Source organism: Rossellomorea arthrocnemi (assembly GCF_904424705.1).
In the GTDB taxonomy this organism is placed as follows: domain Bacteria; phylum Bacillota; class Bacilli; order Bacillales; family Bacillaceae_B; genus Rossellomorea; species Rossellomorea arthrocnemi.
This window is the reverse complement of record NZ_CAJGBF010000017.1, coordinates 1-57,671: the sequence shown is the minus strand read 5'-3', so window position 1 is coordinate 57,671 and position 57,671 is coordinate 1. Positions and strand designations below refer to the sequence as shown.

At 37.3% G+C, this 57,671-nt stretch carries 55 protein-coding genes, 4 tRNA genes and 1 pseudogene (1 of these 60 running past the window's edge); 51 read left to right on the top strand and 9 right to left on the bottom strand.

Annotation, left to right across the window (positions count from 1 at the left end):
* The 10 genes from ychF to dnaB all read left to right on the top strand — a co-directional run.
* Positions 1-46, top strand: the final stretch of a protein-coding gene (gene ychF / locus BAA9072_RS18555) for a redox-regulated ATPase YchF (protein WP_201716175.1). 1,055 nt of this gene lie to the left of the window's left edge; 46 of the gene's 1,101 nt are visible here — the last part of the coding sequence; its start codon lies beyond the left edge, outside the window; the stop codon is at positions 44-46.
* 464 nt (positions 47-510) lie between these two features.
* Positions 511-798: a 30S ribosomal protein S6 gene (gene rpsF, locus BAA9072_RS18550; RefSeq protein WP_201716174.1), complete on the top strand. Its 288-nt coding sequence runs from the start codon at positions 511-513 to the stop codon at positions 796-798.
* 79 nt (positions 799-877) lie between these two features.
* Positions 878-1,393 carry a single-stranded DNA-binding protein gene (ssb, locus tag BAA9072_RS18545; RefSeq protein WP_034764778.1) on the top strand — a complete coding sequence of 172 codons (516 nt, stop codon included), beginning with the start codon at positions 878-880 and terminating at the stop codon, positions 1,391-1,393.
* Between the two features lie 41 nt (positions 1,394-1,434).
* Positions 1,435-1,671 (top strand): 30S ribosomal protein S18, encoded by a 237-nt coding sequence (rpsR, locus tag BAA9072_RS18540; RefSeq protein WP_034764780.1) that lies wholly within the window; start codon positions 1,435-1,437, stop codon positions 1,669-1,671.
* Between the two features lie 112 nt (positions 1,672-1,783).
* On the top strand, positions 1,784-1,909 hold the full coding sequence (locus BAA9072_RS24555) for a hypothetical protein (protein WP_269139969.1): 126 nt from the start codon (positions 1,784-1,786) through the stop codon (positions 1,907-1,909).
* Positions 1,910-1,952: 43 nt separating this feature from the next.
* A complete protein-coding gene (locus BAA9072_RS18535; protein ID WP_201716173.1) occupies positions 1,953-4,016 on the top strand; it encodes a methyl-accepting chemotaxis protein in 2,064 nt (687 codons plus the stop codon).
* 319 nt (positions 4,017-4,335) lie between these two features.
* The gene (locus tag BAA9072_RS18530; protein WP_201716172.1) at positions 4,336-5,259 is read left to right on the top strand and encodes a YybS family protein; all 924 of its coding nucleotides are present in this window, start codon (positions 4,336-4,338) and stop codon (positions 5,257-5,259) included.
* Between the two features lie 26 nt (positions 5,260-5,285).
* Positions 5,286-7,259, top strand: a complete 1,974-nt coding sequence (locus tag BAA9072_RS18525; RefSeq protein WP_201716171.1) for a DHH family phosphoesterase — start codon at positions 5,286-5,288, stop codon at positions 7,257-7,259.
* Complete coding sequence (gene rplI, locus BAA9072_RS18520; RefSeq protein ID WP_201716170.1) at positions 7,256-7,702, top strand: 50S ribosomal protein L9; 447 nt, start codon at positions 7,256-7,258, stop codon at positions 7,700-7,702. The genes BAA9072_RS18525 and rplI overlap by 4 nt, the downstream gene beginning before the upstream one ends.
* A gap of 198 nt (positions 7,703-7,900) precedes the next feature.
* Positions 7,901-9,253: a replicative DNA helicase gene (gene dnaB / locus BAA9072_RS18515; protein ID WP_201716169.1), complete on the top strand. Its 1,353-nt coding sequence runs from the start codon at positions 7,901-7,903 to the stop codon at positions 9,251-9,253.
* Positions 9,254-9,294: 41 nt separating this feature from the next.
* Here the strand turns inward: dnaB and BAA9072_RS18510 are convergent, their stop codons facing one another.
* Complete coding sequence (locus BAA9072_RS18510; RefSeq protein WP_201716168.1) at positions 9,295-11,019, bottom strand: ABC transporter ATP-binding protein; 1,725 nt, start codon at positions 11,017-11,019, stop codon at positions 9,295-9,297.
* Between the two features lie 440 nt (positions 11,020-11,459).
* Between BAA9072_RS18510 and BAA9072_RS18505 the strand changes: the two genes are divergently transcribed.
* Complete coding sequence (locus BAA9072_RS18505) at positions 11,460-12,752, top strand: adenylosuccinate synthase (RefSeq protein WP_201716167.1); 1,293 nt, start codon at positions 11,460-11,462, stop codon at positions 12,750-12,752.
* 44 nt (positions 12,753-12,796) lie between these two features.
* Here BAA9072_RS18505 and BAA9072_RS18500 read toward each other — a convergent pair whose 3' ends face one another.
* Complete coding sequence (locus tag BAA9072_RS18500) at positions 12,797-13,819, bottom strand: potassium channel family protein (protein ID WP_201716166.1); 1,023 nt, start codon at positions 13,817-13,819, stop codon at positions 12,797-12,799.
* Between the two features lie 122 nt (positions 13,820-13,941).
* Here BAA9072_RS18500 and BAA9072_RS18495 point away from each other — a divergent pair, with 122 nt between their 5' ends.
* The 17 genes from BAA9072_RS18495 to rlmH all read left to right on the top strand — a co-directional run bounded on the left by BAA9072_RS18495 (position 13,942) and on the right by rlmH (position 27,177).
* Positions 13,942-14,406: a hypothetical protein gene (locus BAA9072_RS18495; RefSeq protein WP_201716165.1), complete on the top strand. Its 465-nt coding sequence runs from the start codon at positions 13,942-13,944 to the stop codon at positions 14,404-14,406.
* Entirely contained in the window at positions 14,403-14,711 is a 309-nt protein-coding gene (locus BAA9072_RS18490; protein WP_201716164.1) for a hypothetical protein, read from the top strand. The genes BAA9072_RS18495 and BAA9072_RS18490 overlap by 4 nt, the downstream gene beginning before the upstream one ends.
* 1 nt (position 14,712) lies before the next feature.
* Positions 14,713-15,954, top strand: a complete 1,242-nt coding sequence (locus tag BAA9072_RS18485; protein WP_201716163.1) for a glutathionylspermidine synthase family protein — start codon at positions 14,713-14,715, stop codon at positions 15,952-15,954.
* 15 nt (positions 15,955-15,969) lie between these two features.
* Positions 15,970-16,383: a DUF350 domain-containing protein gene (locus BAA9072_RS18480; RefSeq protein WP_201716162.1), complete on the top strand. Its 414-nt coding sequence runs from the start codon at positions 15,970-15,972 to the stop codon at positions 16,381-16,383.
* Positions 16,384-16,855: 472 nt separating this feature from the next.
* Positions 16,856-16,931: transfer RNA gene (locus tag BAA9072_RS18475), tRNA-Lys, on the top strand.
* Between the two features lie 7 nt (positions 16,932-16,938).
* Positions 16,939-17,010: transfer RNA gene (locus tag BAA9072_RS18470), tRNA-Glu, on the top strand.
* A gap of 96 nt (positions 17,011-17,106) precedes the next feature.
* A tRNA-Asp gene (locus tag BAA9072_RS18465) sits at positions 17,107-17,183 on the top strand.
* Positions 17,184-17,279: 96 nt separating this feature from the next.
* A tRNA-Phe gene (locus BAA9072_RS18460) sits at positions 17,280-17,352 on the top strand.
* A 356-nt stretch (positions 17,353-17,708) separates the two neighbouring features.
* Positions 17,709-19,193, top strand: a complete 1,485-nt coding sequence (locus tag BAA9072_RS18455; protein ID WP_201716161.1) for a M23 family metallopeptidase — start codon at positions 17,709-17,711, stop codon at positions 19,191-19,193.
* 216 nt (positions 19,194-19,409) lie between these two features.
* The gene (gene yycF, locus BAA9072_RS18450) at positions 19,410-20,117 is read left to right on the top strand and encodes a response regulator YycF (RefSeq protein ID WP_201716160.1); all 708 of its coding nucleotides are present in this window, start codon (positions 19,410-19,412) and stop codon (positions 20,115-20,117) included.
* Between the two features lie 6 nt (positions 20,118-20,123).
* A complete protein-coding gene (walK, locus tag BAA9072_RS18445; protein ID WP_201716159.1) occupies positions 20,124-21,950 on the top strand; it encodes a cell wall metabolism sensor histidine kinase WalK in 1,827 nt (608 codons plus the stop codon).
* The gene (locus BAA9072_RS18440) at positions 21,947-23,266 is read left to right on the top strand and encodes a YycH family regulatory protein (protein WP_201716158.1); all 1,320 of its coding nucleotides are present in this window, start codon (positions 21,947-21,949) and stop codon (positions 23,264-23,266) included. Before walK ends, BAA9072_RS18440 begins: the two co-directional genes overlap by 4 nt.
* Positions 23,267-23,269: 3 nt before the next feature.
* Positions 23,270-24,073, top strand: a complete 804-nt coding sequence (locus BAA9072_RS18435) for a two-component system regulatory protein YycI (protein WP_201716157.1) — start codon at positions 23,270-23,272, stop codon at positions 24,071-24,073.
* Positions 24,074-24,084: 11 nt separating this feature from the next.
* Positions 24,085-24,879: an MBL fold metallo-hydrolase gene (locus BAA9072_RS18430; RefSeq protein ID WP_201716156.1), complete on the top strand. Its 795-nt coding sequence runs from the start codon at positions 24,085-24,087 to the stop codon at positions 24,877-24,879.
* A 199-nt stretch (positions 24,880-25,078) separates the two neighbouring features.
* Positions 25,079-26,323, top strand: a complete 1,245-nt coding sequence (locus tag BAA9072_RS18425; RefSeq protein WP_201716155.1) for a S1C family serine protease — start codon at positions 25,079-25,081, stop codon at positions 26,321-26,323.
* A 121-nt stretch (positions 26,324-26,444) separates the two neighbouring features.
* Positions 26,445-26,603 carry a CxxH/CxxC protein gene (locus tag BAA9072_RS18420; RefSeq protein ID WP_201716154.1) on the top strand — a complete coding sequence of 53 codons (159 nt, stop codon included), beginning with the start codon at positions 26,445-26,447 and terminating at the stop codon, positions 26,601-26,603.
* Between the two features lie 94 nt (positions 26,604-26,697).
* The gene (gene rlmH / locus BAA9072_RS18415) at positions 26,698-27,177 is read left to right on the top strand and encodes a 23S rRNA (pseudouridine(1915)-N(3))-methyltransferase RlmH (protein WP_201716153.1); all 480 of its coding nucleotides are present in this window, start codon (positions 26,698-26,700) and stop codon (positions 27,175-27,177) included.
* Here rlmH and BAA9072_RS18410 read toward each other — a convergent pair.
* On the bottom strand, positions 27,103-28,830 hold the full coding sequence (locus tag BAA9072_RS18410) for a recombinase family protein (RefSeq protein WP_201716152.1): 1,728 nt from the start codon (positions 28,828-28,830) through the stop codon (positions 27,103-27,105). The two genes, rlmH and BAA9072_RS18410, sit on opposite strands and share 75 nt — an antisense overlap.
* A 1,037-nt stretch (positions 28,831-29,867) precedes the next feature.
* Here BAA9072_RS18410 and BAA9072_RS18405 point away from each other — a divergent pair.
* The 10 genes from BAA9072_RS18405 (at position 29,868) to BAA9072_RS18360 (ending at position 39,712) form a co-directional block, all read left to right on the top strand.
* Complete coding sequence (locus tag BAA9072_RS18405) at positions 29,868-32,630, top strand: UvrD-helicase domain-containing protein (protein WP_201716151.1); 2,763 nt, start codon at positions 29,868-29,870, stop codon at positions 32,628-32,630.
* A gap of 279 nt (positions 32,631-32,909) precedes the next feature.
* Positions 32,910-33,347 (top strand): recombinase family protein, encoded by a 438-nt coding sequence (locus BAA9072_RS18400; RefSeq protein ID WP_201716150.1) that lies wholly within the window; start codon positions 32,910-32,912, stop codon positions 33,345-33,347.
* Positions 33,348-33,592: 245 nt separating this feature from the next.
* On the top strand, positions 33,593-33,757 hold the full coding sequence (locus BAA9072_RS18395) for a hypothetical protein (RefSeq protein WP_201716149.1): 165 nt from the start codon (positions 33,593-33,595) through the stop codon (positions 33,755-33,757).
* Positions 33,758-33,812: 55 nt separating this feature from the next.
* Positions 33,813-33,992 carry a hypothetical protein gene (locus BAA9072_RS18390; protein WP_201716148.1) on the top strand — a complete coding sequence of 60 codons (180 nt, stop codon included), beginning with the start codon at positions 33,813-33,815 and terminating at the stop codon, positions 33,990-33,992.
* Positions 33,993-33,995: 3 nt separating this feature from the next.
* A complete protein-coding gene (locus BAA9072_RS18385; protein WP_201716147.1) occupies positions 33,996-35,366 on the top strand; it encodes a recombinase family protein in 1,371 nt (456 codons plus the stop codon).
* A gap of 2 nt (positions 35,367-35,368) precedes the next feature.
* Positions 35,369-36,925, top strand: coding sequence for a recombinase family protein (locus BAA9072_RS18380; RefSeq protein WP_201716146.1), 1,557 nt, complete (start codon positions 35,369-35,371; stop codon positions 36,923-36,925).
* Positions 36,926-37,161: 236 nt separating this feature from the next.
* The gene (locus BAA9072_RS18375) at positions 37,162-37,350 is read left to right on the top strand and encodes a hypothetical protein (protein ID WP_201716145.1); all 189 of its coding nucleotides are present in this window, start codon (positions 37,162-37,164) and stop codon (positions 37,348-37,350) included.
* A 128-nt stretch (positions 37,351-37,478) separates the two neighbouring features.
* Positions 37,479-37,730: a recombinase family protein gene (locus tag BAA9072_RS18370; protein ID WP_201716144.1), complete on the top strand. Its 252-nt coding sequence runs from the start codon at positions 37,479-37,481 to the stop codon at positions 37,728-37,730.
* 306 nt (positions 37,731-38,036) lie between these two features.
* On the top strand, positions 38,037-38,210 hold the full coding sequence (locus tag BAA9072_RS18365; protein WP_201716143.1) for a hypothetical protein: 174 nt from the start codon (positions 38,037-38,039) through the stop codon (positions 38,208-38,210).
* Positions 38,210-39,712 (top strand): recombinase family protein, encoded by a 1,503-nt coding sequence (locus BAA9072_RS18360; RefSeq protein ID WP_201716142.1) that lies wholly within the window; start codon positions 38,210-38,212, stop codon positions 39,710-39,712. Before BAA9072_RS18365 ends, BAA9072_RS18360 begins: the two co-directional genes overlap by 1 nt.
* Positions 39,713-39,813: 101 nt before the next feature.
* On the opposite strand, the gene BAA9072_RS18355 is transcribed toward BAA9072_RS18360, so the two are convergent.
* Both BAA9072_RS18355 and BAA9072_RS18350 read right to left on the bottom strand, forming a co-directional pair.
* Positions 39,814-40,116: a nucleotide pyrophosphohydrolase gene (locus BAA9072_RS18355; RefSeq protein ID WP_201716141.1), complete on the bottom strand. Its 303-nt coding sequence runs from the start codon at positions 40,114-40,116 to the stop codon at positions 39,814-39,816.
* A complete protein-coding gene (locus BAA9072_RS18350) occupies positions 40,113-41,759 on the bottom strand; it encodes a DUF2075 domain-containing protein (protein ID WP_201716140.1) in 1,647 nt (548 codons plus the stop codon). Before BAA9072_RS18350 ends, BAA9072_RS18355 begins: the two co-directional genes overlap by 4 nt.
* Before the next feature lie 201 nt (positions 41,760-41,960).
* On the opposite strand from BAA9072_RS18350, the gene BAA9072_RS18345 reads away from it, so the two are divergent.
* The 4 genes from BAA9072_RS18345 (at position 41,961) to BAA9072_RS24740 (ending at position 47,018) form a co-directional block, all read left to right on the top strand.
* Positions 41,961-42,773, top strand: coding sequence for a Hachiman antiphage defense system protein HamA (locus tag BAA9072_RS18345; RefSeq protein ID WP_159130293.1), 813 nt, complete (start codon positions 41,961-41,963; stop codon positions 42,771-42,773).
* Positions 42,760-46,209, top strand: a complete 3,450-nt coding sequence (locus BAA9072_RS18340; RefSeq protein ID WP_201716139.1) for a DEAD/DEAH box helicase — start codon at positions 42,760-42,762, stop codon at positions 46,207-46,209. The genes BAA9072_RS18345 and BAA9072_RS18340 overlap by 14 nt, the downstream gene beginning before the upstream one ends.
* A 321-nt stretch (positions 46,210-46,530) precedes the next feature.
* Complete coding sequence (locus tag BAA9072_RS18335; RefSeq protein ID WP_201716138.1) at positions 46,531-46,734, top strand: hypothetical protein; 204 nt, start codon at positions 46,531-46,533, stop codon at positions 46,732-46,734.
* Between the two features lie 98 nt (positions 46,735-46,832).
* Positions 46,833-47,018: a DUF6527 family protein gene (locus BAA9072_RS24740; protein WP_408015250.1), complete on the top strand. Its 186-nt coding sequence runs from the start codon at positions 46,833-46,835 to the stop codon at positions 47,016-47,018.
* 476 nt (positions 47,019-47,494) lie between these two features.
* Here BAA9072_RS24740 and BAA9072_RS24360 read toward each other — a convergent pair.
* Positions 47,495-47,572, bottom strand: a pseudogene (locus tag BAA9072_RS24360) (nucleotide pyrophosphohydrolase); the annotation flags it as partial.
* 265 nt (positions 47,573-47,837) lie between these two features.
* Between BAA9072_RS24360 and BAA9072_RS18330 the strand changes: the two are divergent.
* Positions 47,838-48,191, top strand: coding sequence for a hypothetical protein (locus tag BAA9072_RS18330; RefSeq protein WP_201716137.1), 354 nt, complete (start codon positions 47,838-47,840; stop codon positions 48,189-48,191).
* Positions 48,192-48,336: 145 nt separating this feature from the next.
* On the opposite strand, the gene BAA9072_RS24735 is transcribed toward BAA9072_RS18330, so the two are convergent.
* Entirely contained in the window at positions 48,337-48,603 is a 267-nt protein-coding gene (locus BAA9072_RS24735) for a JAB domain-containing protein (RefSeq protein ID WP_201716136.1), read from the bottom strand.
* Between the two features lie 55 nt (positions 48,604-48,658).
* On the opposite strand from BAA9072_RS24735, the gene BAA9072_RS18320 reads away from it, so the two are divergent.
* Positions 48,659-49,483 carry an endonuclease/exonuclease/phosphatase family protein gene (locus tag BAA9072_RS18320; protein WP_201716135.1) on the top strand — a complete coding sequence of 275 codons (825 nt, stop codon included), beginning with the start codon at positions 48,659-48,661 and terminating at the stop codon, positions 49,481-49,483.
* A 696-nt stretch (positions 49,484-50,179) separates the two neighbouring features.
* On the opposite strand, the gene secDF is transcribed toward BAA9072_RS18320, so the two are convergent.
* Positions 50,180-52,435 (bottom strand): protein translocase subunit SecDF, encoded by a 2,256-nt coding sequence (secDF, locus tag BAA9072_RS18315; protein ID WP_201716134.1) that lies wholly within the window; start codon positions 52,433-52,435, stop codon positions 50,180-50,182.
* Between the two features lie 531 nt (positions 52,436-52,966).
* Here secDF and BAA9072_RS18310 point away from each other — a divergent pair.
* The 7 genes from BAA9072_RS18310 to BAA9072_RS18280 all read left to right on the top strand — a co-directional run bounded on the left by BAA9072_RS18310 (position 52,967) and on the right by BAA9072_RS18280 (position 57,493).
* Complete coding sequence (locus BAA9072_RS18310) at positions 52,967-53,434, top strand: hypothetical protein (RefSeq protein ID WP_201716133.1); 468 nt, start codon at positions 52,967-52,969, stop codon at positions 53,432-53,434.
* Positions 53,435-53,860, top strand: a complete 426-nt coding sequence (locus BAA9072_RS18305; RefSeq protein ID WP_201716132.1) for a TlpA family protein disulfide reductase — start codon at positions 53,435-53,437, stop codon at positions 53,858-53,860.
* Positions 53,861-53,878: 18 nt separating this feature from the next.
* A complete protein-coding gene (locus BAA9072_RS18300; RefSeq protein ID WP_201716131.1) occupies positions 53,879-54,259 on the top strand; it encodes a hypothetical protein in 381 nt (126 codons plus the stop codon).
* Between the two features lie 15 nt (positions 54,260-54,274).
* A complete protein-coding gene (locus tag BAA9072_RS24730) occupies positions 54,275-54,784 on the top strand; it encodes a MauE/DoxX family redox-associated membrane protein (RefSeq protein ID WP_201716130.1) in 510 nt (169 codons plus the stop codon).
* A gap of 13 nt (positions 54,785-54,797) precedes the next feature.
* The gene (locus tag BAA9072_RS18290; RefSeq protein ID WP_201716129.1) at positions 54,798-55,223 is read left to right on the top strand and encodes a hypothetical protein; all 426 of its coding nucleotides are present in this window, start codon (positions 54,798-54,800) and stop codon (positions 55,221-55,223) included.
* Positions 55,220-57,037 carry an ABC transporter ATP-binding protein gene (locus BAA9072_RS18285; protein WP_201716128.1) on the top strand — a complete coding sequence of 606 codons (1,818 nt, stop codon included), beginning with the start codon at positions 55,220-55,222 and terminating at the stop codon, positions 57,035-57,037. The genes BAA9072_RS18290 and BAA9072_RS18285 overlap by 4 nt, the downstream gene beginning before the upstream one ends.
* Before the next feature lie 111 nt (positions 57,038-57,148).
* On the top strand, positions 57,149-57,493 hold the full coding sequence (locus BAA9072_RS18280; RefSeq protein WP_201716127.1) for a cell division protein FtsK: 345 nt from the start codon (positions 57,149-57,151) through the stop codon (positions 57,491-57,493).
* Positions 57,494-57,574: 81 nt separating this feature from the next.
* Here the strand turns inward: BAA9072_RS18280 and BAA9072_RS18275 are convergent.
* A partial coding sequence (locus BAA9072_RS18275; RefSeq protein ID WP_201714309.1) for an IS3 family transposase occupies positions 57,575-57,671 on the bottom strand: 97 nt, incomplete at its 5' end.

Here is a 57,671-nt window from a genome sequence, read left to right as displayed (position 1 = left end):
CCTAGTAAAAGACGGAGACATCATTCACTTCCGTTTTAATGTGTAAGTTTATCTGATGTTGTGTAGAGAAAATAGTTTCACCTACTGAAAGAATACGTTAGTGCGGGCGATAAGTTTAAACGAGAATGAGGATACTGTCACAGTTATTTTTGGCTTGTATCAGTTCTATTCCGGGTAATAGCTCACGCTTACAGTTGATTGGAACGGAAGGTGCTCGACTCCTGCGGGAAAAGCTGGACAGGTGAGACCCCGCAGGCGCAGCCGAGGAGGCTCACCGCCAGCCCCGCGGAAAGCGAGCACCTGGAGTGGAAATCAACCAGCACTCACTTCTTTATAAGAAACAACGATGACCCTAAAAAAGACTAGAATCCCAATTCTAGTCTTTTTTATACGTCATATTGCAATAATAGAGAACCTATGCTATAATTTTATTTCGTGAGTAATGAACGCATTGCTCCTTGTTCTTTCACAAAGAAAGGACCGCATAGACCACGAGGAGGTGACATTCAGATGAGAAAGTACGAAGTTATGTACATTGTCCGCCCAAACATTGACGATGAGTCAAAGAAAGCAGTAGTTGAGCGTTTCGATAACGTTTTAACAACTAACGGCGCGGAAATCATCGAGTCAAAAGATTGGGGTAAACGTCGTTTAGCGTATGAAATCAACGATTTTCGTGATGGTTTCTATCAACTAGTTAAGATGAGCGCTACTTCTGATGCAGTTAACGAATTCGATCGTTTAGCTAAAATCAGCGATGATATTATCCGTCATATCGTTATTAAAGAAGAAGAATAATCCGTACGTTTTTTAAGATATACACTTCTATCATCTGTTTCATGTGAAACAGTAAACTAGAAGGAAGGGGTTGATTCTGATGATGAACCGAGTTGTATTAGTAGGGCGTTTAACCAAAGACCCTGAATTAAAATATACTCCAAGTGGAGTGGCTGTAGCTTCGTTTACACTGGCTGTTAATCGTAGTTTTACGAATCAATCAGGAGAACGGGAAGCAGATTTTATTAACTGTGTTGTATGGCGTCGCCCTGCAGAGAATGTAGCAAACTTTCTTAAAAAAGGCAGCTTAGCTGGCGTTGACGGTCGTATTCAAACACGTAATTTCGAAGGACAGGATGGACGTCGGGTGTTTATGACGGAAGTTGTAGCTGAAAGCGTTCAGTTCTTAGAACCGCGTAGTGCGAACCAAGGCGATCGTGGAGGAAGTCCGGGCTATTCGGGTGGAGGTCAACGAGACCAAGGAAATCCGTATAGTCAGAATCAGAATCAACAACGCAACAACAATAATAACAATAACTATACACGTGTAGATGAAGATCCATTTGCAAATGACGGTCAGCCGATCGACATTTCCGATGATGATCTGCCATTCTAAACGAACGATAATGAATCTAAACAAGACAGGAGGCGAAACAAATGGCAGGAGGACGTAGAGGTGGACGTAGACGTCGTAAGGTGTGCTACTTCACAGCAAACGGAATTACACATATCGATTTCAAAGATGTTGATCTTCTTAAGAAATTCGTATCTGAACGTGGAAAGATTCTTCCACGTCGTGTAACTGGAACAAACGCTAAGTACCAACGTAAGTTGACTCGTGCGATCAAACGCGCTCGTACAATGGCATTACTTCCATACGTTACTGGTGAATAATATCATCGATTCAAAAGCAGCAGAGACTTGTCTCTGCTGCTTTTTTTGGCTTTTTTCGTAAGTGTTGCTACTTTAAGTTTTATATGTATTTATTTATAAATAGGATGTCAGCATGCAGAAGCACAGAGTGGAGCGAAAAGGAACGGTCCACATTTCCACACTACAATTCATCCAAAAAAAAATCACCTTTGAATTCCCTTTAAGCTATAAAGAATTGCAGGAAACGGTCGATGAATAAGAGTATACATTGATGTTTTTTTGTAGGAAAAGGGGGAATTTCGGTGAAAAAAAACAGAAAGAAAAACAAAAAAGATCATAATAAGGTTTTTCTTTTATCATCGATCAGAATGAAGCTTATTGTCATCATTTCTATTTTATTTATGGTTTCCTTGGCTGTCATCATTTCCATTACCAGCTGGCAGACGAGAATGAAAACTGAGGATGAAGTCATTAGTCAGACTCAAGGGATTGTGGGAGAACTCAATAATTCTGTACAGTTGTTCCTTGGACAGTATGAAAAGAGCATCGATCAATATTCCATATCCAACTCATTGAAAAACTATGCAAAGGCACAAATGCAACCAGAAAAAACAGAGATAGATAATACAGAGCTATTTGCAAATATTCAGTCGGACTTTGATAATTATCTTAGTTTATATGAAGAAGCTACATCGATTTACTTTGCATCACCGAATAAGAAATTAAAGATCGTCCCTTCTGTTACCTTACCAAGCGACTTTGATCCCACAAGCAGGGATTGGTACAAGAATGCTGAAGAAGCAAGGGCAGGCGTTGTATGGAGTGAACCTTATGTAGATACGGCAACAGAGGAGTATATTATTACGGCCTCAAGGGCGATTGTATCTGAAAATAAAGTGGTTGGTGTCCTGGGTGTCGACATCAACCTGTCGAAACTGACGGACCGGGTGTCCAAAATGGAAATCGGTTATAATGGCTATCCGTTCTTAATTGGTCTGGATGGTACAGCTATCGTTCACCCAACTAAACGGGGGGAGGATCTGTCCACATTACCTTTTATCAACAAAATGCTACAATCCAAAAAAGAATCGGACACGATCCGTTATGAACTTGAAGGCGATAAAAAAGTATTGGTATACAGTACGATACCTGAGACGAATTGGAAAGTGGGATCCGCTTATAATATGGAGGATCTCATACAATCGTCGAAAGACATTGAACGCTTACTTCTGATTACCGCTCTCATTACACTCGTCATCATGCTGATATTGGTTGTGATTGTAGCCAATATGATGACAAAACCGATCAAAGAGCTGCAAAGAACAGTAACAAACGTTTCGTCCGGTGATTTATCGATCCAATCGACGATTAACACAAAGGATGAAACAGGACTTCTGGCATCGGATTTAAATAAGATGATCGTGAATATGAAAGATACGATAAAGGTCGTTCAGGCATCGATTTATAATGTGAGGGAATCTGCCGAAGGGTTAAGTGCAGTTTCCGAGGAAACGAATGCGTCAAGTGAAGAAATGGCAAGGGCCGTAACTGAAATCGCCAGCGGGGCATCCCAGTCAGCAGCTGACTCGGATCGTGCCCATCTTCAAACAGAGCAGCTGGGAACAAGGATTGATGGGGTTTATGAAAAATCCAAGGCCATGTCTGAACTGGCTGGTAAAGCGGATGTCATGAACCAATCCGGGTTCAATCAGGTAAAAGAGTTAGAGAGTGCCTACCATTCTTCCAGTGAGTACATCACTTCCATGGAAAACGTCATCTTAAGTCTGGAGGCGAAAGTGAAGACGATTGAATCAGTGATGGGCACGATAACGGAAATTTCGTCTCAAACGAATCTCCTTGCACTTAACGCAAGCATTGAGGCTGCGAGAGCCGGAGAGCACGGCAAAGGTTTCGCTGTTGTAGCGGAAGAAGTTCGCAAGCTGGCAGACCAATCTGTAAGAGCAACGGAAGAGGTAAAACGCACAATCGTCGAAATCCAACAGGGATCTCATCAAGCAGTGGACGAAATGGTAAAAACGAAAGCAACATTCGAGGTACAGAATGATGTGATTCAAAAAACAAATCATGTCTTCGATCAAACCTCGCAATTAATGAAATCCATGCAGCGAGAGATTGAGAATATGTATCAGGAAGTGGGTCAAATCAATCTCGAAAAGGATGAGGTGGTGAACGTAATTCAAATGATGGCCGCCACAGCCGAAGAAACAGCCGCTTCTTGCGAGGAAATGAGTGCTTCGACAGAAGAACAGGTAAAAGCCGTACAGTCCGTTACACAAGCAGCGGAACGACTCACGGACTTAAGCCAGGAGCTTCAAGTATCGATTGAACGGTTCAAAATTTCATAATACACGTTAGAGGGTGGTCCTTAAGACATGCCATTCTTTATCTAAGAGGTATACTCCTTTTTAGAGTGAGTACATACTAGAGTAGATGAAGAGTTACAGCATGTTGAGAGGGGTGCCCTCTTTTTTTGAATTGCTGAATCGATATGAACGATAATCCCGGTATTGATATTCAAAATTTGGCACAAGTTTGCCGAAAAGCACTATCACGGCGGGACTCTATTGGCTTGTCACGTATTACAAGTTCCCATAAGATGAAATCTATCTTCAAAATTGATATGATAGTGCTATTGCATGTAATCTACCGTAAGGAGCGTTTTGAGTGAGGAATCCCCGTGTTTTGACTGAAGGTGCGCTTATGCTCGCCATCTTTACTGTGTTAATGTTATTGAGTTTATATGTTCCGCTTATTGGGACGCTGACATTTTTCGTGTTGCCCCTCCCTCTTATTTTATTCAGTTCCAAGTACTCCTTTTGGAACTCAATTCTGGTATTGATCGGATCCCTTGGGCTGTCTTTCTTATTCGGGGGACTAATCGCACTGCCGGTTGCCTTTATGGTGGCTACGACCGGGATGGTCATTGGCTGGTGTGTGAAGGCTAAGGTGGATAAGATGAGGCTGTTTATGGCAGCGAGTCTAACACTTGTCCTGAATATAGTGATAGGTTACGTTGTTTCTATACTATTCTTAGGTGTTAATATTATTGAAGACAGCCTGAAGGAATCAAAGGCTGCTTATTATTCTTTATTTGAGACACTTGGTCAGGAACCGGATAAGAGGCTGATAGATAGCCTGGAGAGTTCCATTGACCTTGTTCAAACGTTAATGCCTACGTTGTTCGTAGGAATCTCTGTTGTATTGGCTTTGTTATTTATCGTGATCAATTTCCCAATCATGAAGCGTCTGGGAAGGGATGTACCGGTATTCAAGCCATTCAGAGAATGGAGGCTTCCTAAGAGCATTCTTTGGTATTATTTGATTACCCTCGTACTGTCGATGATCCTGCAGCCGGAGAAAGGAACATACATTTATACAGCATTGATCAATGTCCTGTATGTACTGCAGACATTGATGGCGGTTCAAGGACTGTCTTTCCTCTATTTCTTTGCTCATCTGAAAGGATGGTCCAAAGGGATTTTGGTATTAATTACAATCATTTCGATTCCTCTTCTTTATCTCGTGCGAATTTTAGGTATAATTGACTTAGGGTTTGATCTAAGACAACGCCTACAACGCAAGTCATAGAAATTTAAGATCCAGGAGCTGAAATCATGCCATCTTATTTTAATAAGCGAATGATCCGATACCCATTGTACGGTCTAGCTATATTAACAGCTCTATTGTTAGTATCGGTTTCCTTTTACCAATGGATCATTTCGTTAATAGGGTTGATTGTCTTTGGAGTCGTGTATTTTCTCGCATTTTATTTTGAGAGAAGGTCACACGAAGAAACAGAGGAATATATCTCCACGTTATCCTATCGTGTCAAGCGCGTAGGGGAAGAAGCATTAATGGAGATGCCCATTGGGATCATGCTGATCAATGATGAATATTACATAGAATGGACGAATCCTTTTCTTGCCTCTTGTTTCAATGAAGACACAGTCGTTGGAAGGTCCCTTTACGATGTGGCAGAATCACTTGTTCCATTAATCAAACAGGAAGTCGACTCAGAAATCGTGACGATTAATGAAAGAAAGTATCATGTCGTATTGAAGCTCAAAGAAAAACTACTCTACTTCTTTGATGTCACGGAGCAAAAAGAAATAGAAAAGCAATATCATGATGAACGCACGAATATTGGAATCATTTTTCTAGATAACTATGATGAATTGACGCAGGGAATGGATGATCAGACGAGAAGCAGCTTAAACAGCCTCGTAACATCGATCCTGAATAAGTGGGCCAAAGAGTACGGTGTGTTCTTGAAGAGGGTCTCTTCTGAACGATTCATCGCCGTCATAAATGAGAAGATCCTTCAAGTGTTGGAGAAGGAAAAGTTCGGAATCCTTGATGATGTAAGGGATACGACTTCGAAGCAAAATGTTCCCCTCACCTTGAGTATCGGTGTGGGCACAGGGGTCTCTTCCCTTCCTGAATTGGGGACGCTGGCTCAGTCAAGTCTCGATCTCGCATTGGGACGGGGCGGGGATCAGGTGGCGATTAAACAGACCAATGGAAAGGTCAAGTTTTATGGTGGGAAAACCAATCCGATGGAAAAACGTACCCGTGTAAGGGCAAGGGTCATTTCCCATGCTTTGAAGGAAATCATGATCGAAAGTGACAAGGTCATCATCATGGGACACAAGCATCCTGATATGGACGCCATCGGAGCAGCCATTGGAATCAGGAAAGTAGCTCAGATGAATCAGCGTGACGGCTATGTCGTCTTGAATTTTAATGAAATTGACAATGGTGTGAAACGATTGATGAAGGAGATCAAAGCGAATTCTGATCTTCATCCCCGCTTCATCACCCCGGAGGAAGCACTTGAGATGGCAACGGATGATACGGTGCTCGTCATAGTTGACACCCATAAGCCCTCCCTGGTCATTGAAGAAAAGCTATTAAACAAAGTGGACAAAGTCGTTGTCATCGATCATCATCGCCGGGGGGAAGATTTTATCAAAAACCCATTACTTGTCTATATGGAGCCATATGCTTCCTCCACGGCAGAACTTGTGACAGAGCTGCTCGAATACCAGCCGAAGCATGAGAAAATCACGATGCTTGAAGCTACATCTCTTCTGGCAGGGATCATTGTCGATACGAAGAGCTTTACCCTTCGGACGGGCTCCAGGACATTTGATGCCGCTTCGTATTTACGGGCACAAGGGGCTGATACGGTGCTGGTTCAAAAGTTCCTCAAAGAGGATGTCGAAACCTACATCAAGCGTTCCCGGTTAATTGAATCGGTGAAATTCTTCCGTGAAGGAGTCGCAATTGCGAAAGCGGAGGACGATGTCATTTATGATCCTGTTCTCATTGCGCAGGCAGCAGACACCTTATTGACGATGGATGAAGTCATCGCTTCCTTCGTCATTTCGAAGCGGGATCCTGACACAATCGGTATCAGTGCCCGCTCTCTGGGTGACGTAAACGTACAGATCATCATGGAGAACCTGAACGGTGGAGGCCATTTAACCAATGCCGCTACTCAAATCAAGCAGGTATCCGTCCAGGAAGCGGAAGAACAGCTGAAAGAAGCATTAAATGATTATTTTGAAGGGAGAAAAGAGATATGAAAGTCATTTTCTTAAAAGATGTTAAAGGAAAAGGAAAAAAAGGTGAAATAAAAAACGTAGCAGATGGCTATGCACATAACTTTTTATTGAAAAAGGGCTTGGCTGTTGAAGCAACGAACGCAAACATGGGTCAACTTGAAGGCCAAAAGAAGAAAGAAAAGCAAGTCGCTCAAGAAGAACTGGAAGAGGCAAAAAAGTTAAAAGCGACATTAGAAGAAATCACGGTCGAGATGAAAGCGAAGTCGGGTGAAGGCGGCCGATTATTCGGGTCCATCACGAGCAAGCAAATTGCAGACGGTTTAAAAAAGGCTCATGACATCAAAATCGATAAGCGTAAAATCGAAATGAACGACGCTATCCGTGCTCTTGGTTACACGAATGTTCCTGTGAAACTGCATACAGATGTGTCCGCAACGTTAAAGGTGCACGTTACGGAAGAATAGTCTTCCACTGAATATACGAAATTTGGTAACTTTATTTTGAGAAAAACATGTTAAAATGAATATAGCTTGATATAAAATGTGATCTGGATTTTATCCTGATCACATTTTTTCGGTAGAATTACATTTAATTATTATAGATAAAGAAAGTCAGGATCTGTGGGGAACTCCCATCAGATCGTAAGGGAGGCTTGAACATAGATGAATGAAATGTTCCAGGACCGGGTTCCCCCTCAGAATATAGAGGCTGAACAAGCGGTATTAGGGGCTATTTTTCTGGAGCCCAGTGCGTTAACAACCACATCGGAAATATTGATTCCAGAGGATTTCTATCGTCATTCTCATCAAAGAATATACAATGTCATGCTGAATTTGGGAGATGGAGGAAAAGCCGTCGACTTGATTACGGTGACAGAAGAACTGGCCGCAGCGAAAGAGCTTGAAGATATTGGCGGGGTCGCTTATTTGAGTGAACTAGCGGCGTCTGTTCCAACCGCGGCGAATATTGAATACTACGCGAAAATTGTAGAAGAAAAATCATTGCTGCGCAGATTGATCCGAACCGCAACCGATATCGCCTCTGACGGCTATGCCCGGGAAGATGAAGTGGACAGTCTGTTAAGCGAAGCGGAAAAAAATATCATGGAAGTGGCTCAGCGAAAAAATGCCGGAGCTTTCCACAATATTAAGGATGTATTGGTGAGGACCTATGACAACATTGAAACTCTGACGAATCGTAAAGGTGACGTAACGGGGATTTCAACGGGATTCGCCGACCTTGACCATATGACAGCCGGTTTCCAGCGAAACGACTTGATCATTGTCGGAGCCCGACCTTCCATGGGTAAGACAGCCTTTGCCCTGAATATCGCTCAAAACGTCGCGGTTAAAGCGAAAGAAAATGTTGCCATCTTCTCCCTTGAGATGGGGGCAGAACAGCTCGTCATGCGTATGCTGTGTGCAGAGGGAAATATTAATGCACAGAACCTTCGTACCGGGGATTTAACAGATGAAGACTGGAGAAAGTTGACCATGGCCATGGGAAGCCTCTCGAATGCCGGAATCTATATTGATGATACGCCGGGGATCAAAGTGGGAGAAATCCGTTCCAAATGTCGCCGACTTGCTCAGGAGCATGGGCTGGGGATGATTCTCATTGACTACTTGCAGCTGATCCAGGGAAGCGGACGATCAGGAGAAAACCGTCAGCAGGAGGTTTCTGAAATCTCCCGTTCATTGAAAGGTCTTGCCCGTGAACTTCAAGTGCCTGTCATCGCCTTATCCCAGCTTTCCCGTGGAGTGGAGCAGCGACAGGATAAGCGTCCGATGATGTCGGATATCCGTGAATCTGGAAGTATCGAGCAGGATGCGGATATCGTAGCCTTCCTATATCGTGAAGATTACTATGACAAAGAAGCGGAAAATAAAAACATCATCGAAATCATCATTGCCAAGCAGCGTAACGGCCCGGTTGGGAACGTGTCCCTGGCGTTCGTGAAGGAATACAATAAATTCGTGAATCTGGAGCGGCGGTTTGACGACGCTCCGGCTTAATAGAAAAAAATCCAAGCCCACCAGGCTTGGATTTTTTGTTGCTATAGGATTGTCGCATGCTGATGAGCATGAAGCCTTGTAAAGATTCCATTTTCGTTAGAGAGCAATTCTTCATGAGTTCCATCCTCTGCAATTCCGTTTTCAGTGACGACCAGAATGCGGTCTGCTTTGCGTATTGTCGCCAATCGGTGGGCAATGACCAGGGTGGTCCGGTCTTTTGCCAGTTCATTTAACGCCTCTTGAATGATGGCTTCTGTTTCTGTATCCAGAGCGGAAGTGGCTTCATCCAGAATCAAGATTCGTGGATTCTTAAGGAACATGCGGGCAATGGACAAGCGCTGCTTTTGACCTCCTGACAGCTTCAGTCCCCTCTCCCCGATCTGGGTATCGTATCCGTCGGGAAGGGAGGCAATAAGATCTGTCAGGTGAGCTCGTCTCGTCGCTTCCTCGATTTCTTCCATTGTGGCATCAAGCTTCCCATAAGCAATATTTTCCCTGAGTGTTCCGGTGAATAGGAACACATCCTGCTGGACAATCCCGATTTGGGAACGGAGGGATTCCTTCGTCATCTCACGGATATCGATCCCATCAATGGTGATGGCCCCCTTTTCTATATCATAGAAGCGGGGAATCAATGAGCAAATTGTGGTTTTACCTGCACCGGAAGGACCGACAAATGCCACAGTCTGTCCTGATTGAATAGTAAAGGATAAGTCGTTAAGAATAGGACGGTCAGCCTCATATCCAAAGGTCACGTCATCAAAGGCAATGTCTCCTCTTAGGGTGGACACTTCGATGGCGTGGGGACGATTCTCAATATCCGGTTCCATATCCATGAGCTCAGTGAACCGTTTAAAACCTGCCATCCCTTTCGGATACAGCTCAAGGAGGGCGGAAATTTTATCAATTGGCTTGAACAGAACATTAATATAAAGAATGAAAGCAACGAGCTCTCCATAGGAGAGGGCCCCGGAAAAACTTAACCACGCTCCGTATACTAGAATGATCAAGGTCATCAACCGAGTCGTAATGTAGATACCGGATAAATTTACGCTCATCACGTTATAAGCTTTCAGTTTGGACTTACGGAAAAATTGATTATTCTCGTTGAAGCGTTCCAATTCAAAGGATTCGTTCGTGAAGGATTGGACGACTCTCGCCCCTGAAACACTATCTTCAACGCGGCTGTTGACATCGGCTATATTTCCATACATTTTCGTCCATGCCACGTTCATTTTAATATTCGAATACGAAATCAGCCATACAAGGAATGGAACAATGATAATGGCAACCAGGGCAAGCTCCATATTGATTGTGAGCATGATCCAAAATGCACCGATAAACGTCATGATGGCGATGAACAAGTCTTCTGGTCCGTGATGGGCAAGCTCCCCGATGTCCATCAGGTCGTTTGTCACCCGGCTCATGATATGACCCGTTTTTGTATTGTCAAAGAAGCGGAAGGATTGTCTTTGAACGTGCTGAAACAATTCCCGTCTCATATCTGTCTCGATATTAATCCCTAGTTTATGCCCCCAGTAGTTCACCACGAATTGCATACTCGAACTGAGTAAATACAGTACTAGAAGGCCCGCCGAAACAGCCAGGATGGTGCTCCAATTCCCATCAGGCAATAGGGAATCAATGAACCACGATACCGCCAAGGGAAACCCTAACTCTAAAAGGCCAACCAACACCGCACAGGCAAAATCAATATAAAAAAGCTTCCGATGTGGCCGGTAATAACTGAAAAATCGTTTAATCATCAAATCGTCACCTCGTTATTCAATTGTATGTAAAATTCAAAATGCTTACTTTAGATTAGCAAAAGATTCTAAAATGCGCTATATAATCTGACAGAACATAAAATCTTTATCCAAAAAAGGAGAGTAGTCGGTTGATTTCCGCTTGCGAGGAGGCTTGGCCAATCGTCCGCGGAAAGGGAGTAAAACCCCTTACAATCAAAGGATACGTTGGTCGAACAGAGCTAAAATATTCACATTGAATAAAAGCGTTTACTAAAATTTATTTATCAAAAAAATCAACCATCAGCTGTTTTCAGCAGAAAAAAGCATATGTTTACACGAACATAAATATAATTACCTATATAATCGTTCGTGTTTTCATTGACTTTCACTATTAGTGTTGATAAAATGAGTTTGTTTGATAAAAGAGGGAATACTAATTCCCGTCGGAGGTGCTTAATATGTCTTCAGTAGTAGTAGTAGGTACGCAATGGGGAGACGAAGGAAAAGGAAAGATCACTGACTTCCTTTCCGAACATGCAGAAGTAATCGCGCGTTACCAAGGTGGGAACAACGCGGGTCATACGATTAAGTTTGACGGTGAAACATATAAACTACATTTAATTCCATCAGGTATTTTCTATAACGAAAAAACGTCCGTAATCGGGAATGGGATGGTTGTAGATCCCAAAGCTCTTGTGAAAGAGTTGAAGTATCTTCACGATCGTAATGTGAAAACAGACAACCTAAGGATCAGCAACCGTGCACACGTGATTCTTCCTTACCACTTAAAGCTGGATGAAATCGATGAAGAACGTAAAGGTGCCAATAAAATCGGTACAACGAAAAAAGGAATCGGTCCTGCTTATATGGATAAAGCAGCTCGTGTCGGAATCCGTATCGCAGATCTTCTGGATCGTCAATCGTTCGAAGAAAAGCTTGCACGTAATCTTGAAGAGAAGAACCGCTTATTTGAGAAGTTCTATGAAACAGAAGGCTTCAACATTGAAGATATTCTGGATGAGTACTATGAGTATGGTCAACAAATCAAGCACTATGTTGTCGATACATCCGTTGTGTTAAACGATGCCATCGATAACGGTCGCCGCGTTTTATTCGAAGGAGCTCAAGGGGTTATGCTTGATATCGATCAAGGTACATATCCATTTGTTACTTCTTCTAATCCAGTAGCCGGTGGAGTAACGATCGGTTCCGGAGTGGGCCCGACAAAAATCAATCACGTAGTCGGCGTATCTAAGGCATACACAACCCGGGTAGGGGACGGACCTTTCCCAACGGAACTGACAAATGAGATCGGGGACCGAATTCGTGAAGTGGGCCGTGAATATGGTACAACGACTGGACGCCCTCGCCGTGTCGGCTGGTTTGACAGTGTGGTTGTGCGTCATGCTCGCCGTGTCAGCGGGTTAACAGACCTTTCACTGAATTCGATCGACGTCCTGACAGGAATCGAAACATTGAAAATCTGTGTTGCTTACAAGTATAAAGGTGAAGTCATGGACGAGTTCCCGGCTAATCTTAACATTTTAGCTGAATGTGAGCCTGTGTATGAAGAACTTCCAGGCTGGACGGAAGACATAACAGGATGCAAGACACTAACGGATCTTCCTGAAAATGCTCGTCACTATTTAGAGCGCGTATCACAATTGACAGGTATCCCTCTATCCATCTTCTCAGTCGGCCCGGACCGTTCTCAAACCAATGTGGTTCGCAGCGTGTGGAGCCCGAATTAATGATACGAAAAAACTCTTAGCCTAATCGCAGGCTAAGAGTTTTTTTATTGATTCATTTGTTCGAATACCCTGTCATGACATACCACATAGAGTGTATCTTCGGGGTGAAGTTCCCGATTCATGGCGTCGGTGAAATCCATATTATCATTCACCGCGAGAAGAATGGCCCCTTTTTCAAGGAGCTCCTCAGATGCCTGTTTGATGGTTTTCCAGTTTTCTTTGACCCTGAATTCATGAATGTTATTTCCGTATCGTTTACTGAGTAGTTGTCTGAATAAATTCGTCGTTCCGGGGTGGAGGGTCGCTTTTGCCATGAGAAGTGAAACTGAATCATTCGACAAAATAAAGTCCTCGACGGCGATGTGCTGAAATTTAGGAATATGCCGGTCTTCCGATACTTCCACGATCGTATGGACTTCCTTCTGATGCGTTTTTGATAATCCTTCAACGGCCGACGCTATTAACAGCGTTTTACCATCCACCAGAGAAGGATCCTCGATTTTCGAATCGGAAAAGATGGCCACTCGTTTTGCCTCAAAGATATTGGCCTTCAGCAAGACATTTTCATCGGAAGGGTCCCCCTGGATGAAATGCACCTGCTCATGTTCGATCGGTGTGATGGGAAGCATGTCAATGAGGACAATCTCCGCATCGGGCACATGGGCAAGAATCTCTTCAATGGCCCTTTCTGTTTTCTTAGACCAATTGATGTAAATGTAATGATCTTCATATGTATACACTAGTTTTCCCTCCCTTTTGAATTTCTGAAACGTGGTAATGGAATCGACTGTTTTACTGATCAATACCCCGATGATCCCGATTCCAAAGATGAAGAGGAAGATTCCAAGCATCCTGCCTCCCACTGAAACGGGAAAATAATCCCCATATCCTACAGTGGTCAAGGTAGTCATCGTCCACCAGAACCCGTCAAAAAGTGATGGAAAGGTTTCAGGTTCCAAAAAATGACTGCCAAAGGTTCCAAACAGGATGATAATCAGAGATAATAGAAGAATAAAACCGAAGTCCATCTTCGTGATCTGTTTCCACAGCCTTTGGAAAATAATCATACATACCCTCCTTTTTAAAAAATCATAGTTCAATAATACCAATGAACTTCTAGAAAACGAAACCTTTTCCTTATTGGTTCGTATAGTTTAAAGAAAACATAGTGGAAGTCTGGAGGCATAAAATGAAAGAACCGATATTAGAATATCGAGTAAGAAAAGGAAACGATTCTTTTGAAGCGATTTATCATTATCCCGATATTGAGCTAGAACAAATCCTCTCCAGAAGGGAATGTGAGTTCTTTGTAAAGGAAGGAGTCACCTACCGGCAGCTATCTTCTGCCATGGAGGGGAACTTATTCATCATTTATGTTGAAACTTATGAAGAGGAACCACTGAATGATCCTTTGTTCCCTCCAGAACGACTGGTACTGGAGATTCGGGAATTAAATAAGCGGAAAAATAACCCGATTTTAAAAATAGAACACCATGATTATCATCTGGATATTCTAAGTGTCATCGGTTCTGTTTATTATTATATAGATGGTGCTGAGTGGGAACGCGACTCTGCTGAAATCGATGAGGATCGCTATGTGTATATACTTTATGTAAATGCAACGGGATATAAGCTAGAGGAGGAAACAAGATGAATAAAACGAAAAAAATGATGGCGGGAGTGGCCGCCTCCGTCATGGCGATATCTGTCAGTGGCTGCGGGAATCAGGACCTGCCACCGGAACCGACGGATGTAGACTGTGACGACTGGGATTGGGATGATGATAGTGGGACATATTATTGCGATGACAACCATTCACCTCACTTTGGGTACTTTTGGTTCGCTGGCAGGATGTTCAAAAATAAATCCAACCTGAGAAATTTTTCAAAATACAAATCATATTCCAAAAGCTATAAATCCGGAATCGGAAGCGGCTCTAAAGGTGGATTCGGAGGGTAATATGACTGCCTCTCATCGTGAAAATAGAAATGCCTTTTACAAGGACATATCCGCATTTTGGCATAATTTATATGACATGGAGTATGCCTTATTGGATATCCATTTAAAATCCCATGAAACGGTTTTGGCGATTCAAGAAGCATCCAGGCGGGTGTACGCCATCTTTGATAAAACGGCCGATCTGCTTCGGGAATTAGAAGACGATACTCTCCTTGAACTCGGATACCCTGGGGAATCCCTTTCTTATATAAAGTGTAAAACGATTCCTCAAGAATGTATCATCGGGAGATTCGACTTTGTAGTCTCAGAAGGAGAAATAAAACTATTAGAATTTAATAGTGATACCCCCACATTCATAAAAGAACTTTATCACGTGAATGAAAAGGTTTGTCGATACTTTGATTGTCCCAATCCGAATGAAGGAATGGAAAAGATATTAGCCAAAGAATTGAAAAGGGGTCTCCTATCTTCCTGGAAGTCCCTCCAAAGAGAAGGAGAAGCGAAGATCGTCTTCACTTCTCATGCTGATAACGAAGAAGATTACCTGACGACGAAGTATATTCAGGAGCTTTCCGGGGTTCCTTCCGAATATGTTAGTCTCGATCAGCTGCAAATACGGGAAAATGGACTTTATACTCCGAATGGAGAGCGAATTGATGTATTATACCGGCAAACTTATCCCGTTGAGCATCTCGTGGATGATAAGGATCCGTTGACCGAAGAAAAAGTCGGGCAGGAACTCATGCAGATGGTATTGGAGAAAAAGCTGGCAATCCTGAATCCACCGTCCGCATTTTTACTCCAATCAAAAGGAGTTCAGGCCCTCATATGGGGGCTGCATGAAGAGGGGAGTCCCTTTTTCACTGAAGAAGAACACGAGTGGATCGAACGATACTTCCTTCCCACCTACCTGGAACCTGAACATTTCGAGGAAAACGGAATGACCTATGTCCAGAAACCTGCATTCGGCCGTGAAGGGGATACGGTCAAAATCATGGAAGCAACAGGAAAAGTCCTGTTAGAAGATAAGAATAAAACGTATAAACAGTCCCTTCCTGTATATCAGCAGTTCATCCCCCTCCCTGTCTCAGTGATCACTACGGATGAAGGGGAAAAGGAAGCAAGCCTTATGGTCGGAAGCTTCATTATTAACGGCAATCCCGGCGCCGTCGGTTTACGAGCCGGAAATGCCATCACCGATAACGAATCATACTTTCTGCCTGTAGGAATACAGGAGAAATAAAAAGGAGAGAAACATATGCAAATCATAACTAGTGAAGCCCTACTCAGCTTTCTGGCCCACGTCGGAACAGGCCTTGGACTCATGATCCTCGGAATTACCGTCTTCGCCTTCACCACAAAATTCTCAGAAGCGACCCTGATCAGGGAAGGTAACATTGCTGTAGCCCTAAAGCTATGGGGAAAAGCGATCGGACTCGCCATTGTCATTTACACGGTCTGGGCGAACAGCCTTAACCTGCTGGACGCTTTCATCTGGGGGCTGATCGGAATCGCCACCCAAGTCATCGCCTATTGGATCATCGAGTACGTCCTGACGCCCCGTACCAACCTAGCAAAGAAAGTGGAAGAAGGGAACATCGCCATCGGATTCAGCCTATTCTCCGCTGCGATCGTCGTCGGGTTGATTGTGGCGGCTAGTTTGACTTATTGATATTGTTTGAAATGAAGATCTGCCGTCGGAGCGGTTAGTGGCTCTGGTGGTGGGTCTTTTATTTTGGGGGTTATTGGGTACTTTCCTCATTGCAATATAAAATCGAAATCAGCATTTTAAGGCACTCGAGCATTATCATCTTCTTTTCGGAGAGAAAAATCACCGGGCAACAACTAAAAGATTTTTTAATGATTTCTTCACCTGCCCTTGCAACTAGAATAGTTTATTCCGTTTTTGTAGAATTTCGTGGTAAAAGAAAGGGTGGAGTCAACACATTATCATTTAAGCAAAAGTAGCTTAGAGAGAATACTCTAAATGGGAGTTCGTCCAAAAATCATTCCCCAAGAAATAATTTTCGACAAAAAAACAAAAAAACTGTTGCTCTCGACATTCATACTATGATAATATTAATTTCGTTGTCACGAAAGAGGGCTTTGATCAAGCTTTCGATTCGTGTTTATATATACTTAGAGAGCCATTAGCTCAGTTGGTAGAGCATCTGACTTTTAATCAGAGGGTCGAAGGTTCGAATCCTTCATGGCTCACCATTTTTATGGCCCATTGGTCAAGCGGTTAAGACACCGCCCTTTCACGGCGGTAACACGGGTTCGAATCCCGTATGGGTCATTTTTATTTCCTTGTTGATAGATTGCTGGTTTGCCAGACATTCTCATTCGGAAATAGAATATATTTGAAACCTATTTTGCTAACGCAAAAATTTTTGGTCCGGTAGTTCAGTTGGTTAGAATGCCTGCCTGTCACGCAGGAGGTCGCGGGTTCGAGTCCCGTCCGGACCGCCATTTTCTTTTCTCATACATATTTAGCATCTTGATTCATCTTCCTGAGAACTGGATGATGGACAACAAGCTTCTATTTTTGAGATGTATCCTACATACGGCTCAGTAGCTCAGTTGGTAGAGCAATGGACTGAAAATCCATGTGTCGGCGGTTCGATTCCGTCCTGAGCCATCTTACAAAAAGTACTGCGATGACTTTGACTCTCGTAGTACTTTTTTATTATGAGTTTTGTAACACTTATGTAACATAAAATCCCGAAAATCCTCTAATTTCTTCCATCCATATTTCAGTCGCCTCCCTATCTTTAGACCCATGTAATTCCCATCACAACAGGGATCATCCATTGATAGCCCTGAAAATATATTCAGATAAATTATACAGTTATATTACAATCAGGATTCTGCGTCCCGGTTTTCGTCGAATTATGGTAAATTAGTAAAGTACGAATTTTATAGAATTTGACTAAATCAGGCTTAATGAACGACCGTTAACTGGGATTTTTGCTTTAGTTTATAGGAGGCAAGTCAATGAGTTTTGTAGAGAAGTTATCACCCATCATTGAAAAATACAAAAAACTTAATATTCGACATAAATCAACTCAATTAGTGAAGAGAGTAGGAATTACTACCCTCGCTCTTACCACTTTAACTTTTTCTTCTGCAGCAGCTACCGGGTCCGAGGAAGATTTACAAACCATCTATCATGTTTACATGGGTAGTGAGTATGTAGGGGCCGTTACTAGTCAGGAAGAAGTAAAGGCTGTTTTAGATGAAAATCTTGAGAAAGTACAGAAAGAGTACAGTGATTACCAGGTTGATTTCGAACAAGACGTAACGTACATACCTGAAAATGTTTTTACAGCTGCAAAGACAAATAACCAACAGGTGATTGAACAATTAAATCAATCCGTATCAATCGAAGCAAATGCGTTTGCTCTCGTTGTGAACAATAAACCGGTTGCTTATGTAGCAGATGAAAAGGCTGCTGAAGAAGCATTGAAAGCCTTTAAGCTTAACTATGTCAAAGAAGAAGAGCTGGCTGATCTAGAAGCTAGGGAAAAGGATTCTTCAACCACTTCTTTACCCGCTTTAAAAGAAAATGAAACGCGTTTATTAGAAGTTTCATTTAAAGAAGATGTTGATGTGAAAAAAGTCCAGGTAAAGCCTGAAGAACTGATGTCTCCTCAAAAAGCTGCCGATTTTCTTGAAAAAGGTGCGTTAGAAGAGAAGAAATACAAGGTTCAAAAAGGTGATGCGTTAAGCACAATTGCAGAAGATCATTCGTTAACGACAGGGAAGTTACTGAAGTTAAACGATGACTTAAATGCAGACGATGCGTTAAAAGTAGGATCAGAGCTAAACGTGACGGTTTATGAGCCGCTTGTTCATGTTCTAGTTAAGAAAGAAGCCAATAAAATTGAAAAGATCGCTTATGAAAAGGAAGTAGAAGAAGACTCTTCAATGAATAAAGGCGATACGAAAGTGAAGCAAGAAGGTCAGGATGGTGAGAAATCCGTTACCTTTGAAACGACAGAGGTAAATGGTTCTCAAATCGAGAAAAATGTAAAAGAAGAAAAGAAACTGAAAGATCCAGTGACATATATCGTTATAAAAGGGACAAAGGCTACTCCATCAAGAGGGTCGGGAAGTTTTGCATGGCCGACGAATGGCGGGTACATTTCCTCGAAGCAAGGACCGAGATGGGGGAAAATGCATAAAGGAATCGATATTGCCCGTCCAAGTGACCGTACGATCAAATCGGTGGATAACGGAAGAGTCGTTTCTGCAGGCTGGGACGATGGCGGTTATGGAAATAAAGTCGTCATTGATCATGGAAATGGATATAAGACCATCTATGCTCACCTGGATTCGATCTCCGTTTCTGCAGGTCAAACGGTTGAAAGAGGCCAAAAACTTGGTATCATGGGAGAGACCGGCGAAGCAACCGGCGTTCACCTTCATATCGAAGTATACAAGAATGGATCAATGATTAATCCATTGGATGTACTTTAATTCTATAGAGACAATAAAGCAAGGGACTGACACAATCATTTTATTTGTCAGTCCCCTTTGTTATATTTAGATTGTAGTCAACAAGCATTGAATTAAAGGGTATGATAGAGTAAAAGATGAATTAATATGGAGAAAGTGATAAATTTAAAGGAAGAATCCTATACTAATCACAACTTTATATGATAAATTACTTTTTTCTAAAGGAGATCAATTGACATGGAGAAGAAAATATTAGTCGTTGACGATGAGAAACCAATTGCAGATATATTACAATTTAATTTAAAAAAAGAAGGATATGAGGTTCATTGTGCGTATGACGGCGATGAAGCTGTGAAGATGGCTGAGGAAATTAAACCGGATCTTGTGCTCCTTGATATCATGCTTCCGAATCGAGACGGGATGGAAGTGTGCCGGGAGATTAGGAAGAAGTATGAAATGCCGATTATCATGCTGACAGCGAAGGATTCGGAAATTGATAAAGTATTGGGTCTGGAGCTTGGAGCGGATGATTATGTGACAAAGCCTTTCAGTACCCGTGAATTGATTGCAAGGGTAAAAGCCAACCTGCGACGCCATCAGCATGGTGCCCAGCAAACTGTCGAGGATGAAAATAACGAAATAACCGTGGGATCCTTAACCATTCACCCGGATGCCTACGTTGTTTCAAAAAGAGGGGACACGATAGAACTGACGCACCGTGAGTTCGAGCTCCTTCATTATTTAGCGAAACATATTGGACAAGTCATGACCCGTGAGCATTTACTTCAAACCGTATGGGGCTATGACTATTACGGAGATGTGCGTACAGTGGATGTGACCGTCAGACGTCTCCGTGAGAAAATCGAAGATAATCCAAGTCACCCTACCTGGATCGTAACACGTAGAGGAGTCGGTTATTACTTGCGAAATCCTGAACAGGAGTAATATGTAATGAAGAAAGTTGGCTTAACCCGTTCCATTCATTTGAAATTCGTTTTAATCTACGTTCTGCTCATCCTTCTCGCCATGCAAATCATCGGGGTTTATTTTGTGAGGGAGCTTGAGCAGAAGCTTGTGGAGAACTTCCAATCCTCCATCACTAATCGAGTGGAGTTATTAGAGTATACGATCAAGGAAGAAATGGTGAAAGAGCGCGGGGAGGATGATCCCACGCAGGAAGAAGACATTAGAAGAATACTAGAAGACAGCAGTAAGAATTCAGATATTGCCGAGATCAGAGTCATTGATAATCGGAAGCGGATCATTGGTACCTCTGATCCGAATAACCAAAAGGTTGTTAACAGGGTAACCTCTGATAAAGATGTGAAGAGGGTACTCGCCCTGGGTGTTACTTCGGAAAATACGTATGTTGATAATCAAACACATGACCGTATTTGGGTACATGCCAAACCGATCGAATCAAATGATGAGGTGATTGGTGCCATTTATATCGTTGGTGAAATTGAGAGAGTCTATGATCAAATGAACGATATTAATAAAATCTTCACTAACGGTACGATCATTGCACTGGTCATAACGGCTGTACTTGGAGTTCTATTAGCTCAAACTGTCACCAGGCCGATATCAGATATGCGCAAACAGGCACTGGCTATGGCGAAAGGGAACTTCTCAAGAAAAGTTAAAGTATATGGATATGATGAAATTGGTCAACTAGCCATTACGTTTAACAATTTGACAAAGCGTCTTCAGGAAGCCCAGGCAACGACAGAAGGAGAGCGTAGAAAGTTGTCGTCTGTCCTCTCTTATATGACGGATGGAGTTATTGCTACTGATCGAAAAGGAAGGGTCATTCTCATAAATGATCCTGCAGCAAGCATGTTGAATGTTTCACGTGAAACAGTCGTTTCCCAACCGATTATTTCACTGCTTGGACTAGATGAGGAGTATACGTTCGACGACTTATCAAATGAGCAGGAGTCCATCATTTTAGATTACAGCACAAAGGATAAACCGTATATCCTGAGGGCTAATTTCTCTATCATTCAAAAAGAGACCGGGTTTGTGAATGGTCTGATTGCCGTCTTACATGATATCACGGAACAGGAGAAGATAGATCTGGAACGAAGGGAATTCGTAGCCAATGTTTCCCATGAGCTAAGAACGCCGCTTACCACAATGAGGAGTTATCTGGAGGCACTGGCAGAAGGTGCTTGGCAGGATGAGAATATTGCGCCTCAATTCCTTGATGTCACTCAAAATGAAACGGAAAGAATGATCAGGCTGGTCAATGACCTTCTGCAACTTTCTAAAATGGATAGCAAAGACTACCGATTTAATAAAGACTGGGTCGACTTTATTCTCTTTTTCCATAAAATCATCGATCGATTTGAAATGACGAAAAATATCAACGTGACCTTCCAACGCTTTTTGCCTGACAAGGCGCTGTTCGTAGAAGTGGACCAGGATAAAATCACCCAGGTATTAGATAATATCATTTCCAATGCCTTAAAATTTTCCCCTGAGGGTGGAACCATTACATTTAAAGTGAAAGAAAAAGATGGTTACATTGAAATCAGCGTTTCAGACCAAGGTTTAGGGATACCTAAGGAAAATTTAGAAAAAATCTTTGAACGTTTCTACAGGGTTGACAAAGCCAGAACAAGACAAATGGGTGGTACCGGACTCGGTCTTGCTATCGCGAAAGAAATGATTTCAGCGCACGGTGGTGACGTGTGGGCGACCAGCACGGAAGGGAAAGGCACGACGATCATCTTTACCCTCCCATATGACGTCGGACAAGAGGATGATTGGTCATGAAATACGAAAAAATGAAATCGATTGTATTAACTTTACTGGTTTTTATCAGTATTTTCCTAACCTATAACCTTTGGACGTATCAACCCGGGTATGACACGATTGACAGCAATGAAACCTTTGATGTGTCTGTTGGAGAAAAGATTGAGGAGACAGATCTTTCAAAGGCATTGGTTAAACCGTATCAACTTTTTTATCATTCTGGTAACAAAACAGTAGGGACACTGGACGGAAAAGAAATGGGTAATGTGATAAAAGGATTGAGTAGCTGGACACTGTTTGATTTGAAAGACTACTCAAATCAGTATTCCAAAGACGAGATGAAAACCATTATTCAAGGTGCAAAGAAAATCGAGATCCTATTCCCTGATACTGTACCTTTATCGGTTTATAGTCACGTCATTCATTTCGAAGATAAAAATATCCCCGCTGCTTCATTCGATCGTATTGTAATCGATTTGAACACGGTTAACTCTGATGCGGGTACAATTTATTTTGCCTCTCTTGATTCAGGAAAGAAGTACTTCTATGAATGTCGCGTGAATCTGGAAAGCTTACAAAAATTCGAGAAAAATTTCTTGAAACAGGTCACTTCTTTTGAAGAGTATATTGAACAGCCCCTGAACTCTAAGAAAAATATTTTTCTTCCTAGATCACCTAAAGAGTATAAAAGCTACAGGTTTTATGCTGATACACTGTCATTAGAAGATTTTAAGAAAGCACTATTCAGTGATCCAAACAACGTTGAAGTAACAAAGAATACCTTTATTAATATACCAAGCGTCATGAAGACGGATGAAGAATATAGTACTCTTTCGTACATAAATTTATCTGTCGATAACGATACCTCTATTCCACCTGCTTCTCTATTTCAAAAAAGCATGGAATTTGTCAATGATCATGGGGGATGGACGGATGACTATCATTTTTATTCCATCAGTACTGTAGAAAACAAGATTGTGTACAGGTTGTTTATGGAGAACCATCCGGTCTTTAATGAGAATAATATGGCTGAACTTACTCAAGAGTGGGGAAGTAATTCCCTCAGCAAGTATGAACGACCGTACTTTACATTGGATATGGTTTCGAAAAACGCGATCAGAGATGTACTACTTCCATCAGGTGCCTCTGTCCTATATGCTTTGAAGAAGGATAGTACGATAAAAATTGAAGAAGTTGAAGACATTGTCGTTGGATATAAAATGACGAGGGATACCAATGAATCCAATAAGAAATTCTTAATATTTGAACCTTCCTGGTACTACAAGTATAGTGGAAACTGGATAAGGGTCCCCCTGGAAGAATTGGAGGGGTTCTAACCAATGGATTGGAGTAAAACAAAGAGTATATTCATTATCGTATTTCTGGTTCTGGATATCTTTCTTCTGACAATATTTATGAATAAAATCAGAGAAAGCAACCCCGCTACTTTAGAGCAGACTTCCTTTGAAGAAACGTTAAAAGCGGCTAATATAAAGTATCCACCAAAACTATCAAAAGAGCCTGTGAAAGATGCGATTATCAGTGCCAGCACTAAAAAAATCAGTGAAAAAGATCTTGAAAAATTAGATGATCAAGAAGTTAATGCTGTAAATGACAATACGATTAATTCGACGTTGAAGGACCCTGTTTCTATTAGTGATAATTTTTCTCCGGCTGAATTGAAAGAGTTTATAAAAGAAAATATTGTAAATGGAGAGCAGTACAGCTTTTGGAAATATAGTAAAGAAGATCAGACCATTGTCTATTTTCAGACGTATCAAGACCGGAAAATATTTAATAATGCAAACGGGAAATTGATCCTCTACTTGAACACAGATAAGGAAATCGTCTCTTATAAACAAACATTGTTGGAAAACCTGAAAGAATCTACTGGAAAGAAAAAGTTGGTAACCCCTTTTGATGCTCTAAGATTCTTGGTGGAAAACAATGAAATTGATAATGGTAGTGAAATAACCGATATTCCGAATCTGGGTTATTCCACCTTCGGACCGATTGATGATTATCAGGTATTGGCCCCAACCTGGCATTTCATTGTTGAAAAAGACGGAAAGAAAGAAGATTTATTTATCAACGCAGTGGAAGCTCAGATTGTAGAGATCACCAAACCGGAAATAGAAACATAGGAGTGAGCGTTATGACGATGCATTTTAGTGTACTTGCGAGCGGCAGTACAGGAAATGCAATATTTGTTGAATCGGAAGAGCATTCCTTCCTTGTAGATGCCGGTTTAAGCGGTAAACAGATGGAAGGCTTGTTCAGTCAGATTGACCGGAAGATAGAAGATCTGTCGGGGATTCTGGTCACCCATGAGCATAGTGATCATATCAAGGGGATCGGTGTGTTGGCGAGGAAGTATAAACTTCCGATTTATGCTAACGAGAAGACTTGGAACGCCATGGACGGCTTAGTGGGGAAAATTGATACGGAGCAGAAGTTTTCCTTTGAAATGGAAACGGCCAAGCACTTTGGAGGGTTGAGCATCGAGTCATTCGGTGTATCACATGATGCTGCGGAACCGATGTTTTATGTATTCCATCACGGGGATAAGAAGCTTGTGCTTGTAACTGATACAGGGTATGTAAGCGATCGGATGAAAGGGATTATCTCCAATGCCGATGCCTATGTGTTTGAAAGCAATCATGATGTAGGCATGCTCCGGATGTGCCGGTACCCTTGGAATATCAAACGTCGGATTCTTAGTGATTACGGACATGTATCCAATGAGGATGCAGCCATCGCCATGAGTGAAGTGATGGGGGATAACACAAAGGGTATTTACCTGGCCCATCTGAGCCTCGATAACAATATGAAAGATCTTGCGAGGATGAGTGTCACTCAAACACTCGAATCAAAAGGAATAATGGTAGGAGAACAAATCGATTTATTTGATACGGACCCTAAAGTACCAACACCTTTAGTGGCGATTTAAACCGTCAAATGTTTATGATTTCTCTGTTAAAGGTATGAAAAAGGTGAGGGCTTCTGTCTTCGCCTTTTTGTTTTTACATAAATCGTACAATTATGAATTTCTTACCCTCTTTTCATCATTTTTTAATTTAATCTGACTATAATCGTGCTAGTAAAGATAAAATAACAAAAGGAATAGCTGGTAGAAAGGATGAAGATATATGGGATATTATGACGACAATCCTAATTCAGAAGGCAGGAGCGGCAGGCAAAAGGGAAATCGGGGAGGTATGTTTTTGGCGGGGATGTTGGGGGTCTTCCTTGGTGCGATTCTCGTGATCGTGGCCATACCTCAGTTGACGAACTTTGATATATTACCTTACTCGGTCCAACCGGATCAGGATCTGAAAAAAACGGACGAGACCTATCACAATGGAACCACTCAGAATGTGTCTGTCGATGTGACCACGGATGTGACAAAAGCCGTGGAAAAGACAGGGGATTCCGTGGTCGGTATTACGAATATCCAGTCCCAGAGCTTCTGGGGTCAGGGTGGTGGACAGACCCAGGATCAGCAGGCAGGTACGGGATCTGGGGTTATGTATAAAAAAGAAGGAAAAACAGTCTATATCGTGACGAACAATCACGTTGTCGAAGGGGCAGATCAGTTGGAGGTGACCCTGGCTGACGGTACGAAGGTTCCTGCTAAGCTCCGTGGTACTGACGTTTGGACAGACCTTGCCGTCATTGAAATCGATGGAAGCAAGATCAAGAAAGATGTTATTGCTGAGTTTGGGAATTCAGATGAGCTGAAAGCAGGCGAACCTGTCATCGCCATCGGTAACCCCCTTGGACTGCAATTTTCAGGTTCCGTGACGCAGGGTGTCGTTTCAGGTGTGGAAAGAACCATCCCTGTCGATATTAATCAGGACGGGATGGAAGATTGGAATGCAGAAGTCCTGCAAACAGACGCAGCCATTAACCCGGGTAATAGCGGTGGAGCACTAATTAATATTTCCGGACAGCTGGTCGGAATCAACTCCATGAAGATTGCTCAGGAAGCGGTGGAAGGGATCGGACTTGCCATCCCGATCAACTATGCGGAGCCGATCATAGAAGACCTTGAGCAATACGGAGAGGTCAAGCGTCCTGCAATGGGAGTGACCCTGGAAGACGTCAATCAGATTTCTGCTTATCATCAGCAGGAAACATTAAAGCTGCCGAAAGATATCAATTATGGTGTTATGATCAGACAAACCGTTCCGAATTCACCTGCTGCACAGGCGGGATTACAAGAGCTTGATGTCATTACAGAGCTCGACGGTGAGAAGATTGAGAATGTAATCGATCTACGTAAGCATCTCTATAATAAAAAAGAAGTGAACGATCAAATGAAGGTTACCTTCTACCGGAATGGTAAGAAGAAAGAAGTCACAATGAAATTAACGGATGAATCGCGATTGTAGATTGTGGATAAAACGAAAAGCAGGAAAGGCATGCGCCCTTTTCTGCTTTTTCTTTACATGATATGATGAGTGTGGATAAGTATATAATCAAGAACTTAAAGAATGATAAGGAGGAAACGACATGATTTATTGCTGCCTGGAACACGTGGAATTAGCCATGGATATTGTCGTCGATGAGCATGAGGTAGCGCCTCAACTAACAGAGGTTTCTGAAGATAAGAAGTTATCCACAACATGTGAATATTGTGGGAATAACGCCGTATATATAGTGGCGAACTAATATTCCCATACTATATGCGGAAGTGATTTGTGGATATGTGGATAATTTCTGTGGATAACGTGTTTGTAAATTGTTTGTAAAGCGAGTGTGGATAGTGAACATCACCATTGTAACGGTTGGTAAATTAAAAGAAAAATATTTAAAGCAAGGAATCAGTGAATATGTGAAGCGCCTTGGTGCCTATGCGAAGTTGGATATCATCGAGCTGGCTGACGAAAAGGCACCTGAAGTCTTAAGTGATTCTGAAATGGAACAAGTGAAGAACAAAGAAGGAGAGCGGATCCTTGCGAAGATCTCACCCGATCACCATGTTATTGCCCTCGCCATTCAAGGGAAAATGCGGTCGTCAGAGGAACTTGCGGACAATCTGGACAAGCTGGCTACGTACGGAAAAAGTAAAGTGGCATTTGTGATAGGCGGATCACTGGGACTTAGTGATGATGTCATCAAACGGTCGAATGAGACACTCTCCTTTTCGAAAATGACTTTCCCCCATCAGTTAATGAGACTGATTTTGGTCGAGCAGATTTATCGGGCTTTTCGGATTAATCGGGGTGAACCGTACCATAAATAGAGGCAAAAAAAGTTGGAGATAAGGCGGCATTTTGTCTTTTAAATCAGTACTTGAGGAACTTTCCTCTGAATAATTCGATTCAAGATATAATATGTGGAGAAGTGTAAATGTCTTAGACAGATTGACTTCGGTAAAATCAAAATCAAGTTCAATTTTATCAATGGTCCGAGAACGGCCATCGGCTTGTTTGATTGTGATCTTATTTAGCAAAAGCTGAAAAAGCTGTTTTCTCTTTTCTCTTGGAGACTGTTGAAAGGCTTGGACATACTGCTCTAATAAATGTCTAACCACGTCTGGTGGAATTATTTTCGAATCTGATGAACTTAGTTGAACACTAAGTTCATTTTTCTTTTGTTCTAAGTCATTCCTTGAATTAGTTAACTTCTGTAACCGTTCCTGTAGCATGGAAACAGGCAAGAGATTTTGTTCAAATGCTTCCATATATTTTTCTTGAATGGCATTGGCTTCTCTAAGCTCTGTTTCAATATTATCTAACTGCTCTTTTAATTTCACATTCGACTGGACTGTGTCTTTATTTATATTTTCTAAAGTTTGATGAAAGCCGTCTGAATCGATTAGGAAAGCTGTTATACGGTTAATAACAGCATCTTCTGTATCGTAAGCTTTAATTGAATTCGCTTTGCAGGCAGATGACCCTTTGTTATGGAATGCACCACATACATAATAACGATGTTTTCGTTTTGTTCCATCTTTTCGAGTAGAAGTAGTAATAGATGGGACCATACCTTGTCCGCAATCAGGACATCGCAGGATACCACTTAAAAGGAAAGGTTCGTTTGATTGACGCTGCTTAAAGGACTTACTCTGTCTTCGTGCTTGAACAATATTCCAAAGCTCGTTGGAGATAATTACTTCGTGTTTTCCTACAACTAAGATGGGGTTAACATTTTTACCACGCCTTCTCTTTTTATCCCAGTTCTCAACTTGTAACCATCGAATTTTACCATTATAGATAGGATTATCTAATATTGTAGCAATACCATTAATTGAAAAGTGTTTACCGCGTTTTGTCCTATAATGAGCTTTATTTAAGTGATTAGCTATTGCCTTAAGACCACTGCCTTCTGCATATAAATTAAAGATCAATTGAACAATTTTTGCTTCTTTCGGGTTAACAATAAGATCTTTTTCCACAGAATCATATCCGAAAACCACTCCCCCATTCCAGCTACCTTCTCTAGCCCTCTGTGTCATTCCGAGCTTCACATTTTCTGATAAAGTATTTCTTTCCATTTCAGCAATGGATGCCATCAGTTGAACGACAAGTTTTCCAATCGGACTCGATGTATCAAAATTCTCAGAGTAGGAAATGAACTTTACATCATACTCTTCAAATTTATCTAACAGGACAAGGGTATCCAACATATTACGTGAAAGGCGTGATATTTTCCATACAAGTACGGCTTGAAATTTATCTTTGGAAACGTCTGATACCAGTCGTTGCATTGCAGGCCGGCCCTTTATATCTTTACCACTAATTCCTTCATCGACATATTCTTCAGCAATCTGCCACCCATATAGTGAGGTATATTGGCGCAAAGTCTGAAGTTGTGCAGCTATACTATAGCCTTCACTAGCTTGCTCTTCTGTGCTGACTCGTACGTATATTGCTACACTTTTTATTTGATTCAATTTAATTCCTCCTTTAACTTTTGTAACAGTATTGGTATTAAGGGAAGTGAAACATACATGCTTTATTATTAATGGATACAATATGATTAGTTAAAGCTGGTGAAGAGTAAAAAATGAAGCGAGATGAAAATAGAAGAGGCGGAGTAAGGCTATTGGCTGCTGTCTAGTAAAGGCATTTAAAAGATATGTGAAAAGAAATTATTGTTCACTGCGTAGTAGACCTTTACTGCGCATTGAAACGACATGAGAAGGTAACTGTTGATGGTGATAAAGTGACTGTAGAGTTTAAGTTAGGGGTTGAGCTTGACTTGAAAGATAAGATATTGAACCGACCGCCAATCAAGGGAACAATAACCTGATTGGCGGTTTTATTGTTTATACAGATATATGAAGATATACATAGATAAAAGGGTATAAGGTATGTATAATTATGGTAATAAATCTAGCGTGCCGAGGTGTAAAGTAATGAACGGAGAAACATTATGGAGTAGAGTTATATCAGGACTATCTTCTTCAAGAGAGGATCTGCAAACTACAACTGGTCTTTGGTTTAGGGCTTCAGTCCAAGGAGAGAAATTGTACATCGACAGCACTACTGAACATACACCATCCTGCAATTTATCTAAGCAAAGGGCTATATCAAAAAAGGATTTTTTGTTTGTTTTTTCTTACTATGATCGTTGGGTGAATGAGGAGACGGGAGTTAGACATGAGGTCAGCAGAAAATCAAGGAACACTGCGTATATTTTTTCTCTGATTAGTCGATTTGCTGACTGATAGCGTTTTATTTTTTTAGGTATTAAAGAGGCTTTGTGGACAATAACTCATGGTTGGCATTTAGATGTCTAGTCCCTAGTATTTTTGTTCGGAGTGGTTTTTATGCTAGTGCATAGTACAACCATACTATTCAATAGAAAATGGTCTTCCACAATCAAGACTTCTAAATCCTTGATATTTTTCTATTGATAGATGCAAATGCGAAAGTTTTATGCGAATATGGTAATAGAAGGAAATATTGGGTTAAAGGACCGATTTATATGCATAAAATCATTCTTAATAAGTGCAGTGTTTGTGGATCAGCCTATTTTATCTCGAAATCTACTAAGTTAACTAAATTTTTATACGAATGCGTTGATTGTAAGTTACAGATTACTTTTCTTCATGTTGAGCCCAAATTCTTGCTTAACAGTGAGGAAGATTATGAGGTTTTTCTACAGTATTATAAAACATTAAATGCAAGTGAATTAAATTACCTCATATACCAGGAAGGTCAAAAGCGACAAAGAGCTAAAGAAAAAGAAGAGGAAGAAAAGCAACGTATCCTTCATCAAGAGAAGGAACAAAAGATAAAAGAACTAAATATTATTATACAAGAACGTTACTTGCAAGCTAGAGAATATTGGCGTGATAATTTGAGAGAGAACTTAACCAAAGAAGATTTTAATAAAGTTCTAACTCAATTTGTTTTGGACTGGTTTCAAAACAATAACTTAGAGATTCCAGACACTGAGCAGGCAGAGTGTATAGCCAATGTATGGGATAATGTACAAGTTGTAGCACGAGCGGGTAGTGGAAAAACTAGAACAATTATCAATAAGACAGTATTTTTAATTAAACATTGCAAAATAGACCCTTCAGAAATACTAATTCTAGCATTTAATAAAGAGGCAGCAATGGAAGTGAATGAAAGGTTAGAAAAGGTGCTAAAGGATGAGTCTCCTCAAGCTATGACCTTTCATGCTTTGGCATACGCAATGGTTCATCCAGAAGAGAACTTAGTTTATGATGAATTAGATAAACTAGAAAAGAGTTCCTCCGTTCAAAGTGTAATAGATTCATATATACATAACCCCAAGTATGCTGATGAAATTAAAAAGCTAATGATGAACTACTTTAGAGAAGATTGGGATCGTATCATCAAAAAAGGTCACAACCTTAATAAAGAGGATATGTTAAAGTACCGCCGTTCCTTACCTTATATTGGATTGGACGGTAAATACTATAAGTCAATGGGAGAAAAAAGGATTGCTGACTATTTGTTTGAGCATGATATACAATACTATTATGAAAAAAATTTCTCTTGGAATGGATTAAATTATAGACCTGATTTTACTATCGAGTTAAGAAACCACTATATAAAAGGAATTGTTATTGAGTACTTCGGTTTGTTTGGGGATCCTGACTACGATAGGGAACTATTTCAAAAAATAGATTATTGGAGTAGTAGGAAAGATTATGCTTTTATTGACCTATATCCGAAAAATTGTTATAGCACTGAAGAAACTCAAAACATATTAACTCCTACTTTAAAAAAGCACTTTCCTAATATGAAGAAGCTTTCAGACGATGAGATATGGGAGCGTATTAAGAATAGATCTGTTGATGAATTTAGTATGGTTTGTAGCTCTTTTATTAGTAGATGCAGAAAGAAGATGTTAATTCCCAAAGATGTTGCAGATTTGGTAGTAGAGAGAAAATATCAATTAAGTAACTTAGAACTTGATTTCTTAAGAGTAATTTGGAGAATCTACGAAAGTTATTTAGATTACCTGGTGCAGAATAACGAAGAGGATTTTGACGGTTTGTTGTATCGTGCAATTGAATTGGTAAAAAGAGGTGAAGTTCAGTGGCGAAGAAAGAAAGGGTCTGGTAGTCTTCGACATATAAAATATTTATTTATAGATGAGTTTCAGGACTTTTCTTTTTTATTCAATGAGTTAGTTTCCTCGGTGATGGGTAATAATAATAATTTAAACCTGTTTTGTGTAGGTGATGATTGGCAAGCCATTAATGGATTTGCTGGGTCAGACCTTACATATTTTGAAGAGTTTCCAACATTAATTAATAAATCTACACGTCTACATTTAGCAACTAACTATCGATCCTATCAGAAAATAGTAGAAGTTGGAAACCAATTAATGGAAGGAAGGGGTAAACCTTCGAAACCATATAGAGAGACAGAAGGGGAAGTATTTATTACCCATTTAGACCAATTCAACCCTTCTGAATATGAGAGATCTTTTTATCAAGGAGACTTAATTACTCCAGCGTTAATAAGAATGATTAATAGTGTTCTGGAAAAGGGAAATCGGGTGGCGCTACTTACGAGAAGGAAAAATGGGATACCATATTATAACCTTCATGAAAAAGGGTATGGAAATTTCCAAGATAAATTCATTGAAGCTATTCGTAAGGAATTTCCTGAAGATAAAAGAGAGTTAATCGTATCCATAAATACCGTTCATACATTTAAAGGAAAAGAAGAGGATACTATCATTGTATTAGATGCAATAGAGAGAAGCTTTCCCCTTTTGCATCCAAGAAATGTATTTTTTGAAGTGTTAGGCTCTACACCTTCAAAAGTCTACGAAGAAGAACAGAGGCTTTTTTATGTAGCATTAACTAGAGCCAAGGAGAAATTAATAATAGTAACCGAAACGAAAAAGGAATCTCCGTTCTTAAATAATATTAGAAATGGTCAAACACTACACTACTTAGATATTAATACTCTAAATCCACCACACAAAAAAGCAACAAAGTATAGTATAGTAGTTTCTAATGATGGAAGGACATATGGAACCTTACATGTAAAAGAGATTTTAAAAAACATATTGTATAATTACGATTCCTCCACATATTCATGGAGAAAGGTCGTGAACTCGCAGAATTTCAGTGAAGATAAATTACTAGCTGAGCCTTGGGTTCAGAAAGCAGATGGTGTAAAGGTTAGAGTGGTAGATGAATTTAATCAAGTAGTATGTTCTTATAGTATTAGAGATGGTAGGGTTTTTAAAAGTTAAGGTTAATAGATGGAAGAAGCTAAAAAAATCACAAAAACTTTTTGTACTTCTATTTGCTATCCTACTGTACCTGGTATATGATAAGGTCAATTCAACAAATAAAAAGTAACTATAAGCGAAGCACGCTAGGTTACATAGTTTATCAATCTATCCGGATTGGTAGCTGTGTCTCCTTGCGTGCTTTTTTTGTTACATACAGAGGAGGATTGTAATGGACTGTAAATAAGCACACGTATTAGCAGTATTCGTTATACTACAAAAAATTGGAGGGAATAATAAATGGAAAAGTGTAAAGCAACTGCCGTTTATGCTAGAACTAGTTCAAAAAAGCAAAATTTTGTTTTGCAAATTGAGGCTGCTAGTCCACATCTGAAAGGCATTGAGCCAGAAGGTTTGTTCTACTTTGTGGACGAAGGAGTTTCGGGGTTCTCCAAGCCAGTCGACCTATTAAAACTGATTGACTTAATTAAAAATGATAAAATTGGTACTTTAGTCGTTTATAATCGTAAGCGGTTGGTAACCAGTTTGGATATCTATCTGCAATTAGTCAATTTAATTGATAAACATAAAGTTAAGGTGATTTTTACAGCAACAGATGAAGATACACTTGGAGATATGTTTTCAGAAGGCTTTAAGGCATTGATGATAAAGTATGAAGGTATTATGTTGTCTAATCGAATAAAAGCAGGTAAAAAATACAGTGCAAGTAGAAATTAAAAGTATTAACGTTACTGTATGAAATAATTAGTAAGCATTATTCTCTAAAAATAAAATTACAGGTGACGAAAAAAAATATTCATGCTTAAAAGCAAAAAAATACAAAGATAGATTTCGGAAGGACCGGATTATCTTGTGTATCTTAATTTCCTATGGAGATTAAGTTCTACACGAGATATCCGGTCCTTTTCTTGTTCTCGAAACAGTAGCCTATCTTTCTATGAATATCACAAGGAGGAAGAATAGTGAATAAGGCTTTTGAGAAATATGATTTCCCACAATCACGCCCAAAGAAGGTTATTATTCCGAGAGTCATCAATAAAGATGCACAGTCACAGGTGGCTTTTCAATTAAAGCTGGACTTAATGGAACCGGACTCGAAAGGCAATCTAAAAGAAAAGGAAGTATAAACCTTACACCTCCTGTCAAGTATGGATATATCAAATACTTGGAGGAGATGTACACATGTCAAAATCAAGGATCACGAAGATTACTTACTCACAAGATCTTTCAGCAGAATCTGCTGTGTGGGTGCAAAAGCTAGTTACAAAACTGTTAATCAATGAATTAGACATTGATTGCTCTGTTAAGGCAAAGCTTCTTCACTCAGCTGATCAAAGATTCAGATACAAAGGAGGTAAATAATTTTTGCAGAGAAAACTGGTTGTCGTCTACTTGCGAGTTAGTTCAAGCTCGCAGAATTTACGCGAACAAAAAGATGCCGCAAAAAAGTTTTTAAAGACGAGAAACATAAATGAGGATGATGTGATCTTTCTCGAAGATTTTAGTGTTTCTGCAACAAAAAACGATGCAAACAATCGTCCTGCCTATAAGAAATTGCAACAATTAATAAGAGAAGGCAGAGTTGCCTTACTTATTGTTTATGCTCGTGACAGAGTTCAACGGAACTTTTATGAAGCCTCTGAGTTCAATGAACTTGTTAATGTTTATGGTGTAGAAGTCGTATATACTGCTTCAAATGAAGCTCCCTTCAACAAAAATTCCAGCATTGAGAATTTCTACGGAATATTCAGTCAGCAGGAAGGTAAGAACATCGGAAGACGTACCCATGATGCTATTAAAAGATATCCAGGGGAAGTCATTGGTTTCAAACGCATTAAAGAACCACTAGAGAATGGTCGTACAAAAGTACGATTCTTGTTGGATAATGATCGAAGTATTGTTATTAAATCGCTATTTGAAGAGTTTAGTCAGGTTAACACAAAAGAAGAGTTTGTTAATGTCTTAGCTAAGTACGGAAAAAAGCTTAGTGGACATGCAACCGTAATGAAAATTTTACAAAGGCCTTTCTACTCTGCGTATTGTCTCACTGATTATGGCTATGATGAACTCAACCATGTAGAAGCACTTATTCCACTGAAGCTGTTTGAAAAAGTCCAGACTGTCCTTAATCATTTTATTGAGGAATACCATGAAACAGTTTCACGAGCAAAAGACAAGGTGTTACTCAACCCCATTTGTGGAGTTTGCAATAAAAAAATGGCATTCAAAAAGTTCCTGGACAAACCTTCTTACTTTGTATGTAGTTCCCGTCATAAGAAAGTGGTTGTCGAAGTAGATGAGTTCAATAAGATTATTGAAGAAACAATCATGAAAGAAACAGAATTATTTGTTTTAAAAGAGTATGAATCTATTTTCAAGATGCACCTTCGTGGAATAAAAGATAATCTGCTTCATCGTAAACAACATTATGAACATCTACTTAACAAATCCATGTTGTCTTTAGCTAGTGATTTTAACTCCAAGCACGAGAAGTTGAAGTTGGAAATTCAAAGAACACATGCTGAAATTGATGAGATAGATCATGAAATCACGTTATTACAATCATTGAATAATGAATTAAAAACGATTTCTCAAATTGTACAACCTGCTCTTGGAAGTTTAACAAAAACCGAAAAAGAAGTTTTAATAGAGCTCCTTATTAAGGGCGTTAAGGTTCATCAGGATTATTTTGAAGTAGATCTTTACTCTTTAGTCAAAGAGAAAGGAGTTAGATAAAAGTGGTGAAAAACCTTATACCAGCTGTAGGTTACTTGAGAAATTCAGACAATAAGCAAAAAGAAAATCATTCTGAAGAAATTCAAAAGAAAATGATTACTGAGAAGGCGAAACAAGAAGGTTATGAAATCATTAGATGGAGATTTGATGAAGCTGTAAGTGGATTTCGTAAGAGAGCATCTAAACGAAAGAATATGCAGTTACTACTCGAAGATGCAAAAGAAGTTGATGCAATATTCTTCTATGATGAGTCTCGTTTAACACGCAAAATTTATGACTTTCAGCGTGAAATTTACCTTCCTCTTAAGGAACAATTTCCAAAGATAAAATTCTATAGCTCTGAATCATCTAGTGGTGAATGGGATCCAAACGATCCTTTAGTCCAAGCAAAGTTGGTTTTTGCTGCTGAAGAATCCAATATAAAATCTAAGCGAGCAAAAGATGCACAACTCAGCATTATCGCAAATAATGATTCTGACAAACCAATCCGCCCAGGTACAAGAACACCGGTTGGATATGATTTAGTCGAAGGTCTATTAATACCAAACGCTGATTCCCCAATTGTTACTAAGATATTTGACATGGCATCTTGGGGCTATTCGAATGGGAAAATTGCAGATGTATTAAATGCTGAGAATGTTAAAACAAAGCATATAAGCCAATGGCATAGCAGTACTATCGATTACATCCTAAAGAATATTGTATATGCAGGTCACCTTAGTTGGTCTGTTAAGCAAATCCAATCACCCTTGAATAAAGGAAATAATGGAGATTTAGAAGCATTCAAAGATGTACATGATCCTATCATATCTCCTGTCATGTTTTCTGTTGTTACACAAGTTAAAAGCTATAAGAAAAGATACGGCAAACTAGAGACACCATTTTTACTTAGGAACCTCTTATATTGCAGCCAATGTAACACAGCGTTCAGGACAAAAGACAATTCACCTAAAGGCAAAAGCGGGAAATATCGAGTGTATCGATGCCAAAATTGCAAAATGAATATTAGCGCCGATGACATTCATGAAGAAGTTAAATCTGATTTATCAAAGAAATGGACATCAAATCTGCACCAAATGATAGACGAAAGCAAGTCTGCCCTAACAGATTGGATGAAAACATTAAAAGCATGGAAAAAATCAGTAGAACAAACGGAAGAGCGAATTCTCTTTAATGAACGAATGCTTGGCCAACAAGAAAAGCAAGAATACATTGCAACTATCTTCAAGAGCTCTAAAAATTTAATAAATGAAGAAAAGCGTAAAATTAACCAGGCAATCGAAAAGATTGATTTACTAAACAATGACATGGCATTGCTTGAGGTATATTCTCATTTCAAACAAGCAGATATATCCTCATTATCAAATAATGAATTAAGGGTATTGTGCTTAACTTTCATTGATGAAATCCAGTTATCTTATAGTAGAGATAATGATTTCACACTCTCTATAAATTATAGGCTAAACCCTTTCGTTGAGATCGAAACTAGCACTGGTCAAATAACCGAAGAGTTATTAAAGCAACTGCCTGAAAAACCGAAAGACCTGAAATTAAAGTAATAAACTAAAATGTCCTATCTCCAAAATCCATTGATATCAATGGATTTTGGAGAGGGTCTATCGGTGAAGTAACCACAAAAGGATACTTTTCCGGTTGTAAAATCGAACTTGTTATTTACTTTATGGTCAAAAAACCGAAATTTTAAACGGTATTGAATAATCTTTTAAAAAATTTATCGCTTATGTTCGCCATTAGAACAAGCCCCAATTATCATAAGGTGTAAAGAGGTATTCAAATGTATAATTCTTTATCAGAACCAAGAAAACGTAAACCAGCAGTTGGATATATAAGGGTAGCAACTAAGGAACAACTTGTACAAATTCATCATGCTAGGGTTAAACCCCTTCTGGAAACCAAGTATGATTATCAAAACCTCCCAAGGGTTCGTGGTCTAATTATGGAAGAGTATTTAAAAAAATTCTAGGGAGGCTTGAAGATAATAATATATGAACAAAATTCCAACTCACTTCAACCTGCAGTTGATGATCCTCTAATCTGAGGGTTTCGGGTTCCACAGATAAAACAGTAGATTACTGAAAGGATGAACTCACAATGAATAACGAAGTAGAGAGTGTCTTATATATTCGCTCAGCTAATACCGCTAAGGAATCCTTAGAATTACAAAGGTTAATGGGGAAAAAGTATGCTAATAACAATTCCATATCATTTAGCATTATTGCAGATACTCATGCATCAGGAAACACCCCTGTGCGAGAACTAGCTGGCTTGCGAAAGCTTATACATTTAATAGAGGTTAGGAAGATTAAAACGGTTCTTATTAGCTGCTTGAGCAGAATTAGTTAGATGTAAAGGAAGTACTTTATTTCCAAGCACTCCTAAGAAATCACAATGTAAAACTTATTGTATTAGCTGATAAGTAATAACAGGGATTATTATGAGGTGTGTATAAAAATAAAGACACATAGAAACAAGTTAATTAAAACTTAAATATTAACTATGCGGAAGCACCGCTAACGATGTATTTGAAGAAAATCTATTTCTTTTCTTCAGATATTGTTAGCGGTGCTTTTTTGTCTAAATGACCCCTAATTCAGCCATGAATTTTTGCTGAAGATTTCTAGCGAATAAAAATTTAAAGAGGTGTTGTATATGAAGAGAAACATACCAGTTGATTACAACCAGCATTATAGATCAGTTTTAACGAGTGAAAAAGATTTGGAGAAGGTTAAGGCTTCAGACTTTTTACACAACTTCGCGGATTTAATAATAAAGTATTCGAGCCACATAGAGAAGCAGCTTAAAAAAGAAAGTGAGGAATCATAATGAAGAAGAAAAGAGCGGTAGGATATAAACGGAGAAGCCCAAGGCCGGAAAAGGACTTTGGGAACACGTCCTTGGAAAAGCAAGAAGATGAGATTATTAAGTATTGCATGCAGAATGATATTGAACTAGTTGACGTTTACGTTGATGATTTAAAGTCAGGTAGTTCATTCAAAGGTAGAAACGGTTTTATTGAAATGTATAGCCGAGTTTTAGATGAATATGAAGAAATAGATTACATAATCGTCTACAAGCAAGACAGATTGTCCCGTGATTCGTTAGATACATTGTATTTTATGAAACAGCTTAATGCAGTTGATAAACATATCATATCAATAGCCGACAGTATAAATACAGAGGATCCCACGGCAAAGATTCTTGTTCATGTTTTGTCATTGGTTGCTGAATTGGAAAGGGAATTCATCTCATTTCGGACGAATTCCGGAATGGAAAAAAGAGCTGAAGATGGAGAATTTTTAGGTGGAAAAGTCTTCGGATATGAAGTGATAAATAAAAAATTATCAATACTTCCAGATGAAGCTAAAGTTGTCAGATATATATTTGAAAAGTGTGCTTCTGAAAAGTGGGGGTTAAAGAAAATTGCTGCTAACCTTAATATCCAAGGTATAAAGACTAAAAATAATAATGATTGGACAAGTAATGCTATTAAAACTGTGCTACAGAATCAGCAGTATATAGGTAATACTAAATGGCGGGGTAAATTAACTAGAGGTAAACATACTCCAATCATTGAAAAGCCATTGTGGGATGAAACTAGAAAGGTAATGCAAGCAAGAAGCTGTACGCCTCGAAAGATACATCCAGGCTCCTATCCCCTTAGCGGAATACTTAAATGTCCTCAATGCGGGGGATCTATGGTTCAAGGGAACAGCAGTCGAAAATACAAGTATTATCAATGCAATAAAAATAAAAACAGTGGTAGTAGTGTCTGTTCTTCTAACCTCATTAAAAAGGAGTATGCTGAGGGGGTTGTACTTAAGGATTTCCTACATCAGCTTAAAGGAAAAGTTTCTCCCTCAACTGTTTACTCAGTTACACAGTCAATATTAGGCTATGAATTAAATCCATTGGAGAAAGAAGCTAGTAAACTAAAAAAACAGATAGGAAGGTTAGAAAGTGAGATTTTAAATATTATAGAATACTCTAGTGACACAGCTCTGAATTTAGATGTCGATATGATAAAGTCCCATTTAGCAACAAAGCAAGATGAAATAAACAAAATAAACAACGTTCTTGCTAACATTGCAAAGCAAGTAGAGTTGAAACGAAATGAATCTATAATGGATATTATAGAAAGTGCTATTAAAAACTTTGAGGATTTTTATCATACACTCTCTGATGATGAAAAGAAGTTGTTTTTTCATTCTGTTATTAAAGAAATTCACGTAACTAAAGGAGAAAAGACAAAAGATCGTCGTATAAAAGATGTTATTTATCACTTTGATTTAGAAGAGGTTAATGATTTGGTTAAGCCTGTTAGTTAGCTATAATTTATACTATCATTCTTTCTTCACTATCAAGTTAGGAAACGTATGATCCTGTTATCCAATAATATAAATAAATGTGGAAGCGTAAGTATCTTATTTTAATTAATAGGATACTTCCTTCCATTCTTTAAGAGTTTCTCCTCTACAATCTCTTTAATGTCCAAATCAAGGTCAGAACACAACATCAATGAGTAGATTAAGACATCCGCGATTTCTTCACGGATGTTTTCTATATTAGTTTCTATTGCTTCCTCGCTACTGATCCATTGAAAGTCTTCAAGTAGTTCGGCTGCTTCAATAGATATAGAGATAGCAAGGTCTTTGGGGTTGTGATATTGTCTCCAGTTACGCTCGTCTCGGAATTTGTTTATTTTATTGATTAATTGTTGAATGTCGCTCAAGCTTTTCTGCTCCTATCTAAATGTAGTAGATGTTTTCTTAATGGAGGGTCCGTAGCATAAATGTATAAACCGTGAATTCCTCTTTTCATTAAAACGTTAATGGAATTGAGGATGATTTCTTCCTTAATTTCTTGGTTCTTCTCTGGTGATAAGTCAGAGCGTGAAGCGAATGCCCCTGTATCTTTATATCTAGAGGGGTCAATAACTAGCCTGTCTTCCTCTTCATTATAGCTAACGGAAGGGCCAAGAACTACACCGACATAGTTAAGATCAAAGCCTTGCACAGTATAGATAGAGCCTACTTCTCTAATCGATTCCGGATTCTCAGCCCATGCTACATTATTCATTGTGTTATTCCAGGGCATGTTTATTCCTTTTTCATCTACAATATACGATTTCTTATCTTTCTTATGTAAGTAGTCAAAGGTTGAGACAATACGCGATAGTCCAATTTCGTTATTCTTCCTTTCTATAGCTGCTTTAAACGACTCAGCATCTTTGAAAAACTTAAGCTCAAATGAAGAGTCTGTTTCTACTGGAAGTGGAAGTACTTCTTTGGAGACAAAGTGATCAATCCAATTTATTGTTTCAGGACTGGCGTTCATCCTCATTTGGTCTGTTAACTTTACGGTTTTAGCGGAATAGTGTTTTGTAATTTCCTCGAGCAAACTGTTGTTCCAATAGCTTTTAATTTTCAGAACTTGTTTAGGATCAAAAATAACGATAGTAATTTTACTTCGTTTTATGATTTCATCCAATTGATTTTTATAGTTGAAATTATTATAAGAATCTTCCTTTGTTAAAAGAAGATGGGCTTCATCAATAAGAACAATATCTGCTGAAGTTCTTGACTTCGTTTTCTCATTAATGAATGGTGTTGGCTTCATTAGATTTTTTTTCTTAATATTCGGCAAGCTGTTAGCAATATTTTTATACGTCTTCAGCATCTCGCCATTATTCACTAGCATGTAATTATCGGTTCCTTGTAGAAGAGAGCTGCTATCCTTAGATAAATCCTGAAGAGTATTAAACAAAGAGCTTAAGAGGACACTTTTACCTGTCCCAGCATCTCCTTCAACTGTAATCACATGGTTGCCTTCTAACTTGATATGTTCCTTACAGAAATCAAGAATTTCATTTTTAATATCCAGCTGAAGAGGTGACAATTCCTTATAAGGTGATAGTTTATAAATATCTTTGTTTCTAAGATTTTCAAGGGTATCACTCACAATTTTCTCTTCACGAAGCTTCTCCCAAATTGCTTGAAAAAGCTCTTCATTATAGAATGATTTCTCAAAATAATTGTGCGTCTCCCGAGAACTAGTCTGACTTACATTTTGAAGTTGAAAGTGGTTATCGGCAATAAAATAATTAATCAAGTTTGACTCGATATTATACGTAGCAGACTGATTAAACTTCTCGTGTCCAATCAAAATAGACCGGTTCAAATTCCTTCGCCTTTTATCCTCTAAATGGTTCTTTAACCTTCTTGTAGCCTGAACGGTTTGTCCAATATAAGCTGACGGCCTTTTTTTCTCGTTATAAAGAATATAGACGATAGGATAATTATTTAGATGAATCTGCTTAACGGTATAGTCTGAAGTCTGTGTAAAATCTCTGTTTTCAAATACTAATTCATTCATATTTGTAGCCTCATTGTTTCTTTTTAAGATAATAGTATCATAAATTATGTCTATAAATTAGAAATATATGGATTTGAACAGTTCATCTAGCAAACTAGAGAAAACACTCTAGGGACTAATTACTAAAAAGTTTAAACGTTGGATATATTTGTTAGTTAGGGTAAAATTGAATTAGAATTACTTTAAAACGGGGGACTCTATATGATACGAGACTGGCTTAACCATTCGAAGCGAAGTAATCATGGATATAAATTTAATATAATAGATGTTTCCGAAACAGAAGTGAGAGAAGAAAAGTTATTTCCATCATGGCTTGCTGGGGAACTGCTTATAGCATATAAAAATCCAGAACACTTAAAAAGAAGGTATCTTAAAAGGAAAAAGGATGAATTACGTGAATATTTGAAGAATGAAGTATTCCCTGACTTATCTACGGTAATAGATAAAAATGTTCGACGTGGCGACTGGGGAGAAATTGTTTCAAGTTTATTTTTACGAGATGTTATGAATTTAGAAACTGCATTAATAAAACTAAGGTATAAGCTTAATAGGAAAAAATCTTCTTTTGGTATAGATGTATTTGGTGTGCAACTTGATGGCGCTGGAAAGGTCCGTAGCCTCTGTATATGCGAAACAAAGACAAAAATTACATACGATAAACAAATTGGTGTAAAAGCTCATGACTCACTTTATATAAATGATACATCTTCTATTATTACAATTGCAGATTTTATGTCTACTCTCTATTTTAATGAAGGTAATTATGATCTTTCTGATCAATTTGATGAAATAGTGCTACAAAAGGCCAATTTCCCAACTGACCATCATATCTTTTTGGTACATGAAAAGAGTTTATGGAATGAAGATATAATAATAGAACTAGATAAATTCAAAGGACTAAATCACGGACTAAATTTTAATGTTTTACTCATTGACGAACTTGACGAATTAGCAAATCATTGTTTTTCACTAGTACCTGATGTTGGGGAGGAAATTGTTTATGGAACTCCTTGAATATATTAATAAAAAAGAAAAACAAGTAGAAGAACTGATAGATTCTTCGTTTTTTAGGAACCAGTATGGTCAGATTTTCGCAAAAAAAATGGGGGCAAATTTCAAAGCAACCTATAATGAATCAACAATATGGGGTTATGCATTATTTCTAAGTTCAGCAAGTGCCAAAGTTTTGACTCACAAAGAAAGTCCAGTATGTATGCAAGGACTTAAAGTTTCTGCCGAACTATTTGAAACTTTTTCTTTGATGTCTGAAGAATATGACAAAGATTATGCTAAGGTTTTATCTGCACTTTGCTATGACTTATCAGGTTTTCAAGCTAAATCTTCGTGTATATTAAAATCGCTTGAATATAAAATTGAAGAAAATGAATCATTGGACATAAGTGTAAATAATTTATTCTCATTAGTTACTTTGCTATTAAGGAAGCAACTACAAGCTATTAAACCAGCTGACATGCAACTTATAGGGGGTTCTGATAATGAAATTGAATATTTTTGGAGAAAAGCAATTAGTGAATTTAGCAAGTTTCAGTTAACTGGAGTTAATGGCGATTTTTATAAAGATTTAGCGGAAGCAAAGGATTTAGCCCTAAATCTAAGAGATGCGACTCTCACAACTATATTAACATTATTAGAATTTAAAATGCATATTTCTTATCATCGTACAACTTGGACAGTATTATCGGAATTCATTGAAGAGTCATCTGAGATTTGGGAACCATATTTAAGGTTGCTTGCTACAAGTCCTTATTCAGATAATAAACTGCTACCTCCTGAAGAGAGATTATCTCAATCAGAGTTCTGGAAATCCCAAATTAATGCAATAAATAAAGGTGTATTAGAAGATAACAGAGGTTTTATTATTCAAATGCCGACTAGCGCAGGAAAGACCTTAATTGCTGAATTATCCATTTTACAACAGATCGGAAGTAACAAAAAGTGCCTTTATATTGCTCCTTTTCGTTCACTTGTCAATGAGGTGGAAAATAACTTAAGTAGTCGTTTATCGAAATTAGGCTATGTAGTTTCTAGCCTATCCGGAAGTTATGAGTTGAATGAACTTGATCAATTTTGGTTAAGAGAAGCTGATGTATTAGTTGCTACGCCTGAAAAGGTTGACTTCTTAATCAGAGTAAAGCCTGAGTTATTTGATGATATTTCTCTTTTTGTATTCGATGAGGGACATGTCTTAGGTAATTTAGATAGTAGATCAGCACAATTCGAATTACTTCTCACACGCCTTAAAAGATGGTTTACACCAAAACACAGCAGATTTTTATTTATTTCAGCAGTTATGCCTGATGCTGATAGTGATGAGTTTGCAAAATGGCTAATAAATAATGAACAATCAAAAATAGATTCACCTAAACAATACGATGGTCACGCATGGCAGCCTACAAGAAGGTTAATAGGTTACTTTTCATGGATCGGAACTAATGGCCAAGTTGAATTTAATAATTATGTTCAAGACATAGGTAGTAGATCTAAAAAGATTTTCATTCCGAATTTTATAAACCCTTTACATTGGAAAATCACCAGGGGGAAGAAGAAGAAAAGGGTTATTGAAAAGGTTTTCCCTAATTTTACCAACAAGTCCGAATCAACAGCAATTTTAGCGTACCGGTATCTCCGGGAAGGATCAGTACTTATATATTGTGCTACAGTTGGCCGAGGTGGTGGGGGAGGTGTCTATAGCGTATTAAAAGCATTCTTGAAATTAATCGATATCTTAGATAATTATTATGATGCTGAAACACATTTTCCGAAGGTAGATGATAGTGAAGCACTGGAAGCTGCAATTAGGTGGTATGGAGAGGATAGCATAATAACACAATGTATAAGCAGGGGAGTAGCACCTCATTTTGGAGATTTAGCAGATGAAGTAAGAAAAGCTGTCGAAAGAGAATACGCGCAAAAAAAGTTGAAAATACTTGTTGCAACACATACGCTAGGTCAAGGAGTAAATTTACCAATAAAAACTTTACTGGTCTACTCCTTAGATATTATCCCAAACCCTTCTGAACGGTTATCAGTTAAAGTTAGGGATTTTTGGAATATAGTTGGTAGATCTGGTAGAGCAGGGCGAGAGACAGAAGGTCAGGTTGTTTTTGTTATTAATTCTGCAAGGGATAGAGCTTTATATAATGAATACTCCAATCCACTGAATTCTGAGCGCGTTAGAAGTATATTTACTGTTGCAATGGAATTACATCGTGAAGGAAGGATTTCTAAACAAGCTTTACAAGACATTATCGCAGAATACTCTGAACCTGCACTTATGAATTTTCTTGTGGAAGAAGTAGTTGATACTCCAGATCAACAACTAATGGAGTCTTTTGTAGGAGATACCTTATTTAAAATACAATCCATAGATGAAGATTCACAATATGTTAAAAGCATCTTACTTGAAACTGCTAATCGTTTTTGGAGTATTGAACCACGTGAAAGAAAAGTTGTATTTGCGAGAACGGGTTTAACTCTTGATTCATGCATTAAAATTGAAGAAACTTTACTAAGTACTCAAAATCTTAGTAAGGCATTTGATGAAGAAAATGAAGTGGAATTTTTAAAGCTAGCATTAAAATGCTTAATATTATGTGAAGAAATGCAACCCAAAGAAACTTTAAAAAACGTTTCAATCGTGGGTAATACCAAGCTCGAACCTTTTATACTTTCGTGGATAAATGGGGATGATTTAGAAACGCTTAGAAGGTTGTGGTCAGATTCTGTTGGAGAAGAAAACGCAGATTTAATGAATGTTTACATAGAAGATTGCCTAGCTTATAGATATCCTTGGGGAATTACATCTGTAATCTTCATTGCATCGTATATATTACAGCGCGATTGGACTAGTCTTAGTAAGAGTATTTTAAGTCTCCCAGCAAAAATAAAAAGTGGATTGAACGATACTTATGCTTTGTGGTTGAAGGATATGGGTTTGATATCTAGAAAAGATTGTTTGCTCTTATCAAAGTCTTATGACAGCCCTACAGATTTACGTTCCTTTATAAATTGGTTTGTGAATCTTCAAGTGGAAGAAATTAATAAGTGTGGGTTAAAATCAACTTACGGAATACGTAATATCTTTAATTTAATATCAAAAATTAATCTAAATGACAAAACCACAAGTAATTTTAATAAGACTAATTATTCCTTCAATGTGAAAGGAATACCGTATGAAGCAGAAAGAATTGAGGTAGCGAAACTTATTAAAGTGGGAGAGAAATTATTATTAAAGAGACAGCAGGAGAATGAATTTGATTCATTTGCAATTCAAATTTTTCACCAAGATAAGCAACTTGGTTTTGTTCCAAGGGGACTAGCTAAGATACTTTCATTTCAAATGGATATTATGGGAGCGGAAATTGAATGCAGAGTCAAAAGGAAATTTGGAAGCAATATACAAGTTGTAACCAGTTATAAATCAATTTAATAAATAACTATCCAGGAATATTAAATTAACAATTCCTTTATGGGAGTATTCTAGCTCAAGGTGATAACTTAAAACCCTTGGTATTTCTAAGCCCCTAGTCTCAATAGAAGCTATATTTAGTAGTAATAAGTTTATTAACCAAGTGACAAGAAGTTTCGGATACTTAACCTTATAAATAGACATTTAAGAATTTGCAATTGAAAATAGACGAGAGATTTGTCTCTCGTCTTTATATGTTTTTTGCCTCTCAAATAACCACGGTGAACCGTTAGAAAAACGCTGGTCACCCCTGACAATAGTTCATAATTGAATAAAATCGCTATGGGACAAGCAGCAGATGATGATGTTTATTCTCAAAATATCCAAATTTCGGAGTTAAACGCTCTAAATGCTAATATGGGAGTAGTTGCATGGAAGAAGATTTTTGGATTTTATCTTAGAGATGTAGCAATCTATCATTCAATATTCGTACTTGATGAAGAAGTTGTTAGTCATGGCCATCAATTTGTTGAATTTAGAAATTGAACAAGATGTACTATACATTTCAATTGAATACGATATCGCGAAGCATAAATATGAGTGTGGAGGCGGTGCTGACATTATAACTTCACTTTCCCCTACTAATAGGAAATTGGAGTCATCCTTGTCAATCCCACTATTTTATTACAAATAATAAGGTTGTATGGGCAGGACCAATATCAAAGACTGCCAGTCAAGAAGTTATAAAAAATGACCAAGAGTCTGTAAAAAAGTATGTTCAAAAAAGTAATCGTCTAATTGATAAGATTAAAAGGCTTTTTAAGCTTTAATTCCTTATGATATTTCAACAAGAGCAATATCAAAAAGACTTGTTTGATACAGCACCCCAAAAGAAGTTAGAGTTACAATCTAACTTCTTCTGGGGTGTTTTTGTAGGAAAAGTCCGTTTTAGGAGGAAGTGGTTTGATTATATCCCACTATTTATTTATAAGCTCTACACAGTAGACTCCAAATGTTCACCTATTTAATGCACCAGCCGAAGGATATAGCCTTAAGAGGAATATTGATATATCCATATAATGGGGCAGAAATTGATGAAAAGTTTGCGTGGGATGATCGAATGACGGTGGAAGTAATGACTTTGAATTTGGAGGATTCTTGGAGAGATATTTATAGGAAGTTGGTGTCTGTGCTATAAGGTAATAGAGAACAGGATTATGTGGATTAAAAGTAGAAGCTCAAGTGCTTGCGGCTACTCGAACTATTAACATTGTTTAAATAGTAACAGGAACTTTATTTTATGGAAGAGGTCTTTGGGATTGTGATATTGTTTCCAGTTACGCTGGTCTCGGAATTTGTTTATTTTATTGATTAACTGTTGAATATCGCTCGAACCTTCTCACGGAAGAATCTGGAACAATTAGCCTTCATTAAATTTGTATGTAACAAGTGGGTCGGGGATTCAATTTTTTTGATACCCAGATAAGCCCTTTTAGTTAGTAGTTAGAAAGGAGGGTGAAAATTTATTTTTAAAAATGAAACCTTTTGGTTTGTATAACCGTATCTACATTTTAAGAACTAGTATACTGAAGTGCATTTTTCAAAGCCTTTTAAGAATTTTGTTTGTAAAGAAAAGGAGAGATGGAGAAATGGACCACAAGAAAACGGAATTTGAACTTGGCGGTAATGCATTAACTGGAGTAATAGTTACATTTGTTACATTAGCAGGCACTGCGTTGGGAATGAAATATATGGATGATCGAAAAAAAATAGAAATCATAAAATCAGAAAAACCGCTCAAAGATAAAAGTGATACAACTGTTGAAATTGACCCGAAGACTTGGAAGGTGAAAGTAAACAGAAAAACTGATTTCGAAGTGACGGAAACAAAAATTAAAGAAGTTCCAGTAGTACCAGGCTTCAAAAAAACGAAAAAAGTTTTAGTGCAATTGGACAAAAACGGTAACGAAATACCAGGTACTGAGGCAGATGTAGTAGGATAAAATTCCTGAGATAAAACCTGACTTTTTATAATCAAAAATAGTTGCTGCCATGGCATGGCAGCTTTATTTTTACTTCTTTCTTCTCCTCCAGACTAACCTGTTCTCAAACAAGTAACCTTCTTGTCTAAAGCTGAAATACTCTCCATTAACGTTCAAGAAAAGATGGTCTATTAAGGGGATATACAAAATTATTCCTGCCTTTTGATGGTTTGATGATAGTAGAAGGTTGATTATGCGTGATAACAAAGCTCATTGCGTTATTTAAAATACAGGCTATGAATATTTCTCTTGGTGAAATAGATGAGTAGGAGAGTGTGCCAATATGACTTCTGTGGACAGCTATAACCTGATTTTTTATATTCAGACAAATTAGTCCCACGAATGTATTTATACATATTCCTATAAATTGCATTAGGAAATCTATTCTTATAAAATTATTAAATAATAAAATTAATTGGGGGAGTACCATGACGAACATTATTTCATGGAACATTCAGGGTGGAGGAAGTAAAGACGTATATGCCTATAAAGTTTATAGACAAGATGGAGTTATTATACCCTTATATGACACGAATAAGAACAAATGGATAGATGACATTTCAGAAGACCATAAACAAATGATTAAAAAAAACATTGAAGAAATTGGCACTATCCTTCAAAAAATGCCCCCTGAAATAAAAATGGGTGAAGTTTATAAGGGAGAAAAAACACGACTAAAGCCAGACATTATCATTTTACAAGAATTCCAATATCAATTTCATCATCTGCTATTCCCCTATTTAGAAGATTACCATTTAGATTTTAGTAATAACTTAAAAAGAAAACATGCTCAAAATGGGATATTAATTGCAACTAAAAAAGGGAACGACGCTTTAATGCTTAATAGTTGTACTTTAAATAAATATGAATTACGCAATTTTTTCATTAAACAGCATTTAACAACATTAGGTGTACATTTCCCTGTTTGGGGGGAAAAGCCAACAATAAAACAAAGAAATTCAAGAAATAAATATTGGACTGAAATTATTAATTTTGCCAAAACCAATACAGTTCGAACAATTATTGCAGGTGATTTTAACACGTTAAGAGCCGATAATGACATCCATAAATTTAAAAAAACGCATGCTACAAAGTTTTATGATGAAAATCCAATTACTCGATGTTCAAGTGGTACATGCGTTGATTATATTTTTTATTCAAATGATATAGCAGACAAAGTAGATAAAGGTGTTATCATAACACCTACGAATTGTAGTGACCATAATATGCTATCGCTACGAATAAGTGATTAATTTATTGTTGGTTTAGAAATAAAGAATGATTATAAGAATGCTTCATTCGTGCTGATTTGTAATAGCCCCTGAATAATGTTCTAGTCATTTGAAAGGGTATTAAATTTCATAATTGAAAAACTACTATCAGCATTATATGTATGCCATTACTACACAAGCTATTTAGAGTACGGAGACTTTCTATGAAATTATGGAGAATTACATAAAGTTAAAATTTAAAAGGCATTGGTAAGGTCAGTTTACCAATGCCTTTTTGCCTCTCAAATCACCACGGTGAACGGTATCAAGCAGTTAAGATCTAATAGTTAATGAAAAGATCAAACAACTTTTCTTCTTTAGCCGATAAACATCAATTATCTGCTTTAAGGATAAAAAATCCTTGTGCCGGTTAAAGCTTCAATTTAAATTCTTTCCTTCCTTTTGAAATAAATCCGAGATTTTCATCAACCTACTTACTAGTTGTACTTCGTTTGATTAAGAGAATCTGGTTGGATACAATTGAGTCTCTTAATGCAGGTGTAGATTCCATTCCTTAATTTGCCTCATTAATACAACTACCCAGACCAGAACTTGGTTTCAAATTCTCCCTACGCAAATTTTAAAATAATAAAATAAAATTCTTTAATCATATAGCACAAACAACAGAGTTATATTTTGACTTCTTTAAGGGAAGAAGTAATTGGTTATTTCACAAAATTATACTTGTGGTTCATCTGACCAACTTTTCTTCTCTTTAATAGTTTTTATAGTAGTTTTTTTCTTTAATTCTTTCTTTTTCAAGACAAGCCACAATTGAGATGCAATAAAGATTGAAGAGTAGGTTCCAGTTATTAGACCTATTAGTAAGGCTATAGAAAAGTTCTGTATTGATTCACTTCCGAATATTAACAATGCTACTACAGTAAATATAACTGTTAATACAGTATTAATCGAACGTCCAATTGTTTGTCGGAGACTTTTGTTCACTACTTCATTTATATCTTCATAGTTCTTTAATACAATTTTCTTTTGTAGGTTTTCCCTTAGTCTATCGAAGGTAACAATCGTATCATTAATAGAATATCCAACGATTGTTAGAACAGCAGCGATAAAGGTTAAGTCAACTTCTAATCGAGTAAAACTAAAAAAAACAACCATAAAAAATGCATCATGTAATAAAGCTATTATAGCGGAAACCGCCATTCTCCATTCAAAACGTATAGTAACATAGATAATTATTCCAATAGAGGCAAAAGCAATTGCAAGCAAAGCATTTTTGGCTAATTCTTTACCGATTATTGGTGAAACAGTACTGATATTCGGTTCAATACTGTAGGTGTTTTGGATGTAATTCTTTAGTTTATTGATTTGATTTTTATTTAAATCCTTTGAGTAACGAACCACTCCAATATTTTGGTTCTTACCAGAAATGACAATACTTTCAGCTGGCAAATTAATTTCTTTTAGATTTTTTTGCACCAATTCAGAATCCAAGTGCTTATTCGAATGGATCTCAACGCGAGTTCCGTTAACAAAGTCAATTCCTAAATTTAATTTAAAAATTACCAGTAGGATTATTCCTGTAGATATTAGAGCCCCAGATAGTGCAAAAAATTTCTTTTTATGTTTGACAAAATCAAACTTATCAAAACTTGTAGGTAAATCTAGAGTATCTTTATTTTCCAGTATGCTATTTCTATTTACACCAAACAAACCTGGATTATTTTTGAAAAAACTCATCTCAACACATAGTCCAAGTAATATTCGAGATCCCCAGACGGCTGTAATAAAACTTGTCAGAATAGAAACAATTAGCATTGTAGCAAATCCCTTAACAGAACTAGTCCCGAATATAAATAATACAGTTGCAGCTAAAATAGTTGTGACGTTTGCATCAAGGATGGTCAAAAAAGAAGATTTGCTACCAGCTTTAAAAGCGGAAGGAATAGAATTACCAATTCTAATCTCTTCTTTAATTCTTTCATATGTGATTATGTTAGCATCTACTACCATACCCACCCCAAGTATAAGTGCTGCAATTCCAGGAAGAGTCAATACCCCATTCATTAAGTCGAAAATTAACAAAACTAAGTATATGTAGAATGATAAAGTTAAAGTTGCAATTAATCCAGGAAAGCGATAGTAGAAAATCATAAATAGGAAAACTATTGAAATTCCTATCAAACCTGCTAATACAGTTTGATTTAATGAATGTTGACCGAACTGTGCACCTACTGAAGTTGAATAAATTTCATCTAGTTTCATTGGAAGAGAGCCGGCATTTAATAACGAAGCTAAATGTTGGGCTTCTTCAAGAGTGAAATCCCCTTCAATTATTACTTCATCTGAGTTTATTGGATTATTTACACTGGGAGCAGATAGATATTTTGGTTTTTCCTTTTTTGATTCCTTTAAATAGGAATCATAACCTTCATTAAAATCTAGCCAAATGACCAACTTATTTTCAGGTGCCATGTCTAAAATATCTTTTGTAAGTTGAAAAAACTTTTCTTTGTTCTTTAACTTTAAGGATACTATAGGCTGATTGTTTTTATTAAAAGATTGCTGTGCCTTACCAGATACTAGATCTGAACCATCTAATTGTACAGTATCATTTACGTCTCTAAATGTTAGATTGGCTTGGGTTGAAAGAGTATCCCTTGCTTCATCTTGGTTCTTTACACCAGCAAGTTGAACTCTAATTCTATTCCCGTCTTCAATCTGTATCTTTGGTTCACTTACTCCTAAAATGTTGATTCTTTCTTCTAGAGCTTTATGTGTATCAATTACAGATTTTTTTGTGACATTCTCTCCTTTTTGAGCAGGTACTACTTCATAAAGAATTTCAAAACCACCTTGTAGATCTAACCCTAGGTTAATATTTTTTATTATGTTATTGGTTGTTCCTCCCATAATAGTAAGAAGGAAAAATACAATTATAAATAAACTAATTATTCTACTGCGTTTTTTCATTTCTAATTCTCCTTTAGTATAGTAAACAAGATTTTTCCGCTTAGAAACCACAAAACCAAACCTCATACAAAATAAATACCATATTCAATTAATACTATAAAAGTTAGTTTATGGTAAGTGTAAATATCAAAAAAAGTATTAAATTGTATTATTTTTGAATAAATTGTAAAAATATGTTGCTATTGTCATTCGAGTGAAATATACTTTTAATTGTTAATATTAACAATATATCTCATTATTTCAAAAAGGAGGAAATTATTAATGGCTTGTTCATGTCCTATTTTTTCAAGTGTTGACAGCAGTTCTTCTAAGACTAGATGTGGTACTTTCGGTTGTAGTGGAGATTCTGGACGTCAAGTAAAAGAGAGTTACACATCCACTTTTTGTAAGAATTGGTTTACGGGTAATAAAAAATTAGTTACTTGTAATGTAACTAAAGTTGGTTGCTGCGGTTAAGTTATTTCGAAAAATATTGGAGGATAAACTGTTTTTCAGTTTACCTTCAATTTTTTATTTGAGGAGGCAATAATAATGGAAAATCATAGAAAGTTTCTCAAAACATTAGAAGAATATACCTTTGGAAACTATTTTCCTGATAGTTTAGAACTTAAAATAGACGGTGAAATTTTAATTACTGAGGGAATATCTCACACTGAATATGGTTCGCTGATTTTTTTAGGGGGTACAAATTGTGAGGCGTGTGATTTTGATATCATAAATGAGTTCTATCAAAAATACTCTAGATTTAATTTTTTAATGTTACTCTATACACCTTCACAGCAACATATGACCCATACAACCAAGTTGGAAATTCCAACTAAAATTTGTAGTATTAAAAATGTTAGTAAACAGTTAAATTACAATGGAATAATTCCTTGGGTTTTTGTCATCAATTCAATGGGTCAAATTATTGCAGGTGGATTATTTAATGATATGGAGACCTTAGAAGCAATTGCTTGGCCTTTGATTAGAGTTCATTATTTAGAGGGAGTGAAGTAAATGTATAAGTCCACAACAAGATCATCTCATGAAACGGGTTTAGAAATTGGGGATGATATACCAAACCTGAAATTTTTTGATTTTAATAGAGAACAAGTGATATTTAAAGGTAATTGTATCTTTGTTTTTGTTTCAAATTACTGTGCACACTGTATAGATTTATTGCCTGAATTGCAAGGGATAAGTGATGCTGGTAATAGTAAACTTATTCTATTTTCTACAGGAGACATTAGTGATAATGAAGAAATGCACAAATATTTTAATTGGAACTTTCAAGTTGTTCAATTAAACGAAGATGAGATGGAGAAGTATTTTGGGGTGGTAACTCTTCCTTTCTGTATGATTATTAATAAAAATCAAGTGGTGAAAAAAGGAGTTATCTATAACATGGATGACTATAAATATATGAGTGATGGACATAGATAAGAAGGAGTGGAAAATCAAATGGAAGCACAAATGATAATTTGCGATAAGGTTACTTTTGATGTGGTACATAAATTAGGTTCAGTGATTAACACAATATATGTAGATTGCTTTCCTTGCATATATGAGGTAGAAGCATTTGTGAAATTAATAGGGATACCTTCTACTCAAACAACTGATTTTGCTGTAGGTGTATTAGATAGTGAAAAAGAGATAGTTGCTAGTTCTGATATAATCGCAGTCAGAAACTATAGGGATGATGATCAGGTTCCTGGAATTGATATGGATTTAAAAATGCAACTCCTTTTATGTAAAAAAGGGATAATTAATTTCAAGTTATTATTAAATAAAAATGAGGTAACATCCTATCCAATAACAGTGAGACTTCGTGAAAAAAATTAAGGATGAGTGAAATGAATGATAAGTGTAATTAGTATAATTTCAAGTCTAATGGCATTCCTTTTCTATTTTTCAGGTTTATCCAAAATCTTTTCTTTTCAAGAATTTTTGAATTCTATAACAAACCTTTTAAATAAGGAGTTACTTCCTCGCAAAGCAATTGCTATTCTCGTCATCAGTACGGAACTAATACTAGCTTTATTATTTTCATTAAATCTATTTTTGTTTTTCTCATATATTATTGCAATTTTAACCTTTTTAGTATTTACTTTTTTCCTTATTAGAGCATTTGTAAAGCACCAGGATATTGTTTGTAATTGCTTCGGGATACAAAAAGGTTTAACAAATAAAAAACTTTCAATTACAAGAAATACTATTCTAATCTTCTTATGTATTATAGGTCTCGTACTATCACCTTTAGAATTAGAATTAGGATTAGAAGAATATAATAGATTATTTTCCCCCTTTTTCATGATGATAACCTCTATTACAATTATTTCAATTCAACATATCAAAAGGTTTTATTAGTTAGGAGATAAAAATGACTTTTATTCTATGGCTAACTCTATTAATAATCTTTTTAATCTTAATTACCAATTCAATAATCCTAAGTAAACAGGTAGTTACTATAAAAAAAAGTAATGTTTTATTTCATACTCTTAGCAAGGGTGAATTAATCAATTCTAACAGTGTTTGTTTGTTTCTAACTTACGAAAATAAAAATAATGATATCCTGATAATAGACGCTATATCGAAATACAATGGGGATTTTCTTTATATATTTTTTAGGGGACCAGAGTGGCAAAAAAATAGTATCAATAAGAAAATACCAGAATTAAACAATCTCAAAATAATCCTTGATGAAAAAGGGAAACTAAGTGCTTCAATGGGAATACATGATTTTCCTAGTTACTTAATTTTAGATAAGGAATATATCATTAGTGAAAAGGGAAAGTATTTTGTATGATTAGAACTTTAACACACCAAAGTAAACAGCCAATGGTTTTCAAGAATATTATAAAAATATTTAGAGTTATATGGTCTATTTCTCCCGTATTATTTGTTTTCAACAGTATCTTTTATATTGCAACAGCTCTGATTCCATTGATGAATTTATATATTATGAAAGAAATAATTGATGCAATAGTGGAAATAATTAGAACTAATAAAGGTATACTCAAAGGAGTTTTTTTACTTATTCTCCAAGCTTCAATATCGATATTTACATTAATTATAGAATCACTTCATAGGTTAATTAATCTAAAACTTAAACAGAAAGTGGATTTTAGCTTTCAAGATAACATTATGAATAAAGCGGGTAAATTACCCCTTGTTTTTTTTGATAGCCCTGAATACTATAATAAAATTGAAAGATCAGCAGCAGCAGAGGAAAGAGGATTAGATTTATTTTCTTCATCATTTAGAATAATTCAAAGTACTATAACATTGATTGGCTTTCTAATTATGCTATTCAATTTAAGCTGGATACTTCCTTTATGTATGATGATTTTAATTATTCCACCTTTATGGGTAAATATTTGGCTTGGTAAACAAAGATATAATCAAGTACATGAACAAACACCCACTCAAAGAAGAGTGAATTACTTAAATCACATCCTAAAAAGTAGAAATGCGGCTAAAGAACTTAGACTATTTCAACACGAGGACTATTTGAGAAATAAATGGAAGAAGCTTTTGTGGAAAAATAATAATGAACAATTTAATTTGGAAAAAAAGGCTGAATCAGCTAATGCATATGTTAATAGCGCAAGAGAAATTTCTAATATTATATTTGTAGGAAGCCTATTATATATAACAACAAAAGGGCGTTTAACTGTAGGTGACTATTTTATCTTTTCGCAAGGAATCACTTATTCATTATCTTTGATAAGTGAGATTTCAGAAGAAATAGCAAACTTACATGAAAGTGCAGTATTTATGAATGACTATTTCGGCTATATTAATTTAGAAGAGGAAGATTTAAATAGTAAACCACATTCATTTTCATTTGAAGACGAAATAGTGGTTAGTAATATAAGTTATAGTTATCCTAATAATCAAAAAAAGGTTTTAGATAATATTTCATTTAATATTAGAAAAGGTGAAAAAGTTGCTGTAGTGGGAAAGAATGGAGCTGGGAAAAGTACACTTATAAACTGCATCATAGGGTTGTACACTCCTACTCATGGAACAGTTGCTTATGATGGTATCAACGTTAAAAACATTGATACCAAAGAAATCAGAAAGAAAATAAGTGCAATTTTTCAAGACTTTGTTCATTATCAACTGACTGTTAGAGAAAATATAGCTATAAGTGAAATAAGAAATCTAAATAACAATCAAAAACTATCAGAAACGCTAAAAATGTCAAACTCAGACTTTGTAAACAGTTTACTGTATAAATACGACACAGAGCTAGGGACTGCCTTTTCTGGGGGACAAGAGTTATCAGGCGGCCAGTGGCAAAAGATAGGGTTAGCAAGGGCTTTGTTTAAAGACAGTGATATCATTATTCTAGACGAGCCAACAGCCGCATTAGATCCTGCATCTGAGTCCGAAATTTTAAAGAAATTTATTGATGTTACAGAGAATAAAACTGGTATCTTTATTACTCACCGCTTGGGAATTTGTAAGAACGTGGATAGGGTCTTGGTAATGGATAATGGAAAATTAATTGAACAAGGTACCCACCAAGAATTATTAGAATCTAATGGAGAATATGCCAGAATGTTTGATATTCAAAGTGAGTGGTATGTTACCAAAGAATTAGTTACATTATAAACAAATAGGTTCTTTCTATGATAAAGAAAGATGATCCATTTCTTTCTGTTTATTTATGATTAAGTAAGGAGTAAAGGAGTACGGCTCTTGCAAAATGAGGGGGAAAAGCAGATGAAAATACTAAAAAGTACAATAAAGTTTTTCAATGACTCAAAAAAACATTTTTATAGGTATGATGATGAAGGGTTTTCACAGTATGAAAAAGACTATATTGAAAATATAAAAAAAGCAAATCCTTATGGATTAATAGTGATGATTGTAGGAGGAATATCTTTTGCTTTCGGTCCAAAATATGTAATTTTACCTATATTAACCATACTATTTTCCTCTCTAACTATTTGGACTTTTGATAAGGAAACAGAAGATAATCCCTGGACATTCATTGTAGGACTAATTCTTGCTTTTACTGGTTTAGGTATGTATTTGCAAGGAGTTGTACATCATTTAGTACTTTAAACTTAATAGGGAAAATTATGTTAAAAGAGTCCTGGTATGTATCTTGTACGTTGGTGGCTAACCCCAAAAGTTAGAGTTTTGTTATGCAGCTGATTGGATGGACTGAGTTCGGTATTCGACTGGACTTAGTCCATCCAATTTTTCTTTTGAACGTTCATGATTGTACCAGTGGATATAT

Coding starts and splice junctions, on each gene's coding strand:
- BAA9072_RS24735 (WP_201716136.1), bottom strand. CDS start 48,603: ATGCAATTTATAGGAATATGTATAAATACATTCGTGGGACTAATTTGT.
- BAA9072_RS18390 (WP_201716148.1), top strand. CDS start 33,813: ATGTCAAAATCAAGGATCACGAAGATTACTTACTCACAAGATCTTTCA.
- BAA9072_RS18455 (WP_201716161.1), top strand. CDS start 17,709: ATGAGTTTTGTAGAGAAGTTATCACCCATCATTGAAAAATACAAAAAA.
- rplI (WP_201716170.1), top strand. CDS start 7,256: ATGAAAGTCATTTTCTTAAAAGATGTTAAAGGAAAAGGAAAAAAAGGT.
- BAA9072_RS18505 (WP_201716167.1), top strand. CDS start 11,460: ATGTCTTCAGTAGTAGTAGTAGGTACGCAATGGGGAGACGAAGGAAAA.
- BAA9072_RS18430 (WP_201716156.1), top strand. CDS start 24,085: ATGACGATGCATTTTAGTGTACTTGCGAGCGGCAGTACAGGAAATGCA.
- BAA9072_RS24555 (WP_269139969.1), top strand. CDS start 1,784: ATGCAGAAGCACAGAGTGGAGCGAAAAGGAACGGTCCACATTTCCACA.
- BAA9072_RS18290 (WP_201716129.1), top strand. CDS start 54,798: ATGACTTTTATTCTATGGCTAACTCTATTAATAATCTTTTTAATCTTA.
- walK (WP_201716159.1), top strand. CDS start 20,124: ATGAAGAAAGTTGGCTTAACCCGTTCCATTCATTTGAAATTCGTTTTA.
- BAA9072_RS18485 (WP_201716163.1), top strand. CDS start 14,713: ATGACTGCCTCTCATCGTGAAAATAGAAATGCCTTTTACAAGGACATA.
- BAA9072_RS18285 (WP_201716128.1), top strand. CDS start 55,220: ATGATTAGAACTTTAACACACCAAAGTAAACAGCCAATGGTTTTCAAG.
- BAA9072_RS18370 (WP_201716144.1), top strand. CDS start 37,479: ATGAATAACGAAGTAGAGAGTGTCTTATATATTCGCTCAGCTAATACC.
- BAA9072_RS18305 (WP_201716132.1), top strand. CDS start 53,435: ATGTATAAGTCCACAACAAGATCATCTCATGAAACGGGTTTAGAAATT.
- BAA9072_RS18490 (WP_201716164.1), top strand. CDS start 14,403: ATGAATAAAACGAAAAAAATGATGGCGGGAGTGGCCGCCTCCGTCATG.
- BAA9072_RS18440 (WP_201716158.1), top strand. CDS start 21,947: ATGAAATACGAAAAAATGAAATCGATTGTATTAACTTTACTGGTTTTT.
- BAA9072_RS18510 (WP_201716168.1), bottom strand. CDS start 11,019: ATGATTAAACGATTTTTCAGTTATTACCGGCCACATCGGAAGCTTTTT.
- BAA9072_RS18350 (WP_201716140.1), bottom strand. CDS start 41,759: ATGAATGAATTAGTATTTGAAAACAGAGATTTTACACAGACTTCAGAC.
- BAA9072_RS18365 (WP_201716143.1), top strand. CDS start 38,037: ATGAAGAGAAACATACCAGTTGATTACAACCAGCATTATAGATCAGTT.
- BAA9072_RS18405 (WP_201716151.1), top strand. CDS start 29,868: ATGCATAAAATCATTCTTAATAAGTGCAGTGTTTGTGGATCAGCCTAT.
- BAA9072_RS18320 (WP_201716135.1), top strand. CDS start 48,659: ATGACGAACATTATTTCATGGAACATTCAGGGTGGAGGAAGTAAAGAC.
- BAA9072_RS18280 (WP_201716127.1), top strand. CDS start 57,149: ATGAAAATACTAAAAAGTACAATAAAGTTTTTCAATGACTCAAAAAAA.
- rpsF (WP_201716174.1), top strand. CDS start 511: ATGAGAAAGTACGAAGTTATGTACATTGTCCGCCCAAACATTGACGAT.
- BAA9072_RS18435 (WP_201716157.1), top strand. CDS start 23,270: ATGGATTGGAGTAAAACAAAGAGTATATTCATTATCGTATTTCTGGTT.
- BAA9072_RS18330 (WP_201716137.1), top strand. CDS start 47,838: ATGGACCACAAGAAAACGGAATTTGAACTTGGCGGTAATGCATTAACT.
- BAA9072_RS18310 (WP_201716133.1), top strand. CDS start 52,967: ATGGAAAATCATAGAAAGTTTCTCAAAACATTAGAAGAATATACCTTT.
- BAA9072_RS18300 (WP_201716131.1), top strand. CDS start 53,879: ATGGAAGCACAAATGATAATTTGCGATAAGGTTACTTTTGATGTGGTA.
- BAA9072_RS18425 (WP_201716155.1), top strand. CDS start 25,079: ATGGGATATTATGACGACAATCCTAATTCAGAAGGCAGGAGCGGCAGG.
- BAA9072_RS18525 (WP_201716171.1), top strand. CDS start 5,286: ATGCCATCTTATTTTAATAAGCGAATGATCCGATACCCATTGTACGGT.
- BAA9072_RS24730 (WP_201716130.1), top strand. CDS start 54,275: ATGATAAGTGTAATTAGTATAATTTCAAGTCTAATGGCATTCCTTTTC.
- BAA9072_RS18345 (WP_159130293.1), top strand. CDS start 41,961: ATGATACGAGACTGGCTTAACCATTCGAAGCGAAGTAATCATGGATAT.
- BAA9072_RS18480 (WP_201716162.1), top strand. CDS start 15,970: ATGCAAATCATAACTAGTGAAGCCCTACTCAGCTTTCTGGCCCACGTC.
- BAA9072_RS18335 (WP_201716138.1), top strand. CDS start 46,531: ATGGGACAAGCAGCAGATGATGATGTTTATTCTCAAAATATCCAAATT.
- BAA9072_RS18400 (WP_201716150.1), top strand. CDS start 32,910: ATGGAAAAGTGTAAAGCAACTGCCGTTTATGCTAGAACTAGTTCAAAA.
- secDF (WP_201716134.1), bottom strand. CDS start 52,435: ATGAAAAAACGCAGTAGAATAATTAGTTTATTTATAATTGTATTTTTC.
- rpsR (WP_034764780.1), top strand. CDS start 1,435: ATGGCAGGAGGACGTAGAGGTGGACGTAGACGTCGTAAGGTGTGCTAC.
- BAA9072_RS18500 (WP_201716166.1), bottom strand. CDS start 13,819: ATGATTATTTTCCAAAGGCTGTGGAAACAGATCACGAAGATGGACTTC.
- dnaB (WP_201716169.1), top strand. CDS start 7,901: ATGAATGAAATGTTCCAGGACCGGGTTCCCCCTCAGAATATAGAGGCT.
- BAA9072_RS18340 (WP_201716139.1), top strand. CDS start 42,760: ATGGAACTCCTTGAATATATTAATAAAAAAGAAAAACAAGTAGAAGAA.
- BAA9072_RS18375 (WP_201716145.1), top strand. CDS start 37,162: ATGTATAATTCTTTATCAGAACCAAGAAAACGTAAACCAGCAGTTGGA.
- BAA9072_RS18360 (WP_201716142.1), top strand. CDS start 38,210: ATGAAGAAGAAAAGAGCGGTAGGATATAAACGGAGAAGCCCAAGGCCG.
- BAA9072_RS18495 (WP_201716165.1), top strand. CDS start 13,942: ATGAAAGAACCGATATTAGAATATCGAGTAAGAAAAGGAAACGATTCT.
- yycF (WP_201716160.1), top strand. CDS start 19,410: ATGGAGAAGAAAATATTAGTCGTTGACGATGAGAAACCAATTGCAGAT.
- BAA9072_RS18420 (WP_201716154.1), top strand. CDS start 26,445: ATGATTTATTGCTGCCTGGAACACGTGGAATTAGCCATGGATATTGTC.
- ssb (WP_034764778.1), top strand. CDS start 878: ATGATGAACCGAGTTGTATTAGTAGGGCGTTTAACCAAAGACCCTGAA.